The organism is Salmonella sp. SAL00672 (assembly GCF_046552175.1).
In the GTDB taxonomy this organism is placed as follows: domain Bacteria; phylum Pseudomonadota; class Gammaproteobacteria; order Enterobacterales; family Enterobacteriaceae; genus Salmonella; species Salmonella enterica.
Genome location: NZ_JBGDUQ010000005.1, coordinates 1 through 57,548, shown reverse-complemented (window position 1 = coordinate 57,548; position 57,548 = coordinate 1). Strand labels below are relative to the sequence as shown.

The following is a 57,548-nucleotide window of genomic DNA, read 5'->3' as shown; positions in this document are numbered from 1 at the left end:
GCCGGGAAGCGGCATCATTTTTCCTCATCCCACCTCATTGTATCCGTGTTGAGCATTTGTGATTTGCGTGACGCCTCACTCTGACATGTGATAGCGCAAACGGTCTGTTATGGAAAACACCATGAAGTTGCCCTACGCAATCACACTACTGCTGTGCCTGTTTTTATCCGCCTGTACGCTGCCTGACCGCTTTAGCGCCGTGGCTTTTCAACAACTAACGCTATTACAAGCGCGCTCAACCCGCTTCCTGCAGGACGCGGCGCGAATACCGTGGCAAAAAGAGACACTGCTCAAGGATGACCGCGATATCCGCCAAATATTTTTTCAGGCTGAGCGGGTCGCCCGTCAAGGTGGGGATAAACACCGACTCGATAATCTGGCGCTGCTGAAAAATCACTATTTGCGTCTTTATGCGCGGGTTATGCAACGTAAGCAACCACTTACTCACATCCAGGCAGAGAGATACCAACAGCAAAATAATCAGGTCTGGAAATTAGCTATACAGGGTGAGTGTCTGCATTGGGGCGCCCACTGCACTCAAGGAGATGAAAATGGCGTCTATTAACGAAATACATAACCTGATGACCACCGCCCGAGCCGAACACCCTGTAGTCTCTTCGGCGATTGCCGAGTTTATCCAGACGTATAAGCAGGCAAGAGAAGACAGCGACGACGGTATCCGCGAGTCCGCCGCGTTTATCGCCCGCGCGCTTCAGGAACATGCTCGCGGCTGGCTGGACGACGATGATATGATTATTCTGCTGGAAGGACAGCGGGACCTCGCCAGGCTACGCGCCAATAATGCGCAAATCGCCCTCGGCAGCCGTATCCGGTCTACGGTCATCCGCCTCATTGATATCGCCCTGGCGTTGTTGGTCGGCACGCTATAATCAGGACTGCGGCAACTGCTTGCGTTTATCTTCCGGCAGCGCATTTACCGCCTGTTGATAAGAGGCATCGACCAGATAATAGAGTTGTGAATCCGGCAGCGATCCGTCCAGATAGACCGTGCTCCAGTGCGCTTTATTAAGGTGCCGACTCGGTCGTACATCGCTGTGCTGCTGACGTAACAATTCTGCCAGTTCCGGGCTGGTTTTGAGAGAGGCTGCCGGGCGTCCTTCAACTTCTTTTACCATCGCGAAAAGTACATCTTCCACTTTAATTTGCGTCGCTTTCCAGTCGCTGTGGACGCTCTGCTCTGCGCCAGGTTTTGCCATGCAGTATTGCAGTAATTCCGAAATGGTCATTATCATTCCCCTTGTAGTGTCGCGATGATTTTACGTGGACCGCCGTGAATACGGTGCTCTCCCAACCAGATACCCTGCCATGTTCCTAACTGTAAACGCCCCTGACGTACAGGCAGCAGCAACGAGACGCCCAATACTGACGACTTAATATGCGAAGGCATGTCATCCGCGCCTTCGTAGTCATGTTCATACGCCGCATTATCGGGAACGGTTTTCAGGAAATGGCGCTCCATGTCAGCGCGCACGGTAGGATCGCAGTTTTCGTTTAACGTCAGCGAGGCCGAGGTGTGTAGCAACAACAGATGCAGCAAACCCGTTTCGACAGGCGGTAAGCCAGACAATTTATCGGTAATTTCATCTGTTATCAGATGAAACCCGCGCGGCTTCTCGCTCAGTGTAATGGTGCGCTGATACCACATAGGCTGCTCCTTCCTAAAAACAAACGTCTCCTGAATAGTGTGCAGCAAGTCTGGAAAAGGTAAAAGCCAGCGGGGCAAGTTTGTGCAAAAATCATGCAAAAAAGGAGAGCCTGTCGCTCTCCTGATTTTTAGTACTCCGAGTTGACAATGACTTCCTCGCCAAACGCTCCTGCCTGCGGCAGCGGTTTGTAGGTGGAGTTAGCCGCGCGCAGGATGCGAATACCGCGGATACCACAATCACGAGCTGCGGTAATATCGTTATCCGAATCGCCGTAGAAGATACGCATGTTCTTCTCCTGCAGCCACTGTACTTTCGTATTTTGTTCCGGTTTATCGCCGGCGAAAATCACCGGATTCATATTCGCCGCCGGAATATGGAAGTTATCCGCCAGTGTTTTCGACACGGTTTCCGTTTTCGTCTGACTACGACCAGTGACAAAGTAAATACTGTCGCCACGGCGAACATGCATATCAATGAGCTGTCGGGCCACTTCTTTTGGAATACTGAACTCATCCCAGCCGTTGTTCATTTTTTCCCAAAAGGCCGGATTTTTCAGATAATCGTCGCTGTCCGGGGAGTAGGTTTTCTTTCCGCGCCAGAATCCGGGGCTGGAAAATAACACGGTGTCGTCAATATCAAAGCCGACCGCCATCGGCGGGCGTCCGGTGAGGCTGTTTTCAATCTGGGCGACAGAGACCCAATGGACAGGCGCTTGTTCCGCGAGTTTTGCAACGTTAGTGCCCGGATTGAGCGTCGAAGGGGAAGATACTAACGCATTCGCGGAATGGTTTAGCGTAAACAACAAACAGACGGCACTCAGCGCCAGGGTTATTTTTTTCATGCTTTTCCCTTAAAATTCAAAACATTATAATTATTAAGATGAGTCTTTGCTCAAAAAACTATCTGACCATAACGCCAGTAACGGTCAAAAGGAAGGATTATCTGCGGTTTTGTTACGAAAAAAGAGGATGATCACAACAGCTATTGTCAGGCCGGAGAGCATTGTTATCGCCGTCCGGCCTGAATATTACATGACAGCGGCAAATGCCTTCGCCACGTGGTGTACATTTGAAGCATTAAGCCCGGCGACACACATGCGGCCACTGGCAATCAGGTAAACGCCAAACTCATCGCGCAACCGCTCGACCTGCTCCTCGCTTAACCCGGTATAGCTGAACATACCGCGCTGCTGTAACAAGTAATCAAAGTTGCGGTCAGGCATCTCCGCCTTCAGCTCCTTCACCAGCGTCTGGCGCATCGATATAATGCGGTTACGCATCGCGTCGACTTCCGCCAGCCAGCTCGCTTTTAACGCCTCATCGCCCAGGACCGTAGCAACCACCTGAGCGCCGAAACACGGCGGACTGGAGTAAATTCGGCGCACCGTCGCTTTTAGCTGTCCCAGAACCCGCGCGGCAATTTCAGCATCTTCACACACCACCGACAGGCCGCCGACGCGCTCGCCGTACAGCGAGAAAATCTTCGAAAAAGAATTACTGACTAACGCAGGTAACCCAGCGCTGGCAATGGCGCGAATAGCGTAAGCATCCTCGTCCATGCCTGCGCCAAACCCCTGATAGGCAATATCAAGGAACGGAATCAGATCGCGCGCTTTCACTATTTCAATCACCGCATCCCATTGCGAAGGCGTTAAATCCGCCCCGGTCGGGTTGTGACAACAGGGGTGCAGCAACACGATACTGCGCGCAGGTAACGTATTCAGCGTGGCCAGCAGATCGTTAAAACGGATGCCGTTAGTCGCGTCGTCATACCAGGGGTAAGTACTCACTTCGAATCCTGCCCCGGCAAATATCGCAATATGGTTTTCCCAGGTGGGGTCGCTCACCCATACGCCTGCGTCGGGGAAATAACGCTTCAGGAAATCCGCGCCTACTTTCAGCGCGCCGGAGCCGCCTAATGTCTGGATAGTGGCCACGCGCTGTTGCTGAAGAACCGGGTGATCGGCGCCAAAGAGCAAAGGCGCGATAGTATGGCGATAAGTATTGAGTCCTTCCATCGGCAGGTACAGCGAAGCGCCATGCGGCTGCGCGTTAAGCCGGGCTTCGGCTTCGGCCACCGTTTTAAGCTGTGGGATAATCCCGTCTTCGTTGTAATACAGGCCAATGCTCAGATTTACTTTGTCGTGACGGGAGTCGTCTTTAAAACGCTCCATCAGTGAAAGAATCGGATCGCCGGCATAGGCGTCAACTTTTTGAAACACGCGATGGTTCTCCAGGTTTACAGAGGGCAGGAAATAACACAATAAACCGGAAGGACGAGAAGATCGAGAGGATGTTGTGGTGGATGCGCATATTACCGGATAGCGGCGTGAACGTCTTATCCGGCCTACAGCCAATGCGCGATACAAGCCGGATAAGCGCAAGCGCCACCCGGCCCGCCGCGTATTTAATCAATATACTTCATCGCCACCCTTGAGGTCAGGCGCGTGATAAGTTCGTAAGCACTTACTTTTGTTATTTCAGCGATACGTTCAACCGGCAGACCTTCACCCCATAAAACCACCGGATCGCCCGCGTTATCCTGCGCGTTTGGCCCCAAATCCACGCAAATCATATCCATCGCCACCCGCCCGACAATCGGGACTTCACGACCATTGACCAGTACTGGCGTACCGGAAGGCGCCGCTCGTGGGTAGCCATCGCCATAACCCATCGCCACCACGCCCAGGCGCGTGTCGCGCTCACTCACCCATGTCCCGCCGTAGCCCACCGGTTCGCCCGCTTTGTGGTCACGCACCGCGATCAAACTGGAGGTTAAGGACATCACCGGCTGAAAACCAAAATCCGGCCCCCAGGGTTTGTGCTCCAGCGGCGATACGCCATACAAAATGATGCCCGGACGCGCCCAGTCAAAGTGAGACTGCGGCCACAGCAGGATACCGCCAGACGCGGCAATAGAGCGCTGACCGGGTTTACCCTGACAGAAGGCATTAAAAATGTCGAGCTGATGTTCGGTAGCGCCGCATTCCGGCTCATCCGCACGGGCAAAATGGCTGACGATATTCACCGGCTGGCGTACATTTTTACAGTGCGTCAGACGCTGGTAGAACGCCTCCGCCTCTTCGGGACGCACGCCGAGACGATGCATACCGGTATCCAGTTTCATCCAGACCGTTACCGGCTCCGCCAGCTCCACCGCCTCCAGGGCGGCAAGCTGCTCTTGATTATGTACGGCGGTATGCAGACATTGCGCGGAAATGGTCGGCAGATCGGCGGCGTCGAAAAAACCCTCCAGCAGCAGGATAGGCTGCGTGATCCCGCCCGCTCGCAGACGTAGAGCCTCTTCAAGACGCGCCACGCCAAAAGCGTCAGCATCAGGGAGCGTTCGCGCGGTCTCCAGAAGACCGTGTCCATAAGCGTTCGCTTTCACCACCGCAACCAGCTTACTGGCAGGCGCCAGTTCACGCAGACGTTGCAGGTTGTGTCGCAGAGCGCGGCGGTTAATGACGACTGTTGCCGCTTGCATTTGAATTCCTTGTTAAAAGAATGACGGAGAGTTACTCATCATCGTATTGCGGTCCCGCATAGTTATCGAAGCGCGACCACTGACCATTGAACGTCAGACGAACCGTACCGATAGGACCGTTACGTTGCTTACCAATAATAATTTCAGCAATGCCTTTTAAGTCGCTGTTCTCGTGATAAACCTCATCACGGTAGATAAACATAATTAAGTCGGCATCCTGTTCAATAGAGCCGGATTCACGCAGGTCGGAGTTCACCGGACGTTTATCCGCGCGTTGTTCCAGGGAGCGGTTAAGCTGCGATAGCGCCACGACCGGCACCTGAAGTTCCTTCGCCAGCGCTTTCAACGAGCGAGAAATTTCGGCGATTTCCAGAGTACGGTTATCAGAAAGCGACGGCACGCGCATCAATTGCAGGTAGTCGATCATAATCAGACTTAACCCGCCATGTTCGCGGAAAATACGCCGCGCGCGCGAACGGACTTCTGTCGGCGTAAGACCTGAGGAGTCGTCAATATACATATTGCGTTTCTCCAGCAGAATGCCCATCGTGCCGGAGATTCGCGCCCAGTCTTCATCATCGAGTTGACCGGTACGAATACGTGTCTGATCGACGCGGGACAGCGAGGCCAGCATACGCATCATGATCTGTTCGCCGGGCATCTCCAGACTAAAGATCAGTACCGGTTTATCCTGCAACATCGCCGCATTTTCGCAGAGGTTCATCGCAAAAGTGGTTTTACCCATGGAGGGGCGCGCCGCGACGATAATCAAATCCGAACGCTGTAACCCTGCCGTCTTTTTATTGAGATCCTGATAGCCGGTATCCACGCCTGTAACGCCATCGTGCGGTTGCTGGAACAACTGCTCAATACGCGCCACGGTAGCGTCGAGAATCTGGTCGATGCTTTTCGGACCTTCGTCTTTGTTGGCCCGGTTTTCCGCGATCTGGAAGACGCGCGACTCCGCCAGATCCAGCAGTTCGTCGCTATTGCGCCCCTGTGGATCGTAACCGGCGTCCGCAATTTCATGCGCCACCGCGATCATATCGCGGACCACGGCGCGTTCGCGCACAATGTCCGCATAAGCACTGATGTTCGCCGCGCTTGGCGTATTTTTAGACAACTCCGCCAGATAGGCGAAGCCGCCGACGCTGTCCAGTTGGCCCTGCCGCTCCAGCGATTCCGCGAGCGTAATCAGGTCGATAGGACTGCCGCTTTCCTGCAAGCGCCCCATCTCCGTAAAGATATGGCGATGCGGGCGGGTATAGAAATCTTCCGCCACCACGCGCTCGGCCACATCGTCCCAGCGCTCGTTATCCAGCATTAAACCGCCCAACACCGACTGTTCCGCTTCAATCGAGTGCGGCGGCACTTTTATCCCGGCAACCTGCGGATCGCGGTCGCGGGCATCAGTCTGTGGTTTGTTGAAGGGTTTATTTCCTGCCATAGTGAATGGAGTTACCGAGATAGTGATTGGGTCGAAAGATTACCACATTTCTTTTGGAGGAAGCATGGCAACGCGTATTGAATTTCACAAGCATGGTGGTCCGGAAGTGCTTCAGACCGTGGAGTTTACGCCAACGGAACCGGCGGAACACGAAATCCAGGTTGAGAACAAAGCCATTGGTATCAACTTCATCGACACCTATATCCGTAGCGGACTCTATCCGCCCCCGTCGTTGCCTGCGGGCCTGGGAACCGAAGCTGCGGGTGTGGTCAGTAAAGTCGGCAACGGCGTGGAGCACATTCGCGTGGGCGATCGCGTCGTCTACGCGCAGTCAACGCTCGGCGCTTACAGTTCCGTCCATAACGTCCCCGCAGATAAAGCCGCGATTTTACCTGACGCCATTTCCTTCGAACAGGCGGCAGCCTCTTTTCTCAAGGGGTTGACCGTTTTTTACCTGTTGCGCAAAACCTATGAAGTGAAACCCGACGAACCCTTCCTGTTTCATGCCGCTGCGGGCGGCGTCGGTCTGATCGCCTGCCAATGGGCAAAAGCGCTGGGCGCGAAGCTTATCGGTACCGTCGGTAGCGCGCAAAAAGCGCAGCGGGCGCTGGACGCCGGTGCCTGGCAGGTAATTAATTACCGTGAGGAGAGCATTGTCGAACGGGTAAAAGAGATCACCGGCGGCAAAAAAGTCCGCGTGGTCTATGACTCCGTGGGGAAAGATACCTGGGAAGCCTCACTGGACTGCCTGCAACGACGGGGACTGATGGTCAGTTTCGGCAATGCGTCCGGCCCCGTCACTGGCGTGAATTTAGGTATTCTGAATCAGAAAGGTTCCCTGTATGCCACGCGACCTTCACTACAGGGGTATATTACGACACGTGAAGAACTGACCGAAGCCAGCAATGAATTGTTCTCATTGATCGCCAGCGGCGTGATTAAAGTTGATGTGGCTGAAAATCAACGCTATGCGTTAAAAGATGCCCGTCGCGCGCATGAGGTACTGGAAAGCCGGGCCACACAGGGCTCAAGCCTGCTGATTCCGTAATAGCTCTGCAAAGAAATTGGGCTTCCACCCGGGAAGCCCTTTCTTTTTTGTTCGGCTGTATGTAGGGTACAGCGCGATGAATTCGTTACCTGCGCAATCATGACAGATTTAATAATCGATTCCTATTTGCTTGTGAGGGCAAAGTTCCAGGTTGTGACGAACCGCTCAATACCTTAGTAAAACCGACGGTTATTGCGCTGATACTGTGGGATTTTTGGCGTTTTTACTGCTTTGATCACCCACACCACAGCCACCGCCAGCAGTAGCCACGGTAACAGCTTGATCATCAGGGCGAACATTCCACCCAGGAACATGACGGCAGTCGCTACAACCAGCGCGGCCAGAATGCCCAGCAAGGAGACGCCCGTCACCATTAACATCAGAAAAAAGCCAAGCACAAAAAGTAGTTCCAGCATAGTCGCTCCCCATAAAGATGGCATTGCCCGGCGGCACGGCGCTTACCGGGTTTGGTCAGGTAAGCTATTACAAAAATCATGCCAATATTTATGTTTTTGATATATAAAGAAAACGCCCTGCAAGACTGCACAGAGCGTGGTGAGATTGACTAATTTTTGGCGAACTTTTAACGCTTGTCTGCTACCAGTTTTAGCGCCTGCTCCAGTACAGCAACATCCGCGCCAGCTTTATGGGCGTTTTCGCTCAGATAGCGACGCCACTGCCGCGCGCCGGGGATGCCCTGGAACAACCCCAGCATATGGCGAGTGATATGCCCCAGATACGCTCCCTGGCTCAATTCACGCTCAATATAGGGATACATCGCGCGAACCACCGTAACCGGGTCGGCATCGGTGGTATCGGCGCCGAAAATCTCCCGATCTACCGCGGCCAGTATACCCGGATTCTGATAAGCTTCGCGGCCAACCATGACGCCATCCATATGGCGCAGGTGTTCCTTCGCCTCTTCCAGCGATTTGATGCCGCCGTTAATGGACATGGTCAGGTGCGGAAAATCCCGCTTTAGCTGGTATACGCGCGGGTAATCCAGCGGCGGGATCTCACGATTTTCTTTCGGGCTTAAGCCAGAAAGCCAGGCTTTGCGCGCATGGATAATAAACATCTCGCATTCGCCCCGACCGGAAACCGTATCGATGAAATCACACAGAAACGCATAACTGTCCTGATCGTCAATACCAATGCGGGTTTTTACCGTTACCGGAATCGAGACGACATCACGCATGGCTTTAACACAATCGGCGACCAGTTGCGCATTGCCCATCAAACAGGCGCCAAACATACCATTTTGCACACGATCGGAGGGGCACCCCACGTTGAGGTTAATTTCATCGTAGCCACGCGCTTCCGCCAGCTTTGCACAATGCGCAAGCTGAGCCGGATCGCTTCCACCAAGCTGTAGAGCAACCGGATGCTCTTCTTCGCTGTAAGCCAGATAGTCACCCTTACCGTGAATAATCGCGCCCGTGGTCACCATTTCGGTGTAGAGCAGCGTCTGGCGAGACAGCAAACGCAGGAAATAGCGGCAATGTCTGTCCGTCCAGTCGAGCATAGGCGCGATGGAGAAGCGATAAGCAGGAAAAGCGGAGGACTGGGTTTCAGGCTGCATGGCGAATAAATAAGCATCCGGTTAAAAAAGGGGCGTCACTATAGCATAACGCTAAACCGGAGGCGTAGCGCCTCCGGTGAAAACGCCTCAGAATGTCATCGTAAGCTGCGCGCCAGCCCCCCAGGTTTCATCTTCGCCGTACAGTCCCATTAAGTCGAGATGCACACGGTTAAAGGGCGCAAAGCCAAGACCGCCGGTAACCACATTGCTATCGTTATTTTTCACATCCGCACGATACCCTGCGCGCACCGCCAGCCATGACAACGGTCGAACTTCAGCGCCGACGCCAACGTACTGTGAATTGTCTTCGCTCTTAAAGCCTTTCGTTTCCGTCAGATCGCCATCGGCGCTTACGGTCAGCAAATCGTTATGCCATGCGACGCCCGCGGTAACCAGGGGGCGGATTTGGTATGTATCTTTGTAGTTGGTGGTTTCTCCCGTCATACCATTAGTGATGTAAATATCTTTCGTATCGATATCGCGAGATACCAGATTTTGCCCGCTCAGCCCCAGCGTCCAGTTTTCACCGATATCGGCAGCAAGCCCCGCATCAATGTTAAAACCCGTATCATCATTGCGATAACGGCTGCTATTCCAGTCGCTACTGTCGTATTTATAAATTGAGGTGGTGTAGTTATAGAGCCAGGTTTTTTGCAGTTTTGGCGTAACGCCAATGGAAACAGGCACCTCGCCCACCACAAACTGCTTCGCCAGCGCAATACCGTAGTCAGATACAATCGCTACCCGCCCCGACGCGGTAGAGTTTAAATGCTTTGTAATTTCGTCAGACCCCAGCAAAGCAGCGCGTCCTGCTTCACGAAGCGCGACACGTTCATCATGCTGGATATCGCGCAGATACTGAATATCGTTCTGATCAATGGACGAACTCACGCGCCCATGCGCATAACCTTTGGCGATAAACGCCACGGAAAGCGTTTGCCCTGGAATACTTACCGCCAACCCGGCGCCGGCATTGGCGCGGGCGGTTTTTCCGTTGAGATATTCCAGCTCATCGGCCAGGTCGCGCGCGGCGCCCTGAAATTGATTCAGCACGCCTCGCGGATTGAGCAGAATTTGCCCCAGCGTAAGGTTATCGACGACCTCATCGTAGTAATCCACTTTATCGCTGATATCGTCAATTTCATCCTGGAGATTGTCTTTATCCGTAATCTGGACGCCGACCGCAGGAAGGACAACAGTGATATTGTCTTCCGGTTTGGCTTTTGCCAGTAACGCCGGATTTAATAGTACTCCGCTGCCATAATTCGCGGACGCAACGCCCGTCCCGCCCATTGCGTCATTACGCGCTTCCGTCCAGGTATTGGCGGCGCTCGCCTGCTTTGCCATAAAAAGCGAGACCGCGATAGCAATCAGTGAAAGTTTGACGTTTTTGTTCACAGTTAGCCCATCTTATTATCAGGTGAAGTAATCCCTCCGCCACGCTTTACCGGACAGAGGCGAACTATTGCTGTGAAATAGTGATGTTAAATCCTGTTGTTATAATATCGACCCTCATTATGTATAGATGAGAATACTGGCGCGGAAAAGCTTAGCAGGCGATATATTGTCGCGGGGTAATTTCAGAGTTTTAAGCAGCTCGTGGTAAAGTAACGGATTAGACTTTCATGCCATTCGAGGTGCTACATGGAAAAGACCACAACGCAAGAGTTACTGGCGCAAGCTGAAAAACTCTGCGCGCAGCGCAACGTGCGCCTGACGCCTCAGCGCCTCGAAGTGCTGCGCCTGATGAGTCTGCAACAGGGTGCCATCAGCGCATACGATTTGCTCGATTTGCTGCGCGAAACGGAACCACAGGCCAAACCGCCCACCATTTACCGCGCGCTGGATTTTTTGCTCGAACAGGGTTTTGTCCATAAAGTGGAATCCACCAATAGTTATGTGGTTTGCCACCTGTTCGACCAGCCGACGCACAGCTCGGCCATGTTTATCTGCGATCGTTGTGGCGTGGTGAAGGAAGAGTGTGCCGAGGGCGTGGAAGACATCATGCATACGCTGGCGGCTAAAATGGGATTTGCGCTACGACATAACGTTATTGAGGCGCACGGTCTGTGCCCTGCGTGCGTAGAAGTGGAAGCGTGTCGCCATCCGGGCGACTGTGGTCACGATCACTCGGTGCTGGTGAAGAAAAAACCGCGTTAGCCTGAACGGAAAACGGGCGGCAGTAGAGAGGGGCACGCCCGCATTCATAAGCAAACAGTGGGAAGCACATCCATGTACTCCTGGTAGGGGAAAACATATTACCAGCGATAGTTGTTACGGGTTTCCCAGTCAACAACCTCTTTTTCCGCCTGATCTTTCTGGTAACCGTAACGCTCCTGGATTTTACCTACCAGTTGGTCGCGTTTACCTTCGATAACGGTCATATCGTCATCGGTCAGTTTGCCCCATTGTTCTTTCATTTTACCTTTAAACTGTTTCCAGTTACCGCCGGCTTCGTCTTTATTCATCATCTTGTCCTCATCATTCGGTTAGGAATAGCAGGTGTTATTCGCCCAAATGCTCTGCAATTTCTGCTGGACGTGATAATAATTGTAGGCAGGAATTCGGCCTTCGGTTTTATATTCAGAATTTTTAACCGTCACGATCTGGCAAACCATGTACCCTCGCGCCAGTGACGACGCCAGATAAGGCTCAACGACAGACCGCGAAGCGCCAGGAACACGGTTAATGCCAGCCATAAACCATGATTTCCTAATACCGGCAGGGCGAAGAGCGTCAGCGCGAATCCTCCCGCGGCGACAGCCATGCTATTGCGCATTTCGGCAGCGCGCGTCGCGCCAATAAACATACCATCGAGCAGATAGCACCATACGCCCACCAGCGGTAATACCACCTGCCAGATAAGATACCGATCCGCCAGTAGCTGTATTTGCGGCAATGAGGTCAGTAACGCGACAATATGTTCGCCTGCCAGGGCATAGACTGTGGAAAACAACAAGGCCACAATTCCTGACTGACGACACGCCGCTCGCCAGACGTCCAGTAGCTTGCTACCGTCACGCGCGCCGTAAGCCTGACCGGAGTGCGCCTCCACCGCATAAGCAAAACCGTCCAGCGCATAGGCCGTAAAGGTGAGTAAGGTCATCAGGACTGCATTTACCGCGATAATATCGCTGCCCAGCCGCGCGCCTGACACCGTGATTGCGCCAAAACAAAGCTGAAGGAGCAATGAGCGCAGCATGATATCGCGATTGAGCGCCAAAAGGCGGCGCACGTTGCCGCGCCAGGCCTGTTTTAGCATATCCAGCGACACACCGCGGAGATGGAAAACTTTACGTACCATCATGAGGCCGATCAGTAACGTGACATATTCTGCGATGACCGTCGCCAGGGCAGCACCCTGCACGTTCATATGAAGCCCCATCACCAGCCACAGGTCGAGCGCGATATTGAGGATATTGCCCACGACCAACAAGATAACCGGCGCCCGCGCATACTGAACGCCTAACAGCCAACCGAGCAGCACCAGATTCGCCAGTGACGCGGGAGCGCTTAGCCAACGAATTTCAAGGAAGCGTCTCGCTTGCACCAGGACAGCGTCGTTCCCGCCGACAATATGTAAAGCCAGCTCGATAAGCGGCGTGCGAAATAGCACAATCATCACGCCAGCGCCCAGCGCCAGTAATAACGGTTGAATGAGCGCCCGGGCTAACGCCTGCGGATTTTTGGCGCCAAATGCCTGCGCCGTTAGGCCGGTGGTGCTCATACGTAGAAATAGCAGCAGCATGAAAAGAAAGCTGGTGGCAGTCGCGCCCACCGCCACGCCGCCCAGGAAAACCGGGCTGTCCAGATGACCAATCACCGCCGTATCGACCAGCCCCAGCAAGGGGACGGTGATGTTAGAAAAAATCATCGGCAGCGCGAGATGCCAGAGAGCTTTATCAGAGGAGGTAAAAAGCGGCATGGAGAAAAGCCTGACAAGGAGTTAAACGAAACGAGCGCATTGCCGGATGGCAACGTAACGCCTTATCCGGCCTACAAATTAATCATCTCAGGAACTGCATTCCCGTAGGCCTGATAAGCGCAGCGCCATCAGGCTGCACGATTGCCGGATGACGGCTTACAAGGAGATTAAAACGAGATTACAACCATTCCCCGTTGCGAATGACGCCTACCGCCAGCCCTTCAATCGTAAAGCTTTGTTCGCGCAGATCCACCACTATCGGTGTAAACTCGCTGTTTTCCGGCAGCAGCTCCACTTTATTGCCCTGCTTTTTCAGGCGTTTTACTGTCACTTCATCGTCAATGCGAGCGACAACCACCTGGCCATTACGGACGTCCTGCGTTTTATGTACCGCCAGCAAATCCCCATCCATAATACCGATGTCTTTCATCGACATACCGCTCACGCGCAGCAGGAAATCGGCGCTGGGTTTGAACAGCGAAGGATCGACCTGGTAATGGCCTTCAATATGCTGCTGCGCCAGAAGCGGTTCACCCGCCGCGACACGCCCGACAAGCGGTAATCCGTCCTCTTCTTCCTGTAACAGACGGATACCTCGCGATGCGCCGGAAACGATTTCAAGCACCCCTTTGCGCGCCAGCGCTTTAAGGTGTTCTTCCGCAGCGTTTGGGGAACGGAACCCCAAACGCTGCGCGATTTCCGCACGCGTCGGTGGCATACCTGTCTGGCTGATGTGATCCCGGATGAGATCAAACACCTCTTGTTGCCTGGCCGTTAACGCTTTCATTCCGCCCCCTGGGTGTATATACAATCATGCTGTGAGTATATACAGTTAAAGGTGATTTTGGAACCACAAACGGCGCAAAAAACAAGAGATTTATAAAATTTGGAACCTTTATCGAAAATGTGACCATAACAGGATGCCCCAGGTCATCAGGGCAACGAAAATAGACAGTAGCACCGCAGCCGATCCCATATCTTTCGCACGGCCGGAAAGCTCATGGTATTCAGAACCGATGCGGTCCACGACCGCTTCAATAGCGCTGTTGAGGATTTCAACAATCATGATAAGTAAAACGGAACCTATCAATAACACACGGGTAATCGCATCCACATCCAGCCAGCAGGCGATGATGACGCCCAGCAATACCGCGATACTTTCCTGGCGAAACGCCGCTTCGTGAGTCCATGCGGCGCGAAATCCTTTCCAGGAATATCCTGCCGCTTTGATAATTCTGGTGAATCCAGTGGTATTATTGGCCATCAAAAGAACCTTTTTACATTATTAACGTCAATGACATTATACAGTTGCCCTGCACGATTCGGACTGCCGTAACGCAGCGCGAAGTATGACGGGATACAACAGAAATTCGCTAAACTTTCTGATATCCTTGCACCGCATTTGCATTATTAACCAGAGGCTTTACATCGTTTATGTCCGGCTGGCCACGAATTTACTACAAATTACTGAATTTACCATTAAGCATACTGGTAAAAAGCAAGTCTATTCCGGCGGAACCCGCCCAGGAATTGGGGCTCGATACTTCTCGCCCCATTATGTATGTCTTGCCATACAACTCAAAAGCGGACTTACTGACGCTGCGGGCTCAATGTCTGGCGCACGATCTCCCGGATCCGCTGGAGCCGCTGGAGATCGACGGCGCGCTGCTGCCACGCTATGTATTTATTCACGGCGGACCGCGTGTCTTTACCTATTACACGCCAAAAGAAGAGTCGGTGAAACTTTTTCACGATTATCTCGATCTGCATCGGAGTAATCCGGCTTTGGACGTGCAGATGGTGCCCGTTTCCGTGATGTTTGGCCGCGCGCCGGGTCGTGAAAAGGGAGAAGATAACCCGCCTTTACGTATGCTGAACGGCGTACAGAAATTCTTTGCCATCTCCTGGCTGGGTCGCGATAGCTTTGTCCGATTCTCGCCGTCCGTCTCATTGCGTCGTATGGCTGATGAACACGGCACCGATAAAATCATCGCGCAGAAGCTGGCTCGCGTGGCGCGTATGCACTTTGCTCGCCAGCGCCTGGCGGCGGTTGGCCCACGCCTGCCCGCCCGTCAGGATCTGTTTAACAAACTGCTGGCCTCGAAAGCGATCGCCCGCGCGGTAGAAGACGAAGCGCGCAGTAAAAAAATCTCTCATGAAAAAGCGCAGCAAAACGCCATTGCGCTGATGGAAGAGATCGCGGCGAACTTCTCTTACGAGATGATTCGTTTGACCGACAGGATTTTGGGGTTTACCTGGAACCGTCTTTACCAGGGAATTAACGTGCATAACGCCGAGCGCGTACGCCAACTGGCGCACGACGGGCATGAAATCGTCTATGTACCCTGTCACCGCAGCCATATGGACTACTTGCTCCTTTCTTATGTGCTGTACCATCAGGGACTGGTTCCGCCGCATATTGCCGCCGGTATTAACCTTAATTTCTGGCCCGCTGGCCCGATTTTCCGTCGTCTGGGCGCGTTCTTTATTCGTCGCACCTTTAAGGGGAATAAACTCTATTCCACCGTCTTTCGCGAATACCTGGGCGAGCTGTTCAGCCGCGGTTACTCGGTTGAGTATTTTGTCGAAGGAGGACGTTCGCGTACCGGACGTTTGTTAGATCCGAAAACCGGCACCCTGTCGATGACTATCCAGGCGATGCTGCGCGGCGGTACCCGTCCAATTACGTTAGTGCCTATTTACATCGGCTATGAGCACGTCATGGAAGTGGGCACCTATGCGAAAGAGCTGCGCGGCGCGACAAAAGAGAAAGAGAGCCTGCCGCAGATGCTGAAAGGCTTGAGCAAGCTGCGCAATCTGGGTCAGGGCTACGTTAACTTTGGCGAACCGATGCCGCTCATGACGTACCTGAACCAGCATGTGCCGGAGTGGCGCGAATCTATCGACCCTATAGAGGCCATACGCCCAGCCTGGCTGACGCCGACGGTAAATAGTATCGCCGCCGATCTGATGGTGCGTATTAACAACGCTGGCGCGGCAAACGCGATGAACCTGTGTTGTACCGCGCTGTTAGCGTCGCGTCAGCGCTCGCTCACCCGCGAGCAGCTCACCGAGCAGCTTGATTGCTATCTCGATCTGATGCGCAATGTCCCTTATTCCACAGACTCAACCGTTCCTGCCGCCAGCGCTGGCGAGCTCATCGCTCACGCGCTGCAGATGAATAAGTTTGAGGTCGAGAAAGACACCATTGGCGATATCATCATTCTGCCGCGCGAGCAGGCGGTGTTGATGACCTACTATCGTAACAATATCGCGCATATGTTGATTATGCCTTCGCTGATGGCGGCGATTATCACCCAGCATCGTCGCATTTCGCGTGATGCGTTGCAGCAGCATGTTGAAGCGCTCTATCCGATGTTAAAAGCGGAGCTGTTCCTGCGCTGGGAGCGCGAGGAGTTAGCCTCGGTCATTGACGCGCTGGCCAGTGAAATGCAGCGTCAGGGGCTAATTACCCTGCAGGATGATGAACTGCATATCAACCCGACGCATTCCCGTACGCTGCAACTGCTGGCGGCAGGCGCGCGCGAAACGCTACAGCGTTATGCCATTACGTTCTGGCTGTTGAGCGCCAATCCGTCCATCAACCGCAGTACGCTGGAGAAAGAAAGCCGTACCGTGGCGCAACGTCTGTCTGTCCTGCACGGTATTAACGCGCCGGAGTTTTTCGACAAAGCGGTGTTCAGTTCACTCGTGTTGACGCTACGGGATGAGGGTTATATCAGTGATACGGGCGATGCCGAACCGGCAGAAACGATGAAGATATATCAGATGCTTGCCGATCTAATTACCTCTGATGTCCGTCTGACGATTGAAAGCGCGACGCAGGGCGAGTAAGCCAGTGCCTGAAATGCCCGATAGTGCAAGCTCATCGGGCAACTGATATGACGTATTGAAAATTTTGGTTTTGTAGGCCGGGTTCGCCCGGCATGACATCAGAAGTGCCAGTAACTCATCGCCAGCCCTAAAAATAGCACCAGGCCAACGTAGTTATTGTTCATAAAGGCTTTAAAGCAGGCTTCACGTTCACGGTTCGCAATCAGTTTTTGCTGGTAGACAAACAGCGCGCCCGCCACCAGCACAGCCCAGTAATATCCCCATCCCAGACCATTCAACCAGCCGATCAGCGCCATTAACGCCATGACGCCAAGCTGCAGAATCCCGATAATCAATGTGTCATAACGACCAAACAGGATCGCCGTCGATTTAATGCCTATCTTGATATCATCATCTCTGTCGACCATCGCATATTGCGTATCGTAAGCCACTGCCCAGAGAATATTGGCGAGGAACATTAGCCAGCAGCTCAACGGCAGGGATTCGCTCACCGCGGCGAACGCCATGGGGATTGACCAGCCGAAAGCGGCCCCCAGCACGACCTGCGGCAGGTGGGTGTAGCGTTTCATAAAGGGATAAACCCAGGCCAACGCCAGCGCCGCCACGGAAAGCAGAATCGTCATGGCGTTCAGCGTCAGCACCAACAGAAACGCCAGCAGCACCAGCACCACAAACAGGTTGCGCGCTTCTTTCTCTGTCACGGCGCCGCTGGGTAAAGGCCGGTTGACCGTACGTTTTACATGTCCGTCAAATTTACGATCGGCATAATCATTTACCACGCAGCCCGCCGCGCGCATTAACCACACGCCAGCGACAAAAACTGCCAAAATCCACAGCTGAGGCATACCCGGCGTCGCCACCCATAGCGCCCAAAGCGTCGGCCAGAGCAGCAGCAACGCGCCAATAGGCTTATCTGTACGCATCAAACGGTGAAACGCCAGCAGCTTACTCTGCGTCAGACTCCACTCCATCTTTATCTTCCTCTCAGTACAGCGGCGATGCAGGTAAAAAAAGCTCGGTAAGCAACAGCGGTTTTCCGCTCAACCGCAGTCGAGAGCGGCGCCCCCACAGCGTTGCATCGCGTCCAATTTCAATAAAATCGCGGGTCAGTGTCGATGATGTAAATAGATAACGTCCAAGCGGGGTTTTACCCAGATGTTGTAAGACCTGTTCAGGTCCGCACAGCGTGGATTCCGGTACCACGGTACGTCCGGCAAGCCAGGGCTCGCCGTCAGCGCAAAGCAGTATCTCACGTAACCAGTAGCGGGATTCGGATGGCAGTAAACCTGATGCTTCCTCGACCTCACTTTGGCCGACAAACGCTTCCCGAATCAGCGTCACGCTTACCCGCTTTCCCTGCTGCTCAAAACGTTTTGTCATAGAATCTTCCAGCAACAGCCAGTCCAGCAAATGGGGGTCAAGCGCAGGAATCGCATCAAAATAGCGCAGCGCACGCAGTTGCGTTAACGCAGGGTGTGACATGCCTTACTCTCCGATTCATAACCTAAAGTCATTGTATCTCAGAAAAGACATTACGGGGGGCGCAATCACAATTAAGTGATCTGTTGCGCAACAAAAAAATAACAATTCGCATGAAATGATAAAAAAAGGTGCGCCAGGAGACGCACCAGTTGCTGCAAAATCAGCACTGTGGGGAAACAATTACCCCTTGCCTTTTACACTGCTGATAAAGGTGGAACGGGCAGATGTCGATCCCAGACGTTCGGCCTCATCAAGCAGTTTCAGCGCTTTATCGACGTCGCCTTTCGCTACGGCATCCTTAATCGCTTTATTAAAGTAGCTTTCCGTATCGTTCAACATCGGCTCGCTTTTCTTCGGCGCGACTGGCGCTGGCGCAGCGACCGGCGCGGCGGTATTGCCTACCGTTACCGGCCCGGTACCGGACGAGCCAAACAACGGCCCGACCAATACGCTGGAGCTGCTGTTGGTTTTCACCTTCAGTTTCACCACGCCGTCAGTGGTATGGCGAGCAACTGGATCGGGAATATCCGGGATAGAGTTGCCGACGCCTTTGGCATAGGCTTTTGCCGGATCGAGCAGCGTAGTGGTTTGCTGAAGATCTTTTTCGGTCGTAAACACCAGAACATAGAGTTTCTGCTGCCCCAACGCAGGCGTCAGGCGCATCACGCCTTCCAGCCGGTCTGCGCTCATGACGCCCGGCTGCTGATAAGTAAAGTAACTGCTGGGGAAGAACGCCGAAGGAGTCATATTTTGGTCAAGAATCAACACGTTTGGCGCAAAAACGCTGGCTTGCTTATTGACCTCGCTGGTCAGAGTTAATGTCAGCTCGCCGATATTCGCCGGAACGCTATAAGCGGCGACCGGGCCGGTAATGCCGGCGACGTCAAGGCGCTGGCCGCCCGTCGCCAGTTGGGTAGACTGCGTTTTTGACTGATCTACAGGCGTCCAGGTTAATTGCTGTAGCGCAGCAGCAGGAATAGCGGGCGCGGCGCTGGTATTTTGCGGTACATAGTTCACTTCCGCCAGGCTGATACCCGGCACGCTGGCGAACAGCCCTGCGGTTAAACAGAGGGCGACGAGACTTTTCTTCATTTTCATTATTCTCACCTCAATAAGGCGGGTTCAGCGGTAGCCAGGCAATAGCGCGCCAACCCAAACATATCGCCGAATGGCGGCTGGCGCCTTATTCGGCTTACAAGCATCATCAGACCTGATGTTTCAGAGGGGCTTGCGCCCCTCGTTACGTCAGATGACCATCGTATTACCACCAGATTTCCATCTGGGCGCCGAAGGTCCACTCATCGCTATCGCCACGGCTGTTGGTGGAAATGCCGGAGTTAGTCGCTGCGGCATAACGGGAAATGTTATCGCCGTCTTTGATATAGCCCCATTTCTCATCCCATTTCGCGTAGGTGGCGAAAATACGGATAGCCGGACGCGACCAGATGCTGTCGCCCGCCTGCCACTGTTGCGCCAGGGTGATTTTATATTGATTGTTACGATCGCCGGTCTGCTGAGATTTCACGTTGTCGTAGCCGACTTCCAGCAGGGTACTCATGATTGGCGTCCACTTGTACATTGGACGTACGCCCACGGTCCACCACTCAGTACCCAGGTTATTATCCCAATCGATATTCTGGTACATACCGACGTACATCAAATCCCATTTATCACCAAGCGAGATGGCGCCATGATCCAAAATACGCCACATATCGCCATTATTATTGATGACCTTATTGGCATAATTAATTTTGGTTCCATTAGGCAATTCTTCAGTGAAAGATGAAGAACCGTCGGAACCGCGCGCCTGGCCTTTACCCTGCGTGGTCATGGCATCGGTGGCATATTGCACGACAAACTTGTTATAGCCTTTCAACATGCTTTGCGTGTGTTCGGCGGTGAACATCCAGCCGTCTTTCGATGCCCCATCAGCCAGCTTATAACCATCGGTCGTATTGGCGCGGCCGTAATCAACGCCCAGCTCCAGTACGCCGTCCGGGTTCGTTTGCAGACCAGCCAGACGTACGTCAAAGACGTCGTTAGCGGTATCTTTCACTTCATCATAAATATTCTGGCTGCTGAAGGTGTAAGAGCCGCCCGCTTCAGTAGACCGGGTCGCCGCCAGCGAAAGCTTACCGAAGCCCAGATCGATATTTTCGATACCTGCGCCAGGACCTGAAATATCCCAGTAGTAGAAGTCGATCATGTGTACGTCATGACGCTGATAGAAGCGCTTACCGGCCCAGATGGTAGAGCCCGGCAGCCATTCAATCAGGTTTTTACCCTGCACGTTCGCTTCGCGGAAGGCGGGATCGGTCGATTCCCAGTCGTTCTGCTGGTTAACCGAATAGGCGACGTTGGTGTCGAAATAGAAGCTCTTATCGCCCTCTTTCCACACTTCCTGGCCCAGTTTCAGTTCCGCATAGGTTTCACATTCGTTACCAAGACGGTATTTACTTTGGGCACCCGTTGCCTGAAAACACTGTTGTTCGCCGCCGCTTCCCGTCCAGCCAATACCGGAACGGGCGTAACCGTGGAAATCGACAGCCATTGCCTGAGCGGACATTACGCCCGCTGCGACAGCAACCGCCAGAGGGAGTTTGCGCAGAGTAATCATCATTCTATCTCCTGAGATCATTGCTTTTCTTTAAACGCTGCCACCTTCTAAAACTGCGAATGGTTTTGCGTTTCGTTTTTTATGGAGGCCTTAAACACCCGGCTCTTGATGCAGACGACGACATGCGCTGCCATCCTCGCGGAACAGATGACAGCGCTCTGGCGGCAGGCCGATAGCGAATGTGGCGCCCTCTTCTACCAGCACCACGTCATTCTGGCGATAAACCAGGTTTTGACGGATGGCGGGGATCTGGATATGAATTTGTGTTTCGTGCCCTAACTGCTCGACCACCTGGACTTCACCTTCCAGGGTGACATCGGCGATATCACTTGGCAGCAGGTGTTCCGGCCGAATGCCTAAAGACATATTGGCGCCGACCTGCACGCCGCGACTTTCGACCGGCAGCCAGATTTGCTGGCGATTCGGCAGTTCGACCTGGACTTGTTCAATTGCGGTGGCGGTCACTTTCACCGGCAGGAAGTTCATCTTCGGCGAGCCGATAAAGCCCGCGACAAAGCGGTCCGCCGGATAGTGGTACAGCTCCAGCGGCTTACCGACCTGCGCGACGCGACCAGCATCCAGCACCACGATTTTGTCGGCCAGCGTCATCGCCTCGACCTGATCGTGGGTGACGTAAATCATCGTGCGGCCCAGACGTTTATGCAGGCGAGAAATTTCAATGCGCATCTGCACGCGTAGCGCGGCATCCAGGTTCGACAGAGGTTCATCCAGCAAAAACACACGCGGCTCCGCCACCAGCGTGCGGCCAATCGCTACGCGCTGACGCTGCCCGCCGGAAAGCGCTTTTGGCTTACGTTCCAGCAGATGCGCCAGTTGCAGCACTTCCGCCACCTGGTTGACGCGTTGATTCATTACCTCTTTTTTGGCGCCCGCCAGCTTGAGGCCGAAAGACATGTTTTCTGCAACGGAGAGATGGGGATAGAGCGCATAAGACTGGAATACCATGCCCACGCCGCGCTCGGCAGGCGGGATATCATTCATACGGGTTTCCCCGATAAACAGGTCGCCACTGGTGATGGTTTCAAGCCCGGCGATCATACGCAGCAAGGTCGATTTACCACAGCCTGACGGTCCGACAAACACCACGAACTCCCCGTCATGGATATCGAGGTTAATATCTTTCGATACCACCACGTCACCCCAGGCTTTCGTTACATTTCGTAGCTGTACGCTCGCCATGCCCTTCTCCCTTCGTTACAACCTGTCATTGACAGCAACATTCATGATGGCCTGACTATGCGCGATCCCTGACTGGGGTAAATCCTCCACCCCCCGGCTTTTTTATGGGGGAGGAGGCGGGAGGATGAGGACACAACGCCTGAGACCACGGGCGCGGACAGAAAAGGAATTTCGTGATGCCGCCCGCAAAAATCGGCGTGTTTTTATGTGCGCCAGCACGCATTACTCACATTTATGCAACACAGATCACATAAAGCCGGGGTGGGGCGTAGGGGCGAGGAGGATGGAAAGAGGTTGTCGTATAAAGAAACTAGAGACCGTTAAACCACCTCTGTGTACATCACCAAAAAGGATGGGAGATATGAAGATTAAAACTGGCGTAGGCATCCTCGCATTATCCGCACTTACGACGATGATGATTTCCGCCCCGGCTCTCGCCAAAATTGAAGAAGGTAAACTGGTTATCTGGATCAACGGCGACAAGGGCTATAACGGTCTGGCCGAGGTCGGTAAAAAATTTGAGCAAGACACCGGCATTAAAGTGACCGTTGAGCACCCGGATAAGCTGGAAGAGAAATTCCCGCAGGTGGCAGCCACCGGCGACGGTCCTGACATTATCTTCTGGGCGCACGACCGTTTTGGCGGCTACGCGCAGTCTGGTCTGCTGGCGGAGGTCACTCCGGATAAAGCGTTTCAGGACAAACTCTATCCGTTCACCTGGGATGCGGTACGCTATAACGGCAAGCTGATCGCCTACCCCATCGCCGTTGAAGCCCTCTCCCTGATTTATAACAAAGACCTCGTCCCGAACCCGCCGAAAACCTGGGAAGAGATCCCGGCGCTGGATAAAGAGCTAAAAGCGAAAGGGAAGTCGGCGATAATGTTCAACCTGCAAGAACCGTATTTCACCTGGCCTTTGATCGCCGCTGACGGCGGCTACGCGTTCAAATTTGAAAACGGCAAGTATGACGTGAAAGACGTTGGCGTCGATAACGCCGGCGCGAAAGCGGGCCTGACTTTCCTGATCGATATGATCAAGAACAAAAATATGAGCGCCGATACCGATTACTCCATCGCCGAAGCAGCCTTCAATAAAGGCGAAACGGCAATGACCATCAACGGCCCGTGGGCATGGTCGAACATCGACAAGAGCAAAGTCAACTACGGTGTCACCCTGCTGCCGACCTTCAAAGGTAAACCCTCGAAACCGTTCGTCGGCGTGCTGAGCGCGGGGATTAACGCTGCCAGCCCGAATAAAGAGCTGGCGAAAGAGTTCCTCGAAAACTACCTGCTGACCGATCAGGGTCTGGAGGCGGTGAACAAAGATAAACCGCTGGGCGCCGTGGCGCTGAAATCTTTCCAGGAGCAGTTAGCGAAAGACCCCCGTATCGCTGCCACCATGGATAACGCCCAGAAAGGCGAGATCATGCCGAATATTCCGCAGATGTCCGCCTTCTGGTATGCGGTACGTACGGCTGTGATCAACGCCGCCAGCGGCCGTCAAACCGTGGATGCCGCGCTGAAAGATGCACAAAGCCGTATCACCAAGTAATGCCGCGAGCCTGTGCCGGATGGCGGCATAAATGCCTTATCCGGCCTACAACACACCGTAGGCCTGATAAGCGCAGCGCCATCAGGCACATCTCCGGCCAGGAAGTTTCAACGCTGTAGAGGAAAACCCCCATGGATGTCATTAAAAAGAAACACTGGTGGCAAAGCGACCAGCTTAAATGGTCAGTAATTGGTCTGCTGGGCCTGCTGGTGGGTTACCTTGTAGTTTTAATGTACGTACAAGGGGAGTATCTGTTCGCCATCATGACGCTGATTTTAAGCTCTGCTGGCCTGTATATTTTCGCAAATCGTAAAACCTACGCCTGGCGCTACGTTTACCCTGGCCTCGCCGGCATGGGGCTGTTTGTGCTATTCCCGCTGGTGTGCACCATCGCCATCGCCTTTACTAACTACAGCAGCACCAACCAGCTCACCTTTGAACGCGCCCAGCAAGTGCTGATGGACCGTTCTTATCAGGCAGGAAAAACCTATAACTTCGGTCTTTACCCGACCGGCGACGAGTGGCAACTGGCCCTCACCGACGGCGAAACGGGCAAACATTACCTGTCTGACGCATTTTCCTTCGGCGGCGAACAAAAATTACAGCTGAAAGAGACCGATGCCCTGCCGGGCGGCGAACGCGCCAATCTGCGGATAATCACCCAGAACCGTCTGGCGCTGAACCAGATAACCGCCGTCCTGCCGGATGAAAGCAAAGTGATTATGAGCTCGCTGCGTCAGTTTTCCGGTACCCGTCCGCTGTACACACTGGCTGATGACGGCCTGCTGACCAATAACCAGAGCGGCGTAAAATACCGGCCAAACAACGATAGCGGTTATTATCAGTCGATCAACGCCGACGGAAGCTGGGGTGATGAAAAACTCAGTCCTGGTTATACCGTTACTATCGGCGCGAAAAACTTTACGCGCGTCTTTACCGACGAAGGGATCCAGAAGCCCTTTTTCGCTATCTTCGTCTGGACCGTGGTCTTTTCGGTCCTCACTGTGGTGTTAACCGTGGCGGTTGGGATGGTATTGGCCTGCCTCGTACAGTGGGAAGCGCTGAAAGGTAAAGCTATCTACCGCGTCCTGCTGATTCTGCCCTACGCCGTACCGTCGTTTATTTCAATTTTGATTTTCAAAGGGTTATTCAACCAAAGCTTTGGTGAAATCAATATGATGCTGAGCGCGCTGTTCGGCATTAAACCTGCCTGGTTCAGCGACCCCAACACCGCGCGGGCAATGGTGATTATCGTGAATACCTGGCTGGGCTATCCCTACATGATGATCCTGTGCATGGGACTGCTGAAAGCGATTCCGGATGACCTGTACGAAGCCTCCGCAATGGACGGCGCCGGTCCGTTTCAGAATTTCTTTAAGATCACCTTACCGCTGCTGATTAAGCCGCTAACGCCGCTGATGATCGCCAGCTTCGCCTTTAACTTTAATAACTTTGTCCTGATTCAACTGTTGACCAACGGCGGGCCAGACCGTCTCGGCACCACCACGCCTGCCGGTTATACCGATCTGCTCGTCAGCTACACCTACCGTATCGCCTTTGAAGGCGGCGGCGGTCAGGACTTCGGTCTGGCGGCGGCCATTGCCACGCTGATTTTCCTGCTGGTAGGCGCGCTGGCAATAGTGAACCTGAAAGCCACGCGTATGAAGTTTGATTAAGGGAGATAATAACAATGGCTATGGTCCAACCCAAATCTCAGAAACTGCGTCTCTTCATCACGCACCTGGGGCTGCTGATTTTCATCGCGGCGATCATGTTCCCGCTGCTGATGGTCATCGCTATCTCGCTACGTGAAGGGAACTTCGCCACCGGAAGCCTGATCCCGGACAAAATCTCCTGGGAACACTGGCGGCTGGCGCTGGGTTTCAGCGTGGAACATGCGGATGGTCGGGTAACGCCGCCTCCCTTCCCGGTCCTGCTGTGGCTGTGGAACTCGGTGAAAATCGCCGGTATTACCGCCATCGGCATCGTGGCGCTTTCCACCACCTGCGCCTACGCTTTTGCACGAATGCGTTTTCCAGGTAAAGCAACACTGCTTAAAGGGATGCTGATTTTCCAGATGTTTCCGGCGGTTTTGTCTCTGGTGGCGCTGTATGCGTTATTTGACCGCCTGGGACAATACATTCCATTTATCGGTCTGAATACGCATGGCGGCGTGATCTTCGCCTATCTCGGCGGCATTGCGCTGCATGTCTGGACGATTAAAGGCTACTTCGAAACTATCGACAGCTCGCTGGAAGAGGCCGCCGCGCTGGATGGCGCAACCCCGTGGCAGGCATTTCGCCTGGTGCTGCTGCCGCTTTCTGTACCGATTCTGGCGGTGGTGTTTATTCTGTCGTTCATCGCGGCGATTACCGAAGTTCCGGTCGCCTCGTTGTTACTGCGTGATGTGGACAGCTATACGCTGGCCGTGGGTATGCAGCAATATCTCAACCCGCAAAACTATTTGTGGGGCGACTTTGCCGCCGCCGCCGTCCTTTCCGCTATTCCTATCACTCTGGTGTTCCTGTTGGCGCAACGTTGGCTGGTCAACGGCCTGACGGCAGGGGGTGTGAAAGGTTAAGTTTTATCGAAGTACCTGCCCGGCAACGGGCAATGCCACTGCCCTCAACTTATGTTATCCCCACTTATGGTCGTATTTTGGCGCTCTTCGGAGCGCTTTTTTTATGCGTTATAGACAGCGGCTAATTTATTGCCACGCCATACGTCCGTTACGGTGTGGCGACGCCTATTCTCGCCGTAGTCGGTTCGAATTACATAACCACAACGTGATAACCAACAGGAGGATCGCCGCCGAATAGAGTAATACATCCATTGGCGTTTTATGATCGACAATGATCAGGCGCACAATCGCCGTGATCCCAATGTACACGAAATAGCGCAGCGGAAAGTGAAGGCCAGACTTAAAGTACTTCACAATCAGCGCAATAAATTCGAAATAAAGAAAGTAGATCACCAGCCCTTCCACCAGTTCATATTTGCTGGCTTGCTCAGGCACGAATAATGCGTCCGCCAGATGAACCGTCTCTTTACCGAGAAAAACGACCAGGATCAGACCGAGGGTAAGCAGCCCCAAATTTAGTACGTTTTGTAAAATCGTGGCGATAAACTCAAGACGTGAGCGCAATAATGGCATCATAACAGCCCCCTCTTTCTCTGCGGCGAGGTTTCTGTATAACGCACAAATGTGACGGGCATCTATATTTTTTATTTATGTTTATATTTTGTTCAATAAGATAATTTGCCGGATAGCGCCGTGAACGCCTTATCCGGCCTGAGTATTAACGGAAATTTACGTTCCTGTCACTGGTCATATCATACAGGCCAAACTTACGGCCAAGCTGTTGACCACCGTCACGCGTCAGCGGCGTCCAGCCAATTGCCGCACGACTTCGGGTTGGGCCGGACGAGAAGAGATCCAGCGGCACGGAAACATATACGCCTTTGGTAAAATCCCCTTCCCCATATTCATCCGGCGACGCATCGGTAATCGTCGCGTAACCGCCGACAACGACGCCGCTATCGAAGCGTTTGGCGATCTCCAGCGTACCGCCTTTATCGCCCGCCAGATACTGACCAACGCTGGCTTTCACCAGCACATCCTGGGCGAACGACGGCGTCCAGTATGCGGTCAAATGTCCGGTCTTCACGCTGTAATCGGTAAACTTCATCATATCCTGCGCGCTACGCCAGTCACGCTGTTTCACGTAGTTGGCATCCAGACCAAACGCCCAGTTGCTGTCTACCGGGCGATACAGGACTTCCGCCCCGGCACCGCCAAACATGGTCTCCAGATAACCGCCATAGACCTGCCCATAGAAACCATTGCCAAAATACTGGAAGTAGTTGGCCTGTAGGTTATTCACATAAACATCGTTCTGCACATACTCACGGACATGCGTACGCACCCGCGGCAGATGCGAGTCCTTCGGCGGATTGGTGTAGTTAAATTTGTCGTAGTTGTTGGCGATATTGGCAAACACGCTGCCCGTGGTGAGCAGATGATCCGTGACCCACAGATCCGCAGTTCCCATTACGCCCAGCTGATACATATAGAAGTTTTCCGGGCCGCCTACCGACTGATTCAGCACGGGATCAAGATGAAAATCAACGCGCGACTTGTCGATATACCAACCCTGTTCAGTACTCTCTGGCACGATCGGCTCCACGCGTTTTTGCGCCAGCGGGGTTTCATGTCCCAGCGGTTCGCCTTCCAGATGGCGTTTCAGGCTGGCGACATCGGTTTCAGTGGTGACCTGCGGCAGATTAAGGCGGTTTTCCGTCACGCGGATCGTGCGGATCCCCTCCGGCAGATCGTTCATGACGATCCGGTTAGCGCGCACGATCCCTTCACGGGAGTCGCGGTACTTCACCTGTTCGCCGGTAACGTACAGCGTATCGCCTTTGACCTGGATTTTCGGGTCCGCCAGACCAGCATTATATTTCAATAACGTTAATTGATTAGCCACTACCGAATGTTGCAGGATGGCATCCTGCGGCTGTGGTCGGTATTGCGGGCGTGAATTGTCATGATACGCGGGACGTAAATCGTTGAAATTGGTGCGCAGCGTAACGCCAAACATAAAGGTATTGCCGCGCTCGTAGCTGAGGTTAACGTCGGCCCAATCGGTGACGCGGTAAATGGCGCCGACGTTAAACTTGCTCTTCTGCTCCAGTTTACCCGCAAAATCCTGCTGATAGTTATTGCCTTCATACTCCAGCTTCAGGCGTAGCGGTTGCCACGGGGTCTGATATTCTACGCCGCCAAACAGTGAGGCCGGGCCGTGAAACATATCGCTACCGTCGACGGAACCTGCCTCTTTATAGCTGTTATCACGCGAACAGAATTTATCACTATACGAACAGAAAGGATTAGACACATTGCCGCTGGTGCCAAGATAGCCCCAGCCGAGACCTAATGAAAAATCAAATGGCCCCCAGGCCTTACTCGCTACAATATATTCCGCATCAAACAGCCCCGTCCCGCCGATATCGCGCGCGCCAACCGCCACCTGCGGCATCCAGTAACTCTCTTCCCACAACCGCAGTTTCACATCAAACGCTTTATCTTTGTAAGTCTGGTCGCCGGAGAATGATTCCACGCTGCTGTACTTTTTCGTACGGACATCGGTATAGCGCAACGTGGTTTCCAGCCACGGGAAAAGCTGAACCGAAGCCGAGTAGTAGCGGTACTGATCGTTATCGCGATAGTTCAGGCTCATCTCCCCTTCACGCGCCATACGCGCTGTCGGCGTTTGCAGCAGGCCCACGCCGCCAAAGTCAGATTGTGAAGGCCCAACAGGGGCTGGATATGTTTCGGCATGGCAGGCCGCGCTAATACCCAGCGCCAGCACGCTGAGCAGATGTGTTTTTTTCATTATTCCGGTATCCGCTGCGTCAGGGTATGAAGAATGTCGGCATTTATCGCCTCCGGCGTGCCGCGCCAAAGGGAATCGGCAAAACCGACAAAAATAATGCTGCCGGGCATCGGCTCGATATGACGCTTATTCCAGTAAGCCACCGGCGCTTTTTGACTGCGTCCATCAGGGTAAACCACCCAGGCATAGCTACGATCCGCGCCGCTGAGTAAGCGCTGACCCTCAAGATAACTGGCGACGTCCCGCCCAGGGACGAACGGCTGGCTGCCCGGCTGGCTAATCAAGCCAAAGAGCGTCACCTGCGTGGGTTGCGGCCCGACCCAGAGCGTGTAGTGACCTTGCAGCGGCGGGTTACCTCGTTCGCTCACCCGCACCACGTCAGGATCAAGATTCACTAATTGTCTGCCCGTCACCTTCACCGCCTGAATCTGTCGGCGTAGTGTGTTTATCGCCGCCGCATCGCCATCTTCCTCAGCGCTGAGCGCCGCCAGTCGCCCGAGAAGTTTCTGCTGCTGCTGACGCGCCGTCACGGTCGCCTGTTCTTCGCCTATCACCGCCGCAGGCCACCAGCTCGTTGCCAGGCGCGGCTGTCCGACTAAATCGAGCAGACGCTCAGCGTCTGTCAGCGTTTTAGGCTCGCTATTACCCTGGGTAAAAACGGTAACAGTGCCGCTGGCAAAGGCGGATGACGCGACAAAGGCCAGCGCCAGCGCGCTTATCGTCCTTTTCATCATGATTTTGCCGCCTTAATCAGCGTGGTTTTCACCGGAAAGTAATTCGCGCCCAGATACTGTTCCGTCTGGCGAATTTGGCCTTCGCTATCAATCCAGTAGCGATTACGCCAGCGCGTTTGATCGGTCGTCACTTCTTCATCTAACACCCGCACGACGGTCTCTTCACTGCCGACGTTCACGCTATCGGTCCCTCGCCATGTAAAAACGGAACGGGCGGTGGCGTAACGCACCTGGCGATGTTCGGTCCAGCCCAGGGTGCGAGTCCAGGTCGCGCCATCGATAATCTGTCCTGGTTTCGCCAGCGGGTCGGCCGCCAGATTATTCACATCGATCAGGTTGTCACCGCTGAGCAGAGTTTTGACCAGACGGCCATGCTGCGTCACGATCGTCGCGCCATCCTGCGTCACCCATTTCTGCTGCCCGTTTTCCGAGAAAGCGAGCACCACAAACAGTTGAGGGCCGCCGTTAAGCTGCATGTACTGGCTGGCATACGGCATGTTTTGAATATCGTCATCCGTTAGCTGTACGCCTGGCGTACCGAACAAACTGTCCCACAGTGAATCGCCCAGGCCTTTAGTGGTGGCCGAACACGCCTGTAATAGCAGGCAAATCAGGATAAGTGCGAGTCGCTTCACGACGCTTCTCCAGAGGGGCAAAATAACCACACCGGAGTGTGGTTATGGTTAAACGTACCGATACTACTGGGTACTGGTGGTCGTGGTGGTCGTGGTTCCGGTATTAGAACCATCGCCGCCGCCGGTTGCCGCTAACGCGACGCCCACCGCCGAACTTACGGTGCTAACGCTGGTGGCGGAGGAACTTCCCGCCGATACCGACGTCGCTGCCGACCCTGCCGCTTCACCCACCTGAACGGGGGCTGCCGAGACAGATGTCGCCGCAAGCGCGGTTATGGCAAAAATGCCATACAGTACTTTTTTCATCATAATTTCCCTTCATTGAATGAATGGAGATTTACCCAAAAGAATTTCGGGCGCTACCGAGTATACACAACCAAAGCAGGCGGATTATGTCCGGGAGAAATAACAGCGAGGTTTTAGGATAATTAAACTTTAAAGAAGTAACGCCTACATTATTTAATTAACAAACAAATAAAATCAATAAGTTAAAATTAAACTAAAAGACATCGGCATCCGTATAATCTGAAAATAACGCAGAGTGATTTTCTGGTTATTGCTTATTTTAGGATTAAGCTCAATATAAAATTGTGGGGATAAAGACGGACAAGCGGAATTATCTTATAAAAAAAGCCGATGTGAATATCGGCCTTTTTATTATCTTATTCTCTTTTTGCCGGATGGCGGCGAAACGCCTTATCCGGCCTACAGACGCAATGCATTACGTAGACCGGATAAGCGCAGCGCCATCAGGCGCGCCAGGCTTTATAACGGTTAATCAGACCGTTGGTAGAGCTATCATGGGACGAAATAGCTTTATCATCGCCCAGCTCCGGCAGAATACGGTTAGCCAACTGTTTACCCAACTCAACGCCCCACTGGTCGAAAGTAAAGATGTTCAGGATGACGCCCTGCGTAAAGATTTTATGCTCATACAACGCAATCAGCGCGCCCAGGCTGAACGGCGTAATTTCGCGCAGCAGTATAGAGTTGGTCGGGCGGTTGCCTTCAAACACTTTGAATGGCACAACGTGTTCAAGCTGCGCCGGATCTTTACCCTGATCGCGATATTCCTGCTCAACCACCTCGCGGGATTTACCAAACGCCAGCGCTTCGGTCTGCGCGAAGAAGTTAGACAGCAGCTTCTGATGATGATCGGATAGCGGGTTATGGGTGATAGCCGGGGCGATAAAATCACACGGCACCATTTTAGTACCCTGGTGAATCAATTGATAAAACGCGTGCTGACCGTTGGTGCCTGGTTCGCCCCAGATAATTGGGCCTGTCTGGTAATCCACGGCGTTGCCGTTACGGTCAACGTATTTACCGTTGGATTCCATGTTGCCCTGCTGGAAGTAGGCGGCGAAACGGTGCATATACTGGTCGTACGGCAGAATGGCTTCGGTTTCCGCGCCGAAGAAATTGTTGTACCAGATGCCAATCAACGCCAGCAGAATGGGTAGGTTTTTCTCCGCCGGAGTGGTGGAGAAATGCTTGTCCATCGCGTGCGCACCGGAAAGCAGCTCGACAAAGTTGTCGAAACCGACGGACAGAATAATGGACAGCCCGATGGCAGACCACAGCGAGTAACGACCACCGACCCAGTCCCAGAACTCGAACATATTGGCCGTGTCGATACCAAATTCGCCGACCGCTTTGGCGTTGGTGGAGAGCGCAGCAAAGTGTTTCGCCACGTGTTTTTCATCGCCTGCAGTTTTCAGGAACCAGTCGCGCGCGCTGTGGGCGTTGGTCATGGTTTCCTGCGTAGTGAAGGTTTTCGACGCCACCAGGAACAGAGTCGTTTCCGGGCTCACTTTTTTCAGCACTTCAGCGATGTGGGTACCATCAACGTTAGAGACGAAGTGCATGTTCAGATGGTTTTTATACGGACGCAGCGCTTCGGTCACCATGAACGGGCCGAGGTCGGAACCGCCGATACCGATGTTCACCACGTCGGTGATGGCCTTACCGGTGTAGCCTTTCCACTGACCGGAGATAATCGCTTGCGAGAAAGTTTTCATTTTCTCAAGCACGGCGTTCACTTCCGGCATCACATCTTTGCCGTCCACAATGATCGGCGTATTGCTACGGTTACGCAGCGCCACGTGCAGCACGGCGCGGTCTTCGGTGCGGTTGATCTTCTCGCCGGAGAACATGGATTTAATCGCGCCGGCCAGATCGGTCTCTTTCGCCAGATCCTGTAATTTTGCCAGCGTCTCTTCGGTGATGCGGTTTTTGGAGAAATCCACCAGCATCAGATCGTCAAACGTCGCGGAAAATTTAGCGAAACGGTCGCTATCGTTCGCGAAAAGCTCAGCGATCGTAACGTCTTTCATTTCATCGTAGTGTTTCTGGAGCGCCTGCCAGGCAGAAGTCTGCGTTGGATTGATGTTTTTCATTAGCAATACTCTTCTGATTTGAGAATTGTGACTGGGATCGATTGTAACGCCAGTCACAGAAAAGTGTGATTGTTTTAGTGCCGTTGCCCCAGGCACTGTCGAATGAGGATAAAAAGTATATACCCTAAATAATTCGAGGTGCAGAAAGGCGGCAAGTGGGTGAGTCGCCGGGCGCATAGATAAGCCAACATACTACAAACGGGTATCGGGGTTATAAGCGCTGTTACTGAGCCTAAACTCAGCATAAAAAATCCGCATAATCCCAACGTTGACAGTCCAGGCCACAACTTTTATTTATAAATACGTTACTTGCATTTGCGCCTGCACCGGTTTCTGTTCTGCCCTTGTGCCATGGTCGCGTTTTTCATTTCCTGACACGAGGTTGATATGACAGAGATCGTTGTTTCCAAATTTGGCGGTACCAGCGTCGCTGATTTTGACGCCATGAACCGTAGCGCGGATATCGTACTTTCCGACGCCAATGTTCGTTTAGTCGTGCTTTCCGCGTCTGCCGGCATCACTAATCTGCTGGTGGCGCTGGCCGAAGGGATGGAGCCCGGCGAACGTTTCGCTACGCTCGACGCCATCCGTAAAATCCAGTTCGATATCCTTGATCGTCTGCGTCATCCGAATGTCATTCGCGAAGAGATTGAACGCCTGCTGGAAAACATCACTATTCTGGCGGAGGCGGCATCGCTGGCGACATCGGCAGCCCTGACCGATGAACTGGTCAGCCACGGCGAGCTAATGTCTACCCTGCTATTTGTTGAGATCCTGCGTGAACGCGACGTACAGGCCCACTGGTTCGACGTGCGCAAAGTGATGCGTACCAGCGATCGCTTTGGCCGTGCGGAACCGGACGTCGCAGCGCTTGCGGAACTGGCCGCGCAGCAGTTGCTCCCGCGCCTGAGCGAAACGTTGGTCATTACTCAGGGCTTTATCGGCAGTGAAAGCAAAGGCCGCACCACGACGTTAGGCCGCGGCGGCAGCGACTATACGGCAGCGTTGCTGGCTGAAGCGCTCCATGCCGCGCGGGTTGATATCTGGACAGATGTGCCCGGTATTTACACCACCGACCCGCGCGTAGTGCCTGTCGCGCAGCGAATTGATGAAATCGACTTTGAAGAAGCGGCGGAGATGGCAACCTTCGGCGCAAAAGTATTGCATCCAGCCACCTTACTCCCGGCCGTGCGTAGCGATATCCCGGTCTTTGTTGGCTCCAGTAAAGATCCGCAAGCGGGCGGTACGCTGGTGTGCAATAAAACCCAAAACCCGCCGCTGTTCCGTGCGCTGGCGCTGCGCCGCAATCAAACGCTATTGACGCTGCACAGCCTGAATATGCTGCACTCGCGAGGTTTCCTGGCAGAGGTGTTCGGCATTCTGGCGCGGCATAATATTTCGGTAGATCTGATTACCACTTCGGAGGTGAGCGTCGCGCTGACGCTGGATACTACCGGCTCCACCTCCACGGGCGATACATTACTGACCCAATCCTTATTGATGGAGCTTTCCGCGCTGTGTCGGGTAGAAGTCGAAGAAGGACTGGCGCTGGTCGCGCTGATTGGCAACAACCTGTCAAAAGCCTGCGGTGTTGGTAAAGAAGTGTTTGGCGTCCTGGAACCGTTCAACATTCGCATGATTTGTTACGGCGCCTCCAGCCACAATCTGTGCTTCCTCGTGCCGGGAGACGATGCCGAGAAAGTGGTGCAAAAGCTACATCAGAACTTATTTGAATAATCGCCCTGACACGACAGCGGGTGAGCGCTATCAGGCAATACGCTGCCGGATGGCGACGCAAGCGCCTTATCCGGCCTGTCGCAGCTCCCGGCGTATAGCGCTTGTCGCTATACGCCATACCCGATATCGCTTACAGCATACGCCGCTGGTGCTGTTTTTCCGTGTGGACCCGCTTAACGATTTTATAGATCCACTGCAGTGTTAAATTGTACTTTTTGGCCAGCTCCGCATAATTACGCCCATCGCACTCGCTGTAAATCTGATAATCCCGTTCCGAGGCCCGGCCAGAGATACCTTTGGGGAAATAAATGCTTTGCCCGCCCCAGTTGCGCATCATTCTGTCAGCAATTGCCTGACCGGCATTTTCGGCTGACGCGCTATCAATATTCATGCTTTCAATAAGTACTTGCGACGCATGAAACGCCAGATCGTTAATAATCTCCGGAAGCCGAACCATTTCTTTTGATTTCTGAATCATATTTTATCTCCATATCCAGCACCATGCTTCCCGTGACGACACCAAAAAGGGAAGCGTAAAAAATGGTGCAATAACTACCTATCAATACATTCAAAATATATATAAATATTTACTATCAACGGCATTTAATTATAAATTAAAGGAATATTCAGTTTGCATAGCAAATGAAGTATTATAAAAAACCATCTTATAGTATTTTTACCAATTGATACGTGAACCTCCTACGATAATAACATTTATTTAACAAGCTAGCTTTCTTCATTGGAGGAAGAAAAAATCAAACTCTTACATTGCTTATTATTTTCCATATCTAAAAAAGGAAGTGGATTACGGGAATACTGGCGGCATGAGATTATTCGCAGGAATGAATTTTCATTATGTCGATTACTTATGCAGGCCAATAACAATCGCCGTCGTAATTTTTTATTTTGGTGGCGTCTGGCAAATGAGATGTATATCTATGGTTCAAAAAAACAGAAAAAAACTGGATTATGGATTAATCGCAAACTAAATTCCAAATTTGGAATTGATATAGAGCTGGGAGCAGTAATCGGCTATGGTTTGGATATTCCGCATCACATGGGGATCGTCATCACGAAAAAGGCTCGTATCGGTTGTAATTTATCGCTTAAGCAAAATACAACAGTAGGGAACAAGCAAGGTTTAAAAGAAGATGATTTCATTATTATTGGCAATAATGTAGATATAGGAGCCAACACCTGCATTATAGGCTCTATTACTATCGGTGATAATGTTACTATTGGAGCAATGTCATTTGTAAATAAGAGCATTCCAGCAAATAGCATATATATTACAAAAAAAACATCAGAAGTAATCCCAGTAATAAATCACAAAAAATGGGATTAATCTAAATCTTAAGATTGCAATATTTTATAGACTTTTCTCGTCAGGTTAATAGACTAAAAATAAAACATTTCTTTTGTGAATGATTGTTAAGTTCATTCTCTGACCTGATGTCTACATCACTATTCTGATAGAGCGTTTAGTAAGGCCCGGTAGCGTAAGCGCCATCGGGCGATACGTTGCCGGATGGCGACGCAGGCGCGTCATCCGGCGGTTCCGCGCCAGGCGCTGCTGGCGGAATACTGCTCAGGAATCTGTACACCCTGCTCGTCCCATCAACATGGGCAGCTTTCCCCAATTTATGCCCTCCTCATTTTGAACCTCGTCACAAAACCACACAAAACAACACAAAGCAAAATCACAAATTAATCATTATATTTTAGTGAGTTATCTTTAAAATCTGATATCGTTTGGTATAAAAATACTTTTTCATTGTTGATTTATTTTGTTTTAGTTGGAATTATGATTGCACTACAACACAGATAACCCCCTTACCCTATTTGAGGCCGCTATGAAAAAAATTGCGATTATTGGAAGCAGTGGAGGCAACCTCTACAACCTGGGTGGCGCCGAGCCAGAGAAGTTACTCCAGGAGATTTATCAGCAGTGTGAGGCTGCGGGCGTGAATGTGGCCGCCGTACAGTTTATCGCGGCAGAAGCCTCGATGGACGTCGCCAAACCGGATACCCCGGCATCGGTTTATGCATTAACCACAGAAAACCAACAAAAACCACAGCGCATATTTCAGGGCAAACTTTCGGAGGTAAACACCTCGGTAGTAGAAAGCGATCGCCAAATCGCTGAGATGATCCGCCGCGGTGAGATCGATGGGATCGTGGTAATGAGCGCTGATCCGGTAAAGGCGAACCAGGCCGTTTTTGCCGCCGCCGTTGAGATGAAAACACCGATTGTCGGCACCGGGGGAACCTCCATGGCGCTGGTGGCGGCAAAGGGGGCGAATGTGGTCGCGACCTCCGGAACAACTGGCACCACCAGCCGTACCCGCGCCGTCTCCTTCGTGGCGTCGCTGTGTAAACATTGGGGTATCAAGTACAAACCACAGTTGGGTAGCGCTTCGCCCTCGCAGAGCGGTTCCGGAAAAAGCCTGCTCAAACGTTTTAACATTCGTAGCATCATGATCCCTGCGCTACCAGGCTTTATCGCCATGGCGATTGTACTCGCCCTGAGCCACATACCAGGACTGGAAAAACTTAACGATATCTTTGAAATCTTATTAAAAGGTCTGCCAGTGTTAGTCGCGGTACTGGCGGCAAAACAGATTTCCGAACTGGATGAAGTTTCAATTGTGGCCGGGGTCGTCGCTGGCGTGCTTTCCGTAGAGGGCGGACTGATCGGCGGCATTATCGGCGGTGTAATGGCGGGGATTTTCGTCCGTTGGCTGTTCGAGCTGTGCCTGAACTGGCGCTTCCCAATGACTACCGTCAACATCGTCGCCGGTGGGATATCGGGCCTTGCCGCTGGGTTAATCATGCACTATCTGCTGAGTCCGCTGGCGCTATCTGCGGGTAATTACATCAAACTGGCTATCGAAAGCACGCTGGCATTCAGCCCAATTCTTGCCGGGCTGCTGGCTGGTCTGGTTATCTGGCCTGCCATTCTCGGCGGCGTCTATCACGCGGTGATCCTGCCGTTGGTGCTGCTGGAGATGGAAAAATCCGGCGTCAGCTTCCTCGGCGCGGTCGATATGGTCGGTCTGGTGATGGTGGCCGCAGGTATTAACCTTGCCAATGTGATCGCCCCGCGTGAAAAAAGCGAAGCTGCCGTTGCTACGCCGGGCCTGCTCATTAACCTGGGTTTTGGCACCTTTGTTGAATCCGCCTATCCCTTCATGTTCGCCAACAAAATTGTTTTTGGCTCCGCCATTTTTTGGGCCGGAATGGGCGGCATGATGCTGGGCTTTTTTAACGTCAAAGGCGTGGCCTATGTTCCGGCTTTCGCCTCACCGTTCTTATCCAGCAATGCGCTCCAGATGGCCATCGTAATGATTGCCACAATGGCTATGACCTGCCTTACCACCATTATTGCTAACCGTTTCAAACCTGTCGTACAGAGCGAATCAACAACGACAGCCGTTAATTAATGCACCAACACCAGAGGTACACCATGTTTAAAGGCGATATGAATAAAAAACGCGCCAAAGCGTTACAGAAAGTGAAAGAAGCCATCACGCTTCACGGTGGGCAAACTATCCTCAGCACAGGAATAACTGGCGACGATGCGCGCCTGGCGAAAGCCGTGTGTGAGGCTGGCGTTAAGCTTCTGGAGCCGAACCACCCTGCGTTGGCGCTGGCGCGTGGACACAAAGGCGTGAGCAACATGCACGCGGCGGAGCAGATTCGTCACGAAATCACCAATAGCCAGATGGCTGAGGCCGTACACGGTGTTCGTAATGTGGTCCCGGACGATATTTTTATCACCGTTGGTATCGCCGGCGGTTTTACCGAAACCTTACCGGTGCCGCTCAGCGAAACGGAAATTCTGGAGATTGCCCGCGCTGGAGCCGACGGTTTACATACGCATAAATCCGACTGGGACGATCTGCAGGACATCGTTAATCTCGCCCATCAATATGGTCTGACCGTCGATGCCTATATTGGCCATCCTGACGATCTGCATACTTTCGGTATTCCTGCACGCACGCCGGAAGAGGTCGCCAGCGTGGCGAAGCGGATGCAGGATATCGGCGTGGATATGATTGGTCTGATGACCGGCATGAGCTATGAAGGCGTAGCGGCAGGCGATATCCCGCAGATGATTAAAGATCGCCTGCAGGCGTTGGTCGGCGCGGTGGATGTTCCGACGCTGGCGGAAGGCGGGATTAACCTCGCCAACGCGAAAGCGTTTAAAGATACCGGAGTCAATATTTTGGTGGTCGGTACGGCTATCGACAACATGGTGTGCAACGCCGCCAAAGAAGCCGTTACGCCTTTTATTGTTCATTGATATCAGGGAACGAGAGATGTTGTTGATCACCGATCTGGATGGAACATTACTCACCTCGCAGAAAACAATCAGCCCGCGCACGCGCCAGGCGCTGATTGCGTTCCGCCAGAACGGTGGTCTACTGGCGGCATGTTCCGCCAGACCGGTCTCCTCAATGGTACGCCTGCTACGCCAACAACAGGTTGATAGGTTGTTTAGCTGGTGCGCCGGTTTTAACTGCGGACACCTTCTGGAGATGGCGGAGCAGCGCATTATTCATGCTGCCCCGCTGACCGCCACAGACCTGTGGAATATTGACCAGCATATTTCTCTTTCCCGCTATCACCACCATTTTTTTAGTGCCGAAGCAATTTACCATCGTGACGATAGACTAATTGCGCCCTGGACAACATATGAAGCCCGCTTATTTGGGTTACAGCTTATAACTGAAACTGCAGAAAATATCTTTAATCGTCGCAATATATATAAAATTACACTTGTTGCCGCATCTTCGGAGATAGATACTCTGTGTACAGAAGTGAATAATCACCTGCCTTGTGGATATTATGCGGTTGTCACGGGAGAAAATTATATTGATATTCAAAGATCCGATGTAAATAAAGGGTGCATAATAGAACAATTAATTCATTATTTAAATATATCTTCTGACAAGGTGGTCGCGATTGGCGATCAGCAGAATGATGTCAGCATGTTTGCCGCCGCCGGAATCAGCATCGCAATGGGCAACGCGCCGGATGCAGTAAAGCGGCAGGCCGGCTATGTGACTGCCACGAATGATGAGGAGGGTATCGTCCATGCGTTGGAGTGGTTGCGTTGCCTTACGCATCCAGTTACCATGCGCCAAAGGTTGACGGCGGCGAAAGATAATGAATCCAATTAAAAGACGAAAACATATTCTTGATGAATTAAACAAATTCGGTGAAGTCACCGTTATTAAATTATCGGAAATGCTCAACGTCACCTCGGAAACCATTCGTCGCGATCTCTCCTTACTGGAATCAGAAGGCAAAATCACTAAGATTCATGGGGGCGCAGTCAAAAAGCAAGTTGTCCAGGAGGATGCGTTTAGCGCAAGAATAGAGGCGCATCGCGAAGAGAAAATAGCGATTGGCAAACTTGCCGCCGAAATGGTCAGTGAACGGGATACATTGTTTATTGACTCCTGTACAACTAACCTTATTCTGGCCGAGCAATTACCGCCTCTCGCTTTTTCCGTGATTACCAATTCAGCCCTGATTGCCGATAAAATTAAAGAGCATAACCTGCAGGCCCGCGTGTATGTATTAGGCGGCGAATATGATTACCATTTTCGCGCCAACCTCGGCGTCTCGGTGTGTCAGCAGATTAACGCAATTCACGCGGATATCTGTTTTATTGGCGCTGGCGGCATTTCTCCCCAGCATGGCGTGTTGGTGAAGAGCTTTGAAGAAGCCTACGTTGCCAAAGCCATGATTGCGATGAGCAAAAAATCAGTGATTCTCGCCGACCATACCAAATTTGGTCAGGACGGTGTGATGTGCATCGCAAGCGTAAAAGAAATCGATAACATCATCACGGATAAAGGATTTACGTCAACGGGTTATACGCCACAGGATTTCGCCGGAAAGCTGCGGATTGCTGACTGAGCGCTATCCGCCCGTTGCGTATTGCCGTAGACTAAATGCATCGGCTAACTGAGGGCACCCGTATGGCACTCCCCCGCATTACCCAAAAAGAGATGACCGAGCGCGAACAGCGCGAACTGAAAACGTTGCTGGACCGCGCCCGTATTGCGCACGGTCGTCCGCTGACCAATTCTGAGACCAACAGCGTAAAAAAGGAGTACATCGATAAGCTGATGGCGCTGCGTGAGGCTGAAGCGAAAAAAGCCCGCCAGTTGAAGAAAAAGCAGGCGTATAAACCCGATACGGAAGCGTCATTCTCCTGGTCAGCGAATACGCCGACGCGCGGCAGACGTTAACGTCCTTTTTTCTTTCGTCCCGGCGAGGTAAAGCGCTTACCGCTTGATGTCGGGCGTGCTTTCTCATTGCTTTTTTCGATCGCCACGACCGGTCGCTTAATACCCGTGGTCTTCGGCTTCGCTTTGGCCTTTGGTTTGGCTTCGGAAGAGGAACGCTCAATCAATTTAAACAGATCGATCAGCTCATCGTCCGTCAGATCGCGCCACTCGCCCAGCGGAATCCCGCTCAGGCTGACGTTCATAATGCGCGTACGCTCCAGTTTCGTCACTTCATAACCAAAGTATTCACACATACGACGGATCTGACGGTTTAATCCCTGCACCAGGGTAATGCGAAAGACAAACGGCGCCTCTTTTTTCACCTTACATTTTTTGGTGACGGTACCCAGAATCGGCACGCCAGCGCCCATACCGCGAATAAACTCGTCGGTAATCGGTTTATCCACCGTCACCAGATACTCTTTTTCGTGATCGTTACCGGCACGCAGAATCTTATTGACCAGATCGCCGTGGTTAGTCAGAAATATCAGCCCCTGCGAGTCTTTATCCAGACGACCAATCGGGAAGATACGTTTGCTGTGGTTCACAAAATCGACAATATTGTCGCGTTCGCCGTCTTCAGTGGTACTGACAATGCCAACCGGTTTATTCAGCGCAATCAGCACTAAATCATCCGCTTCTCGCGGCTCAATCAACCGACCATTTACTTTAACAACATCCCCGGCGACCACCTGATCGCCAATGGCGGCGCGTTTGCCGTTGATAAAAACATTGCCCTGTTCGATAAAACGGTCCGCCTCGCGACGCGAACAGATGCCGCTTTCACTGATATATTTATTAAGCCGGGTAGATGTGTCGGTCAGCATATTTACTCTCTGAGAAATTTTTCTACATAAACGTCGGGAATGTGACTTACCACATCAAATCGTCAGGAACTTTAAAATCGGCATACGGATCATCTTCGTCCTGCTCTTCCTGACTCAGCGCACTGTTTACGACAATACTGTCCGCATCTCGTTGTGCGATTTTATCGGCGACGCTCGCGGGAATAATCGCATATTCACATTCACCGCTGTTATTGATAACCAGACGCGCAATCGCGAGACGCCCATTAATCAGTTGCGTCTGAGTGAGCTTATCCACGTCTATTTTTTTGATGACGTTATTATCGGTGAAGTTAAAACCAATATCGCCTTTAGATACATTGATTCTATTCATTTCAATAAGTTGCTTAACCTGAGCTTTAAACTCTTTCGCTAAAACCGCTTGTTTTTGCTGTTCACTGAGTTGTTTATCACGCTCAAGTTGCGCCTTTTTATTTTCTTCCACTGCCTCTCTGGCCTCACGAGCCTGAACGCGTGATTTTTTAGCCGTGCGCTGGACTTTGGCCATTTTTTTGCTGGTCACTAATCCCGCTTGTAGCAGTTGCTCTTGTAAGGTCAGTTTTGCCATTTTCGTCTCTAAACGTGTTAAATAATTTTGCGGATTATACCTGTAATTTTTCAGGCGATACCAGATGGCAGATCTGGCCTGTCGTCACTTTTAGCGACCGCGCTTTGCCTGTGACACGCGTAACATCATGAGCCATATCAGTAAGACATTAAATGGATAATGGTAGCATTATTACGTTTTGACATTTCCTGATGAGGTGGAGAAGTAATGGAACTGCTTTTATTAAGTAACTCGACGCTGCCGGGTAAAGCCTGGCTGGAACACGCTCTGCCGCTGATAGCGAATCAGTTGAACGGTCGACGCTCAGCCGTGTTTATTCCGTTTGCCGGCGTCACGCAAACATGGGACGAGTACACGGATAAAACCGCAGAGGTGCTTGCGCCATTAGGGGTAAACGTCACAGGGATTCATCGTGTCGCCGATCCGCTTGCGGCGATTGAGAAAGCGGAAATCATTATTGTCGGCGGCGGAAATACCTTCCAGCTACTGAAAGAATCGCGTGAACGCGGGCTGCTGGCGCCGATGGCGGACAGGGTAAAACGCGGCGCGCTGTATATCGGCTGGAGCGCGGGCGCCAACCTTGCCTGCCCGACTATCCGCACGACCAACGATATGCCGATCGTCGATCCAAACGGTTTCGACGCGCTGGATCTGTTCCCGCTGCAAATTAATCCTCACTTCACTAACGCCTTGCCGGAAGGTCATAAGGGCGAGACCCGCGAGCAGCGTATTCGCGAACTGCTGGTGGTCGCGCCGGAACTGGCAGTGATTGGTTTGCCGGAAGGTAACTGGATTCAGGTGAGCAACGGCCAGGCGGTTCTCGGCGGCCCGAATACCACCTGGGTGTTTAAAGCGGGCGAGGAGGCCGTGGCGCTGGAAGCGGGTCATCGCTTTTAATCTCTGGCCACATTGAATGCCGAATGACGGGCCTACACGCATGTTCTCCGTAGGCCGGAAGACGTTTACACCGCCATCCGGCATTTCACTTAATACTCGCCCCGTTCCTCGTCCTGATCCGGCTGTTCCAGTACGCTATAGGCGACCGAACAGAACAGTGAGTTAAGACGCTTCATATCGCCCAGCAGCCCTAAATGGAGCGAGCTGGTTTCAATACTTTGCACGTTCTGCTGGTGCAGGCGGTCGACATGCGCATGTGAGTATCGGCGATTAAGTATACGGAAGCGATGTTTACTGCGGCGCAACCGACGGGCGCTGGTGACATCACCGGAGAAAAAGACCGACATCGCCAGTTGCAGATTACTGAGCAGTTGATCGTAAAGCGCATCCAGCTCTTTCAATCCTTCTTCTGAAAATGCCCGACGCGCCGCCAGCGACTTGTCGGCAATCTCACTGCCCATTCGCTCGATAATATCCGACGCCTGTTCGAGGTTCAGGGCCATCTCAATAATCTCCGCCCACCGGCGGGACTCCTCCGCCGCCAGCTCGTCTTTCGGCATTCGCGCCAGATAAAGCTTAATCGCGGTGTAGAGCACGTTAACGTCATCCGCCAGCTTGCGCAGCGCTTTCTCTTCACGCGGCTCGCCGTGCATGACCTTTTTTAGCCCTTCCATCATCTGTTCCATCGCATCGCCAATGCGCAACACCTCGCGGGCAGCATTAGCCAGCGCCAGCGTTGGCGTATCCAGCGCGCTGACATCCAGATGTTTCGGCTTCAGATGGGTATCCAGTTCAGGCTCATCACGAATAATTCGTTTACAAAAACGCGCCATCAGCTCGGCAAATGGCACCATCGCCAGGCAGCGCACCAGGTTATAGAAAACGTGGAAATAGATCACCAGCTCTGATTTCGGTAGCGATAGCTCATCCATCAGATTCGCCAGCGGATGGACAAACGGCAGGATGACCAGGCTGCCGATCAATTTGAACAATAGGCTGCCGAGCGCTACGCGACGCGCGGCAGCATTGGCGGCGCTGTTATTGAGCATCGCCAGCAGCCCCGATCCCAGATTGGCGCCGATGACCAGGCACAACGCTACCGGGAACGATATAATCCCCGCCGCCGTCAGGGTCGCCGTCAGCAACACCGCCGCCAGGCTGGAATAACTGATAATAGCGAACATCGCGCCAATCAGCGCATCCAGCATAATGTCGCCCGTCAGCGACGCGAAAATGACCTGCACGCCATTAGCCTGAGTGATCGGCGTCACCGCCTGCACAATCAGCTCCAGCGCCAGTAGAATCAGGCCAAGCCCGATACCGACGCGACCAAGCTGCCCGGCACGGGACTGCTTACGTCCCAAAAAGAAAATCACGCCAATAAAAATCAGCAGCGGCGACAGCCACGACAAATCAAAGGTGAGAATACGCGCCATTAGCGCAGTACCCACATCAGCGCCCAGCACAATCACCAGAGCTGGCGTCAGGGCGACAAGATCCTGGGCGACAAACGACGTTACCAATAAAGTGGTGGCGTTACTGCTTTGTACCAGCGCGGTAACACCGATACCCGCACAAAAGGCGAGCGGTTTCTTTTCCACGCTGCGGCTGAGGACAGTGCGTAGACGCGCGCCAAACACGCGCATTACGCCAGTACGAACGATATGTGTTCCCCATACCAACAGCGCAACGGCAGAAAGTAGATGGAGCAAAGTTAACACGGCGTCAGGTTCTCCTTATCGTTATACGTTTTCCTGAAGCTCACTTGCGATAAATTGCCTGATGGCGCACAGCGTTAAGGCCTGCTGGCGTTGCACGCCACCGGGCTTACCATACGTAATACGGTATGCTGGATAAGGCGTTTACGCCGCCATCCGGCAAATTCAGCGTAGAGCCTTCCTTCAGTATAAGGGTTTAATTGTAAGAAAGAGACAAGGCACCCAATGAGTGCCTTGTATGTTGTAAGGAAAAGTGACGATTTTATGAATCAGTCCGCATCGTAACCCAGGTTCGGCGCCAGCCACCGCTCAACGTCCTCAACGCTCATTCCTTTACGGAAAGCATAATCTGTCACCTGATCGCGTTGGATCTGCGCTACCGCGAAGTATTTGCTCTCAGGATGGCTGAAGTACCAGCCGGAGACCGACGCGCCAGGCCACATGGCGAAAGATTCGGTGAGCTTCATCCCGGTGTGTTTTTCGACATCCAGTAGCTGCCAGATAGTGCCTTTTTCGGTATGTTCCGGGCAGGCAGGATAACCCGGCGCCGGGCGAATCCCCTGGTAGTTTTCGCGGATCAGTTCTTCGTTGCTCAGGCTCTCGTTCGGCGCATAGCCCCAGTAAACCTTACGCACGCGCTCGTGCAGGTACTCGGCAAAGGCTTCCGCCAGGCGGTCGGCAATCGCCTTCACCATGATCTTGTTATAGTCGTCGTGTTGCGCTTCGTAAGCATCAGCCAGATCGTCTTCTTCAAGACCGCCGGTGACTGCGAAAGCACCGATGTAATCCGCTTTTCCACTCAGTTTCGGCGCGACAAAATCCGCCAGACAGTAGTTGGCAAAACCGACTTTCTCGGTCTGCTGGCGCAGGTGGTGGCTGACCGTCAGAACATGAGTACGGGTTTCGTCGCGATAAATTTCGATGTCATCGCCAATGCGGTTCGCCGGGAACAGGCCCACCACGCCACGCGGATTCAACAGTTTCTCGGCGCTGAGTTTATCCAGCATATCATTGGCGTCTTTAAACAGACGCTGCGCCTCAACGCCCACCACCTCATCTTCCAGAATGCGCGGGTATTTGCCGGCCAGCGACCAGGTCATAAAGAACGGCGTCCAGTCGATGTAGTTGCGCAGCGTTTCGATGCTGGCTTCCACCTCCTGCACGCCCAGACGGTGGGCTACCGGCGGGGTGTAGCGTTCCCAATCGAACGCCAGATCGTTATCGCGCGCCGCTTCCAGCGTGACCGGCGGCGTGCGCGGTTTTTTGCGGGCGTGCTGAATACGCACGGTTTCGTACTCTTTGCGGGTACGGGCGACAAAGTCATCGCGCTGGGTGTCGGAGAGTAGCGCCGCCACCACGCCCACGGTACGCGAAGCATTCTGCACGTAGACCGTCGGACCGCTGTAGTTCTGCTCGATTTTCACCGCCGTATGCGCTTTCGAAGTGGTTGCGCCGCCGATCAGTAGCGGGATAGTAAAGCCCTGACGCTCCATCTCTTTCGCCACGTTGACCATTTCGTCCAGCGACGGGGTAATCAGCCCGGAAAGACCGATCAGATCGGCATTCACTTCACGCGCCGTTCTGAGGATTTTCTCCGCTGGCACCATCACGCCAAGATCGACGATTTCGTAGTTGTTGCATTGCAGCACCACGCCAACAATGTTCTTGCCAATGTCGTGCACATCGCCCTTCACGGTGGCAATCACCATCTTGCCGTTGCTGGAGCCTTTTTCTTTGCTGGCTTCAATAAACGGCTCCAGGTAGGCCACCGCTTGTTTCATCACACGAGCGGATTTCACCACCTGCGGCAGGAACATTTTCCCTTCGCCGAACAGGTCGCCGACCACGTTCATGCCGTCCATCAGCGGGCCTTCGATCACCTCAATCGGGCGGGCGGCCTGCTGGCGGGCTTCTTCGGTATCCTGTTCGATAAATTCGGTAATGCCTTTCACCAGCGAGTATTCGAGACGCTTTTTCACGTCCCAGCTACGCCATTCCGCCTGCTGGGCGTTGGCAGCTTCGTCGGTTTTGCTGCCGCGGTATTTCTCCGCCAAATCCAGCAAACGCTCAGTGCCGTCATCGCGACGGTTAAGAATGACATCTTCAACCGCATCGCGCAGCTCGGCGGGCAGGTCGTCATAAATCGCCAGCTGTCCGGCGTTGACGATGCCCATGTCCATGCCGTTGCGGATGGCGTAGTAGAGGAATACCGCGTGGATAGCCTCACGTACCGGGTCGTTGCCGCGGAACGAGAAGGACACGTTAGACACGCCGCCGGAGATCAGCGCGTGCGGCAGCTCGCGTTTGATGTCTTCGCAAGCGCCGATAAAGTCCTGCGCGTAGTTGTTGTGCTCTTCAATACCGGTCGCCACGGCGAAGATATTCGGGTCGAAGATGATGTCTTCCGGCGGGAAACCCACCTCTTCGGTGAGAATTTTGTAGGCTCGGCGGCAAATTTCGATTTTACGCTCGCGGGTATCGGCCTGCCCCTGTTCGTCAAAAGCCATCACCACCACCGCGGCGCCGTAGCGACGCAGGAGCTTCGCGTGATGGATAAAGGTCTCCACGCCCTCTTTCATCGAGATGGAGTTCACGATGCCTTTACCCTGAATACACTTCAGCCCTTTTTCGATAACTTCCCATTTCGAGGAGTCGATCATGATTGGTACACGGGCAATGTCCGGCTCACCGGCAATCAGGCTGAGGAAACGCACCATCGCCGCTTCGGCGTCGAGCATCCCCTCATCCATATTGATATCAATAATCTGCGCGCCGCTTTCTACCTGCTGACGGGCGACATCCAGCGCTTCGCTGTATTTCTCTTCTTTGATCAAGCGTTTAAATTTGGCCGAGCCGGTGACGTTAGTACGTTCGCCGACGTTGACAAACAGGCTATCGTCACCAATGTTCAGCGGCTCCAGGCCGGAAAGGCGGCAGGCCACCGGGATATCCGGCAGTTGGCGCGGCGACAAACCGGCAACGGCGCGGCTCATCGCCGCAATATGCTCCGGCGTGGTGCCGCAGCAGCCGCCAACGATATTCAGGAAGCCCGCTTCCGCCCATTCGCGAATCTGTTTCGCCATGGTGTCGGCGTCGAGGTCATACTCGCCGAAAGCGTTCGGCAGGCCGGCGTTCGGGTGCGCGGTGACGTAGCATTCGGCAATCCGCGACAGTTCCTGGACGTACTGGCGCAGTTCATCTGGCCCCAGCGCGCAGTTAAGGCCAAAAGTGAGCGCCTCGGCGTGGCGCAGCGAGTTATAAAAGGCTTCGGTCGTCTGGCCGGAAAGCGTACGGCCAGAGGCGTCGGTGATGGTGCCGGAAATCATGATCGGCAGATCAACGCCCAGCGCTTCAAACTCTTCTTTCACCGCAAACACCGCCGCTTTCGCATTCAGGGTGTCAAAGACGGTCTCAATCAGAATCAGATCTACGCCACCTTCCACCAGCGCTTTAGTGGATTCACGGTAGGCCGCCACCAGCTGATCGAAGGTGATATTACGAAACGCCGGGTCGTTGACGTCCGGTGAAATGGAGGCCGTGCGGTTAGTTGGACCAAGCACGCCCGCAACAAAGCGTGGTTTTTCTGGTGTTCGCGCCGTCCATTCATCGGCGCAGGCGCGCGCCAGTTTGGCCGCCGCATAGTTAATTTCCGCCGACAGGGATTCCATCCGGTAATCCGCCATCGCAATGGTTGTCGAGTTAAAGGTGTTGGTTTCGATGATATCCGCGCCAGCCTCAAAGTAGGCGTTGTGGATAGCGGCGATCACCTCCGGCTTGCTGAGTACCAGCAGGTCATTGTTGCCTTTCAGGTCGCAGGGCCAGTCGGCAAAGCGCTCCCCGCGGAAATCTTCTTCATGTAGACGATAGCTCTGGATCATGGTGCCCATACCGCCGTCCAGCACCAGAATACGTTCATTTAACTGCGCACGCAGTTGTTCAACTTTGCTGCTCACACTCGCTCCCGACAACGCTCCACGTAACGAGCCATACTGGCACAAAGCGTGCTGGCGGAAAAGAGAACAACGGGCAACATGAGACATGTTCAGCTTGCCACCCACTTCTGTCGCTTTGCCGGATGGCGGCGCAAGCGCCTTATCAGTCTACAAATTACTTTGGCGGCTCCCAAAGCGTAGGCCTGATAAGCGCAGCGCCATCGGGCATCCTGTGATGTCACTCATCCGATCAGTTCAGGAACTCTTGCATTATAATTGAATAAAACGAAAATGATTTCCACGATACAGAAAAAGGAGTCTGCCATGGTTGCCCCTGTTCCCGCGAAACGCGGGAGAAAACCTGCCGCTACCACTGCACCCGTAACCGGGCAGGTTCAGTCTTTAACTCGCGGTCTGAAGCTGCTGGAGTGGATTGCCGAGTCCAACGGCAGCGTCGCGCTGACCGAACTGGCGCAACAGGCGGGTTTGCCTAATTCCACGACTCACCGTCTACTCACCACCATGCAGCAACAGGGTTTTGTCCGCCAGGTTGGTGAGCTGGGCCACTGGGCCGTAGGCGCACACGCGTTTATCGTCGGTAGCAGCTTCTTACAGAGCCGTAATCTGCTGGCGATTGTCCATCCGATTTTGCGCAAGCTGATGGAGGACTCCGGCGAAACGGTAAACCTTGCCGTACTCGACCAGAGCGACCATCAGGCCATTATTATCGACCAGGTGCAGTGCACACAATTGATGCGCATGTCCGCCCCTATTGGCGGCAAGCTGCCCATGCACGCCTCTGGCGCGGGCAAGGCGTTTTTATCACAGCTCAGTGAGGAACAGGTTACCAGTCTGCTGCACCGCAAGGGGTTGCACGCTTATACCCATGCGACGCTGGTGTCGCCGATCCATCTGAAAGATGACCTCGCCCAAACACGCAAGCGCGGCTATTCCTTTGACGACGAAGAACATGCGCTCGGTCTGCGCTGCGTGGCCTCGTGTATTTATGACGAACACCGCGAACCGTTTGCGGCCCTCTCTATTTCCGGTCCCTGCTCACGCATTACCGACGATCGCGTCACCGAACTTGGCGCCATGGTGATTAAAGCGGCGAAAGAGGTAACGCTGGCCTATGGTGGAACTCGCTGAAATGAGCAGCCTGAAATTATACTGGCAGGAGAAGTACCCACAGGCCTTCTGTTGGTCTTTCGGTGATTCGCCGGCGCTGGCCGACGAGCTGGCGGCGCTAGTGGTCGCCGGTAAAAAGCGTGGCACCTGTAGCTCGCTGGTTAGCTATCAGAAAGAGCAACCCCCTGTCACGCCCGGGTCATATCACATTGTGCTCAACGGCACAGGCGACGCCGTGTGCGTCATACGCACGCTGGCGCTCAGGCTGATCCGTTTTAACGAGATGAGCGCCGATCTCGCCGCACTGGAAGGCGAAGGCGATCTTAGCCTGGCGTACTGGCAAGCGGCACACCGGGCCTTTTTTGAGCGCGAGGGTAATTGGTCGCCGGAGATGGAACTGGTTTACGAAGAGTTCGCCGTACTTGAGATCGCGCCGTAACGCACGCTAAAGCGCTGGCGACGTCGATAGGCATACACATCTTCTACATGCCCTTCTTTAATACGCGTCTGTAGCGCGCGCCAGTAATCGGCGCGAAACAGGTCGGCATGCATCTCTTCAAACAATGGCCCGATACGCGGATCGGCACACAGCCAGTGGCGAAACTCCTCCGGGAAAACATCACCCGGCGAGACGCTATACCAGGGTTCGCTGGCCAGTTCGTCTTCCGGATAACGCGCTGGCGGAATATCGCGGAAATTCACTTCCGTCATGTAGCAAATTTCATCGTAGTCGTAGAACACCACGCGGCCATGACGGGTAACGCCAAAGTTTTTAAACAACATATCGCCGGGGAAAATATTAGCGGCGGCAAGCTGGCGAATCGCATTACCATATTCTTCTATCGCATCGCGCAACTGCTGGCCTTCTACCTGTTCCAGCCAGATATTGAGCGGCACCATGCGACGTTCAATATAGAGATGGCGAATGACGATATGTTCCCCAAGATCGGTAATCTTCTCTGGCGCTTCTTGCCGTAACAGCGCCATCAGCGCCGGATCGATTTGCCGTTTATCCAGTACGAAATTCTCAAACTCCTGGGTATCCGCCATACGACCGACGCGATCATGCTCTTTTACCAGTTGATAACAGGCACGCACATGGGCGGCAGACATCTCTTTCTGCGGGGCGAATTTGTCTTTAATGATTTTAAATACCCGGTCGAAACCTGGCAGGGTAAACACCAGCATCACCATGCCGCGGATACCAGGCGCCTCAATGAATTTCTCATCACTTTCAGCCAGATAACATAAATATTCGCGGTAGCTTTCGGTTTTCGCATGTTTCTGGCAGCCAATCGCCATATACAGTTCGGCAGTGGTTTTACCCGGCAGGATTTCACGCAACCACTCAACCAGCGCGGCAGGCAGCGGCGCATACACCATAAAATAAGAGCGGGCAAAACCAAACACAATGCTCGCTTCTGCCGTGGTGGTCAGGCAGGTATCGACAAATAGTTCACCCTCATCAGTGCGATGAATCGGCAATAAAAACGGCAGCGTACCGTCAGGTGTGGTTAATTTACCTACCAGCCAGGCCGCTTTATTACGGTAAAACAACTCGTTCGCCACCTGGACATGGCAGCGAGGTAGCGCGTCCTCGCCCAGTGTTTCAGTCAGGTGCGCGATAATATAGCGGATATCCCGGCTTTTATTCTGCCAGGGCAGACGCAGCGGTAAGTCACTGAGTATGCGCATCAACAGCAGCTCCCAACCGTGATCGGGAAAGAAGTCTTTGGCCAGCGGGCGCGGGATAGTACGGAAGCGACGCTCCGGTTGCGAACTGAAAATAAACAACCGCTCGGGTGTTAACGAGCGGTGGTCAAATAACCGGCAATAAACGGAGTTGAAAAAGCTCTCCGCAATCTCGAAGCGCGGGTAATCCGGCAACAGCCGGGTGTAATGCTCTTTAACGCGTAAAAGGAAATCCGCGTCGGTACTTTTGCCATCGGTAATACAGCGCAGTTGCTCCACCACCAGACCCACATGATGATCATAGAGGTGGATACGGCTTTTCATCGCCTGCTGGACGGCGTGCCAGTCGGCCTGTTCAAAACGCTGCTGCGCGCCGGAAGTCACTTCCAGAAATCGACCATACTGCGCGTCAAAGCCTTGCAGGATGGTTTGAGCAATCAGTAATTCCAGGCCACGCGGCATTTTTTCCCCTCATCCGGCACCACGTCCTGCCGGATGGCGCGTTCGCTTATCCGGCCTACGCTATCTGTAGGCCCGGTAAGCGCAGCGCCACCGGGCATCAATCAAAACTGCGATTCTTCGGTGGAACCCGTTAATGCGGTAACGGATGACGCGCCGCCCTGAATAATGGTGGTGACTTTGTCGAAGTAACCAGTACCCACTTCCTGCTGGTGGGAAACAAAGGTGTAGCCGTCTTTCGCCGCGGCGAACTCGGGTTGTTGAACCTTCTCAACATAGTGCTTCATGCCCTCGCCCTGCGCGTATGCATGCGCCAGGTCGAACATGTTGAACCACATGCTGTGGATGCCCGCCAGGGTAATAAACTGGTATTTGTAACCCATGTCCGACAACTGCTGCTGGAAGCTGGCAATGGTCTTGTCGTCCAGATTCTTCTGCCAGTTGAAGGATGGTGAACAGTTATAGGCCAGCAGTTTGCCCGGATACTTCGCGTGGATAGCATCGGCAAAACGACGCGCCAGTTCGAGATCCGGCGTAGAGGTTTCGCACCACACCAGATCGGCATACGGGGCATACGCCAGACCGCGGCTGATCGCCTGCTCAATGCCCGCATGGGTGCGGTAAAAACCTTCGCTGGTGCGTTCGCCGGTAATGAAACCGCTGTCATAGGGATCGCAGTCGGAGGTGATCAGATCTGCCGCATCCGCATCGGTGCGCGCAATCACCAGCGTCGGGACGCCCATCACATCAGCGGCCAGACGCGCAGCAACCAGTTTCTGAATCGCCTCCTGCGTGGGGACCAGCACCTTGCCGCCCATATGGCCGCATTTCTTCACCGACGCCAGCTGATCTTCGAAGTGAACGGCCGCTGCACCGGCTTCAATCATCGATTTCATCAGTTCGAAGGCATTCAGAACGCCGCCAAAACCGGCTTCCGCATCAGCAACGATCGGCAGGAAGTAATCCACATAGCGCGGATCGTTGGGTTCAATACCGGATGCCCACTGGATCTGATCTGCACGACGGAAAGTGTTGTTGATCCGATCCACTACCGCCGGAACAGAGTTTGCCGGGTACAACGATTGATCCGGATACATGCTGGATGCCAGGTTGGCATCTGCCGCCACCTGCCAGCCTGAAAGATAAATCGCCTCAATACCAGCTTTCGCCTGCTGCAACGCCTGACCGCCGGTCAGCGCGCCAAGGCTGTTGATATAGCCTTTTTTCGCTTCACCGTGCAACAGCCGCCACATTTTCGCGGCGCCGAGCTGCGCCAGCGTGCACTCCGGGTTAACCGAGCCGCGTAATTTCACCACCTCCTCCGCGCTGTACGGGCGGGTGATGCCTTCCCAGCGCGGTTGTGTCCACTCTTTCTGTAATTCTTCGATTTGTTGAGTACGGGTTTTCATGTGCAGATGCTCCATATTGTTATGTGGTGAATTAAGCCAGTAAGCGATAGCCCGGCAGGGTGAGGAAGTCGATTAAGTCATCTGAGGTGGTGATTTGCTCCATCAGACGTGCGGCATCGTCGAAGCGCCCGCTGCTGTAGCGGTGCTCGCCCAGTTCGTCCTGGATTACCCGCATCTCTTCCGCCAACATTTCGCGGAAAAGCGCTTTCGTTACGGGTTTTCCATTGCTCAGTGTTTTCTCATGGTGAATCCACTGCCAGATAGAGGTTCGTGAGATTTCCGCCGTCGCGGCATCCTCCATCAGACCGTAAATCGGTACACAGCCATTGCCGGAGATCCACGCTTCAATGTACTGCACTGCCACGCGAATATTGGCGCGCATTCCCGCTTCTGTGCGTTCGCCTTCACATGGCTCCAGTAACTGTTCAGCGGTAATCGGCGCATCTTCATCACGGGTAATGAACAGCTGATTTTTGTGCTCGCCCAGTACCTCGTTAAAGACGGCCATTGCGGTATCCGCCAACCCAGGATGCGCAATCCACGTGCCGTCGTGGCCGTTGTTCGCTTCCAGCGCTTTATCCGCTTTCACTTTGGCAAGGACCTGATTGTTGCGTTCAACGTCTTTGCTCGGGATAAACGCCGCCATACCGCCCATCGCGAACGCGCCGCGCTTGTGGCAGGTTTTGATCAGCAGGCGCGAGTAGGCGCTCAGAAACGGTTTGTCCATCGTTACCACCTGCCTGTCCGGCAAGACGCGATCCGGGTGATTTTTCAACGTTTTGATATAGCTGAAAATATAATCCCAGCGACCACAGTTGAGACCGACGATATGATCACGCAGCGCATGAAGAATCTCATCCATCTGGAAAACAGCCGGCAGCGTTTCAATCAACAGGGTCGCTTTGATCGTACCGCGCGGCAGGTTAAAGCGGTCTTCGGCGTAGCTGAAAACTTCACTCCACCAGGCTGCCTCCTGCCAGGCTTGCGTTTTCGGCAGGTAAAAATACGGGCCGCTACCTTTAGCGAGCAGCGCTTTATAGTTGTGGAAAAAGTACAGAGCAAAATCAAACAGGCTGCCGGGAATGGCTTCCCCCCGCCAGGTAACATGTTTTTCTGGCAGATGTAGACCACGTACACGACAAATCAATACGGCCGGATCGGGCTTGAGCTGATAGATTTTTCCGGCTTCGTTGGTATAGCTAATGGTGCCGTTCACCGCATCACGCAGGTTGATTTGACCATCAATAACTTTATTCCAGTCCGGCGCCAGCGAGTCTTCAAAATCCGCCATAAACACTTTCACATTTGCGTTCAGGGCATTAATCACCATTTTACGTTCAACCGGCCCGGTAATTTCTACTCGGCGATCCTGTAAATCCGCCGGAATACCACGAATCTGCCAATTACTTTCTCTAATGGAAGTGGTTTCCGAAATAAAATCAGGCAACTTACCGTTATCAATATCCTGCTGTTGCTGGATACGTGCAGCCAGGAGTTTATTGCGTTTTGGCGTAAAACGGGTGACTAACTCCGTCAAAAACTCGACTGCTTCAGCGGTCAGGACTTGCTTTTCCAGCTCGCCTTGCGGCCTGGTAAAGGTTAATTCATCAGTTGTGGTTGCCTGTGGATTCATCATGCAGCTCCTCGTTGTTGATCCAGATACATCCCCAATGCGAACGAAGGATCACTGTGCGCTTTTCGTTCAACACAACTAAGACTACTCAATTAAATTTCAAAATCAAAAACAATTTCCATTTTTAATTTAATTATGCATTAACCTATTGATAACAATATAAATTAAATTTAATTACATGATGAGGTGCGTTTCGGAAATAAAAAAGGCACCCGAAGGTGCCTGATTCAACATGCTGAAACGCTTTAGGATCGTCAGAAGCAGAAGATTAATCCAGGGTTGGATTCATGTGACGCAGATCATATGGCGTAATCTGGTAGACATAATAGTTGAGCCAGTTAGTAAACAGTAAATTACCGTGGCTGCGCCAGGTTGCGCGCGGTATGTTTTGCGGATCGTTTTTTGGGAAATAGTTGTACGGAACCTCCGGATTTAACCCGGCCTCAACGTCACGAAAATATTCACCCGCTAACGTATGAGCGTCATATTCAGGATGACCGGTGACAAACGCAATACGTTTATCTTTGCTGGCAAACAGGTACGCATCCCCTTCTTCTGTTTCGGCCAGAATTTCAAGATCCGTATAATCCCGTATTAGCGCCGCCGGGAAATCGGCATAGCGTGAGTGTGGCGCAAGAAACGAATCATCAAAACCACGCGTTAACAGAGCATGAGGATGAAGGATGTGATGTTCATAGACGCCGGAAAGTTTATCTGTACGGGTCTGCTTAGGGATACCATAAAGAATATTGAGTGCAGCCTGGACGGCCCAACAGACAAATAGCGTCGAAGTAACGTGATCTTTCGCCCATTCCAGCACCTGCCTAATCTGCGGCCAGTAAGCCACGTCATTAAACTCCACCAGACCCAGCGGCGCTCCGGTCACGATAAGCCCATCAAAGTTCTGATCGCAGATATCGTCGAAGTTACAGTAAAAGTTGTTCAGATGCTCGGCTGGCGTGTTCCTCGACTCGCGGGCATCTATCCGCAGTAGTTGAATATCGACCTGCAATGGCGAGTTCGATAGCAAACGCAGAAACTGATTTTCCGTTTCAATCTTCTTCGGCATCAGGTTAAGGATAAGTACCTTTAGCGGGCGAATTTCCTGACCTGATGCGCGAGAAGTCGTCATGACGAAGACATTCTCCTCACGTAAAAAATTGACGGCGGGTAGCTCGTCCAGCACGCGAATCGGCATAACCTGATAACCTCACGACATACGTTTAAACGTTTAGACATCCAGATAGCTGAAGATACTCAGAAATCAGGCGAATGTCGAGTCTGCAAGTTCAAGGTGAGAAAGTTTCACGACAGCATTTGCATTAGAATAGAAGTAAGCAAAAAAGGAGTGAAGATGATGATTAACATTCGCCGTTCAAGGCATGAGGAAGGGGAAAAACTGATTGCGATCTGGCGTCGCTCAGTCGATGCTACGCACGATTTTCTGTCAAACGCTTATCGGGCCGAACTGGAAGAACTGGTGAGCGATTTTCTGCCAGAAGCGCCACTATGGGTTGCCGTGACCGATCAGGATGAGCCGGTAGGATTTATGCTGCTTACCGGCGAACATATGGATGCGCTGTTTGTCGATCCGGACGTGCGTGGTCAGGGTATCGGTAAGATGCTGGTTGAACATGCGTTAACACTGGCACCAGGGTTGACAACCAATGTTAACGAGCAGAATACACAAGCTGTTGGATTTTATAAGAAAATGGGATTTAAGGTGACGGGACGTTCGGAGGTCGACGATCTTGGGAAACCGTATCCATTGTTGAATTTAATTTATCCGTGAGTAGCGGCGCTGTCTGATAAGTGCATGTAGGCCGGATAAGGCGAAGCGGCCATCCGGCGGTGCCGGTTGCCTGATGGCGCTGCGCTTATCAGGCCTACATTTTTAAATGTTACCACACACGCAAAGAAGCCCGTCCTGACGGACGGGCTTCTTCACTAAACTGATGCCTGGCAGTTTATGGCGGGCGTCCTGCCCGCCACCCTCCGGGCCGTTGCTGCGCAACGTTCAAATCCGCTCCCGGCGGATTTCTCCTCCTCAGGAGAGTGCTCACCGACAGACCACAGATAAAACAAAAGGCCCAGTCTTTCGACTGAGCCTTTCATTCTATTTAATGCCTGGCAGTTCCCTACTCTCGCATGGGGAGACCCCACACTACCATCGGCGCTACGGCGTTTCACTTCTGAGTTC

Annotated in this window: 55 protein-coding genes and 2 pseudogenes; 20 read left to right on the top strand and 37 right to left on the bottom strand. The window is 53.0% G+C overall.

Translation table 11 applies throughout. The features are described 5' to 3' along the window. Positions 1-109: 109 nt before the first annotated feature. Together ACLJTG_RS14450 and ACLJTG_RS14445 are read left to right on the top strand one after the other, a co-directional pair. Positions 110-565, top strand: a complete 456-nt coding sequence (locus tag ACLJTG_RS14450) for a hypothetical protein (protein ID WP_023893379.1) — start codon at positions 110-112, stop codon at positions 563-565. After that, a complete protein-coding gene (locus ACLJTG_RS14445; protein WP_197399978.1) occupies positions 552-890 on the top strand; it encodes a hypothetical protein in 339 nt (112 codons plus the stop codon). Before ACLJTG_RS14450 ends, ACLJTG_RS14445 begins: the two co-directional genes overlap by 14 nt. Here the strand turns inward: ACLJTG_RS14445 and ACLJTG_RS14440 are convergent, their stop codons facing one another. The 6 genes from ACLJTG_RS14440 to dnaB form a co-directional block, all read right to left on the bottom strand. Further along, entirely contained in the window at positions 891-1,247 is a 357-nt protein-coding gene (locus ACLJTG_RS14440) for an MmcQ/YjbR family DNA-binding protein (protein WP_000155665.1), read from the bottom strand. It lies immediately after the preceding gene. Between the two features lie 2 nt (positions 1,248-1,249). After that, positions 1,250-1,666, bottom strand: a complete 417-nt coding sequence (locus ACLJTG_RS14435) for a secondary thiamine-phosphate synthase enzyme YjbQ (protein ID WP_000270393.1) — start codon at positions 1,664-1,666, stop codon at positions 1,250-1,252. 128 nt (positions 1,667-1,794) lie between these two features. After that, entirely contained in the window at positions 1,795-2,508 is a 714-nt protein-coding gene (gene aphA / locus ACLJTG_RS14430; RefSeq protein ID WP_000724435.1) for an acid phosphatase AphA, read from the bottom strand. Between the two features lie 186 nt (positions 2,509-2,694). Next, complete coding sequence (tyrB, locus tag ACLJTG_RS14425) at positions 2,695-3,888, bottom strand: aromatic amino acid transaminase (RefSeq protein ID WP_198898395.1); 1,194 nt, start codon at positions 3,886-3,888, stop codon at positions 2,695-2,697. A 185-nt stretch (positions 3,889-4,073) separates the two neighbouring features. Beyond that, positions 4,074-5,153 carry an alanine racemase gene (gene alr / locus ACLJTG_RS14420; RefSeq protein WP_001147296.1) on the bottom strand — a complete coding sequence of 360 codons (1,080 nt, stop codon included), beginning with the start codon at positions 5,151-5,153 and terminating at the stop codon, positions 4,074-4,076. Between the two features lie 31 nt (positions 5,154-5,184). Continuing rightward, positions 5,185-6,600 carry a replicative DNA helicase gene (gene dnaB, locus ACLJTG_RS14415; protein WP_000918353.1) on the bottom strand — a complete coding sequence of 472 codons (1,416 nt, stop codon included), beginning with the start codon at positions 6,598-6,600 and terminating at the stop codon, positions 5,185-5,187. 64 nt (positions 6,601-6,664) lie between these two features. Between dnaB and ACLJTG_RS14410 the strand changes: the two genes are divergently transcribed. Next, positions 6,665-7,648, top strand: a complete 984-nt coding sequence (locus tag ACLJTG_RS14410; RefSeq protein WP_000235555.1) for a quinone oxidoreductase — start codon at positions 6,665-6,667, stop codon at positions 7,646-7,648. Positions 7,649-7,821: 173 nt separating this feature from the next. Here ACLJTG_RS14410 and pspG read toward each other — a convergent pair whose 3' ends face one another. From pspG to ACLJTG_RS14395, 3 genes are all read right to left on the bottom strand, one after another. Continuing rightward, entirely contained in the window at positions 7,822-8,064 is a 243-nt protein-coding gene (gene pspG / locus ACLJTG_RS14405; protein WP_000891414.1) for an envelope stress response protein PspG, read from the bottom strand. 167 nt (positions 8,065-8,231) lie between these two features. Then, positions 8,232-9,230 carry a tRNA dihydrouridine(20/20a) synthase DusA gene (gene dusA, locus ACLJTG_RS14400; RefSeq protein WP_001182228.1) on the bottom strand — a complete coding sequence of 333 codons (999 nt, stop codon included), beginning with the start codon at positions 9,228-9,230 and terminating at the stop codon, positions 8,232-8,234. An 87-nt stretch (positions 9,231-9,317) separates the two neighbouring features. Next, positions 9,318-10,628 carry a conjugal transfer protein TraF gene (locus ACLJTG_RS14395; RefSeq protein WP_198898396.1) on the bottom strand — a complete coding sequence of 437 codons (1,311 nt, stop codon included), beginning with the start codon at positions 10,626-10,628 and terminating at the stop codon, positions 9,318-9,320. A 246-nt stretch (positions 10,629-10,874) separates the two neighbouring features. Here ACLJTG_RS14395 and zur point away from each other — a divergent pair, with 246 nt between their 5' ends. After that, entirely contained in the window at positions 10,875-11,390 is a 516-nt protein-coding gene (zur, locus tag ACLJTG_RS14390; RefSeq protein WP_000416271.1) for a zinc uptake transcriptional repressor Zur, read from the top strand. A gap of 98 nt (positions 11,391-11,488) precedes the next feature. Here zur and ACLJTG_RS14385 read toward each other — a convergent pair whose 3' ends face one another. The 5 genes from ACLJTG_RS14385 to ACLJTG_RS14365 form a co-directional block, all read right to left on the bottom strand. After that, positions 11,489-11,698, bottom strand: a complete 210-nt coding sequence (locus ACLJTG_RS14385; RefSeq protein ID WP_001030592.1) for a CsbD family protein — start codon at positions 11,696-11,698, stop codon at positions 11,489-11,491. Between the two features lie 21 nt (positions 11,699-11,719). Further along, positions 11,720-11,833 (bottom strand): hypothetical protein, encoded by a 114-nt coding sequence (locus tag ACLJTG_RS14380; RefSeq protein WP_010989093.1) that lies wholly within the window; start codon positions 11,831-11,833, stop codon positions 11,720-11,722. Continuing rightward, positions 11,830-13,155, bottom strand: a complete 1,326-nt coding sequence (gene dinF / locus ACLJTG_RS14375; protein WP_410959010.1) for an MATE family efflux transporter DinF — start codon at positions 13,153-13,155, stop codon at positions 11,830-11,832. Before dinF ends, ACLJTG_RS14380 begins: the two co-directional genes overlap by 4 nt. A 178-nt stretch (positions 13,156-13,333) precedes the next feature. Beyond that, positions 13,334-13,942, bottom strand: a complete 609-nt coding sequence (gene lexA / locus ACLJTG_RS14370; RefSeq protein ID WP_000646079.1) for a transcriptional repressor LexA — start codon at positions 13,940-13,942, stop codon at positions 13,334-13,336. 108 nt (positions 13,943-14,050) lie between these two features. Further along, positions 14,051-14,419 carry a diacylglycerol kinase gene (locus ACLJTG_RS14365; protein WP_000002900.1) on the bottom strand — a complete coding sequence of 123 codons (369 nt, stop codon included), beginning with the start codon at positions 14,417-14,419 and terminating at the stop codon, positions 14,051-14,053. Positions 14,420-14,589: 170 nt separating this feature from the next. On the opposite strand from ACLJTG_RS14365, the gene plsB reads away from it, so the two are divergent. Next, positions 14,590-17,010 carry a glycerol-3-phosphate 1-O-acyltransferase PlsB gene (plsB, locus tag ACLJTG_RS14360; RefSeq protein ID WP_000017360.1) on the top strand — a complete coding sequence of 807 codons (2,421 nt, stop codon included), beginning with the start codon at positions 14,590-14,592 and terminating at the stop codon, positions 17,008-17,010. Between the two features lie 98 nt (positions 17,011-17,108). On the opposite strand, the gene ubiA is transcribed toward plsB, so the two are convergent. The 5 genes from ubiA to malK form a co-directional block, all read right to left on the bottom strand. Then, positions 17,109-17,981 (bottom strand): 4-hydroxybenzoate octaprenyltransferase, encoded by an 873-nt coding sequence (gene ubiA / locus ACLJTG_RS14355; protein ID WP_000455249.1) that lies wholly within the window; start codon positions 17,979-17,981, stop codon positions 17,109-17,111. A gap of 13 nt (positions 17,982-17,994) precedes the next feature. Then, a complete protein-coding gene (gene ubiC / locus ACLJTG_RS14350; RefSeq protein ID WP_023234097.1) occupies positions 17,995-18,492 on the bottom strand; it encodes a chorismate lyase in 498 nt (165 codons plus the stop codon). A 180-nt stretch (positions 18,493-18,672) separates the two neighbouring features. Continuing rightward, positions 18,673-19,590, bottom strand: a complete 918-nt coding sequence (gene malM, locus ACLJTG_RS14345) for a maltose operon protein MalM (protein WP_000782497.1) — start codon at positions 19,588-19,590, stop codon at positions 18,673-18,675. Positions 19,591-19,753: 163 nt separating this feature from the next. After that, positions 19,754-21,112 (bottom strand): maltoporin, encoded by a 1,359-nt coding sequence (locus ACLJTG_RS14340; protein WP_079951534.1) that lies wholly within the window; start codon positions 21,110-21,112, stop codon positions 19,754-19,756. 87 nt (positions 21,113-21,199) lie between these two features. Further along, positions 21,200-22,309 (bottom strand): maltose/maltodextrin ABC transporter ATP-binding protein MalK, encoded by a 1,110-nt coding sequence (gene malK, locus ACLJTG_RS14335; RefSeq protein ID WP_000179176.1) that lies wholly within the window; start codon positions 22,307-22,309, stop codon positions 21,200-21,202. 361 nt (positions 22,310-22,670) lie between these two features. Between malK and malE the strand changes: the two genes are divergently transcribed. Next, positions 22,671-23,861 (top strand): maltose/maltodextrin ABC transporter substrate-binding protein MalE, encoded by a 1,191-nt coding sequence (gene malE / locus ACLJTG_RS14330; RefSeq protein WP_000695415.1) that lies wholly within the window; start codon positions 22,671-22,673, stop codon positions 23,859-23,861. Here malE and ACLJTG_RS14325 read toward each other — a convergent pair. Continuing rightward, a pseudogene (locus ACLJTG_RS14325) lies at positions 23,810-23,950 on the bottom strand (hypothetical protein); the annotation flags it as partial. The gene malE and the pseudogene ACLJTG_RS14325 overlap by 52 nt on opposite strands. Before the next feature lie 42 nt (positions 23,951-23,992). On the opposite strand from ACLJTG_RS14325, the gene malF reads away from it, so the two are divergent. Together malF and malG are read left to right on the top strand one after the other, a co-directional pair. Further along, positions 23,993-25,537, top strand: coding sequence for a maltose ABC transporter permease MalF (malF, locus tag ACLJTG_RS14320; protein WP_000382573.1), 1,545 nt, complete (start codon positions 23,993-23,995; stop codon positions 25,535-25,537). Between the two features lie 14 nt (positions 25,538-25,551). Continuing rightward, positions 25,552-26,442 carry a maltose ABC transporter permease MalG gene (malG, locus tag ACLJTG_RS14315; protein ID WP_001252081.1) on the top strand — a complete coding sequence of 297 codons (891 nt, stop codon included), beginning with the start codon at positions 25,552-25,554 and terminating at the stop codon, positions 26,440-26,442. A gap of 165 nt (positions 26,443-26,607) precedes the next feature. On the opposite strand, the gene psiE is transcribed toward malG, so the two are convergent. From psiE to pgi, 6 genes are all read right to left on the bottom strand, one after another. Next, complete coding sequence (gene psiE / locus ACLJTG_RS14310; protein WP_000982735.1) at positions 26,608-27,018, bottom strand: phosphate-starvation-inducible protein PsiE; 411 nt, start codon at positions 27,016-27,018, stop codon at positions 26,608-26,610. Positions 27,019-27,160: 142 nt separating this feature from the next. Then, on the bottom strand, positions 27,161-29,257 hold the full coding sequence (locus ACLJTG_RS14305) for a YjbH domain-containing protein (RefSeq protein ID WP_023193770.1): 2,097 nt from the start codon (positions 29,255-29,257) through the stop codon (positions 27,161-27,163). Continuing rightward, complete coding sequence (locus ACLJTG_RS14300; protein WP_079951536.1) at positions 29,257-29,991, bottom strand: capsule biosynthesis GfcC family protein; 735 nt, start codon at positions 29,989-29,991, stop codon at positions 29,257-29,259. Before ACLJTG_RS14300 ends, ACLJTG_RS14305 begins: the two co-directional genes overlap by 1 nt. Next, positions 29,988-30,626: a YjbF family lipoprotein gene (locus ACLJTG_RS14295; protein WP_079951537.1), complete on the bottom strand. Its 639-nt coding sequence runs from the start codon at positions 30,624-30,626 to the stop codon at positions 29,988-29,990. The genes ACLJTG_RS14300 and ACLJTG_RS14295 overlap by 4 nt, the downstream gene beginning before the upstream one ends. Before the next feature lie 63 nt (positions 30,627-30,689). Further along, positions 30,690-30,932: an exopolysaccharide production protein YjbE gene (gene yjbE / locus ACLJTG_RS14290; protein WP_001541297.1), complete on the bottom strand. Its 243-nt coding sequence runs from the start codon at positions 30,930-30,932 to the stop codon at positions 30,690-30,692. A gap of 443 nt (positions 30,933-31,375) precedes the next feature. Next, positions 31,376-33,025: a glucose-6-phosphate isomerase gene (gene pgi, locus ACLJTG_RS14285; protein ID WP_079951538.1), complete on the bottom strand. Its 1,650-nt coding sequence runs from the start codon at positions 33,023-33,025 to the stop codon at positions 31,376-31,378. Between the two features lie 387 nt (positions 33,026-33,412). On the opposite strand from pgi, the gene lysC reads away from it, so the two are divergent. Beyond that, positions 33,413-34,762, top strand: a complete 1,350-nt coding sequence (gene lysC, locus ACLJTG_RS14280; protein WP_000136394.1) for a lysine-sensitive aspartokinase 3 — start codon at positions 33,413-33,415, stop codon at positions 34,760-34,762. A 130-nt stretch (positions 34,763-34,892) separates the two neighbouring features. Here lysC and ACLJTG_RS14275 read toward each other — a convergent pair whose 3' ends face one another. Further along, positions 34,893-35,240, bottom strand: coding sequence for a Mor transcription activator family protein (locus tag ACLJTG_RS14275; RefSeq protein ID WP_000615248.1), 348 nt, complete (start codon positions 35,238-35,240; stop codon positions 34,893-34,895). Between the two features lie 322 nt (positions 35,241-35,562). Between ACLJTG_RS14275 and ACLJTG_RS14270 the strand changes: the two are divergent. Further along, positions 35,563-35,789, top strand: a pseudogene (locus ACLJTG_RS14270) (hypothetical protein); the annotation flags it as partial. 30 nt (positions 35,790-35,819) lie between these two features. Next, complete coding sequence (locus ACLJTG_RS14265) at positions 35,820-36,107, top strand: DapH/DapD/GlmU-related protein (protein WP_001675416.1); 288 nt, start codon at positions 35,820-35,822, stop codon at positions 36,105-36,107. A 136-nt stretch (positions 36,108-36,243) separates the two neighbouring features. Here ACLJTG_RS14265 and ACLJTG_RS14260 read toward each other — a convergent pair whose 3' ends face one another. Further along, on the bottom strand, positions 36,244-36,366 hold the full coding sequence (locus tag ACLJTG_RS14260) for a hypothetical protein (RefSeq protein WP_275656321.1): 123 nt from the start codon (positions 36,364-36,366) through the stop codon (positions 36,244-36,246). A gap of 249 nt (positions 36,367-36,615) precedes the next feature. On the opposite strand from ACLJTG_RS14260, the gene ACLJTG_RS14255 reads away from it, so the two are divergent. The 5 genes from ACLJTG_RS14255 (at position 36,616) to ACLJTG_RS14235 (ending at position 41,028) form a co-directional block, all read left to right on the top strand. After that, on the top strand, positions 36,616-38,205 hold the full coding sequence (locus ACLJTG_RS14255; RefSeq protein WP_000716849.1) for a PTS sugar transporter: 1,590 nt from the start codon (positions 36,616-36,618) through the stop codon (positions 38,203-38,205). A gap of 23 nt (positions 38,206-38,228) precedes the next feature. Continuing rightward, the gene (locus ACLJTG_RS14250; protein WP_000472331.1) at positions 38,229-39,068 is read left to right on the top strand and encodes a hypothetical protein; all 840 of its coding nucleotides are present in this window, start codon (positions 38,229-38,231) and stop codon (positions 39,066-39,068) included. A gap of 16 nt (positions 39,069-39,084) precedes the next feature. After that, a complete protein-coding gene (locus tag ACLJTG_RS14245; protein WP_000924653.1) occupies positions 39,085-39,948 on the top strand; it encodes a Cof-type HAD-IIB family hydrolase in 864 nt (287 codons plus the stop codon). Continuing rightward, positions 39,935-40,693: a DeoR/GlpR family DNA-binding transcription regulator gene (locus tag ACLJTG_RS14240; protein ID WP_001068171.1), complete on the top strand. Its 759-nt coding sequence runs from the start codon at positions 39,935-39,937 to the stop codon at positions 40,691-40,693. Before ACLJTG_RS14245 ends, ACLJTG_RS14240 begins: the two co-directional genes overlap by 14 nt. A gap of 62 nt (positions 40,694-40,755) precedes the next feature. Beyond that, complete coding sequence (locus ACLJTG_RS14235) at positions 40,756-41,028, top strand: DUF3811 domain-containing protein (protein WP_001207628.1); 273 nt, start codon at positions 40,756-40,758, stop codon at positions 41,026-41,028. Here ACLJTG_RS14235 and rluF read toward each other — a convergent pair. From rluF to ACLJTG_RS14220, 3 genes are read right to left on the bottom strand one after another with little or no spacing between them, the layout of a single operon-like run. Then, positions 41,025-41,894: a 23S rRNA pseudouridine(2604) synthase RluF gene (gene rluF / locus ACLJTG_RS14230; RefSeq protein WP_000954619.1), complete on the bottom strand. Its 870-nt coding sequence runs from the start codon at positions 41,892-41,894 to the stop codon at positions 41,025-41,027. The genes ACLJTG_RS14235 and rluF overlap by 4 nt on opposite strands. Positions 41,895-41,940: 46 nt before the next feature. Then, on the bottom strand, positions 41,941-42,480 hold the full coding sequence (locus tag ACLJTG_RS14225) for a DUF2058 domain-containing protein (protein ID WP_001096724.1): 540 nt from the start codon (positions 42,478-42,480) through the stop codon (positions 41,941-41,943). A 34-nt stretch (positions 42,481-42,514) separates the two neighbouring features. Next, entirely contained in the window at positions 42,515-42,616 is a 102-nt protein-coding gene (locus tag ACLJTG_RS14220; protein ID WP_001541281.1) for a hypothetical protein, read from the bottom strand. A gap of 71 nt (positions 42,617-42,687) precedes the next feature. On the opposite strand from ACLJTG_RS14220, the gene pepE reads away from it, so the two are divergent. Further along, the gene (pepE, locus tag ACLJTG_RS14215) at positions 42,688-43,377 is read left to right on the top strand and encodes a dipeptidase PepE (protein WP_000421791.1); all 690 of its coding nucleotides are present in this window, start codon (positions 42,688-42,690) and stop codon (positions 43,375-43,377) included. Positions 43,378-43,466: 89 nt separating this feature from the next. On the opposite strand, the gene ACLJTG_RS14210 is transcribed toward pepE, so the two are convergent. Next, complete coding sequence (locus ACLJTG_RS14210; protein ID WP_000956811.1) at positions 43,467-45,098, bottom strand: Na/Pi cotransporter family protein; 1,632 nt, start codon at positions 45,096-45,098, stop codon at positions 43,467-43,469. Between the two features lie 266 nt (positions 45,099-45,364). Further along, positions 45,365-49,048: a methionine synthase gene (metH, locus tag ACLJTG_RS14205; RefSeq protein ID WP_079951539.1), complete on the bottom strand. Its 3,684-nt coding sequence runs from the start codon at positions 49,046-49,048 to the stop codon at positions 45,365-45,367. Positions 49,049-49,351: 303 nt separating this feature from the next. Here metH and iclR point away from each other — a divergent pair, with 303 nt between their 5' ends. Both iclR and ACLJTG_RS14195 read left to right on the top strand, forming a co-directional pair. Then, positions 49,352-50,176 carry a glyoxylate bypass operon transcriptional repressor IclR gene (gene iclR / locus ACLJTG_RS14200; protein WP_000226430.1) on the top strand — a complete coding sequence of 275 codons (825 nt, stop codon included), beginning with the start codon at positions 49,352-49,354 and terminating at the stop codon, positions 50,174-50,176. Positions 50,177-50,186: 10 nt separating this feature from the next. Next, positions 50,187-50,594, top strand: a complete 408-nt coding sequence (locus ACLJTG_RS14195) for an ASCH domain-containing protein (RefSeq protein WP_010989091.1) — start codon at positions 50,187-50,189, stop codon at positions 50,592-50,594. Here the strand turns inward: ACLJTG_RS14195 and aceK are convergent. The 4 genes from aceK to metA all read right to left on the bottom strand — a co-directional run bounded on the left by aceK (position 50,558) and on the right by metA (position 56,546). Continuing rightward, positions 50,558-52,309: a bifunctional isocitrate dehydrogenase kinase/phosphatase gene (gene aceK, locus ACLJTG_RS14190; RefSeq protein WP_079951540.1), complete on the bottom strand. Its 1,752-nt coding sequence runs from the start codon at positions 52,307-52,309 to the stop codon at positions 50,558-50,560. The two genes, ACLJTG_RS14195 and aceK, sit on opposite strands and share 37 nt — an antisense overlap. A 101-nt stretch (positions 52,310-52,410) precedes the next feature. Then, positions 52,411-53,715: an isocitrate lyase gene (gene aceA, locus ACLJTG_RS14185; protein WP_000857882.1), complete on the bottom strand. Its 1,305-nt coding sequence runs from the start codon at positions 53,713-53,715 to the stop codon at positions 52,411-52,413. Positions 53,716-53,746: 31 nt separating this feature from the next. Next, positions 53,747-55,348 (bottom strand): malate synthase A, encoded by a 1,602-nt coding sequence (gene aceB / locus ACLJTG_RS14180; protein WP_001069371.1) that lies wholly within the window; start codon positions 55,346-55,348, stop codon positions 53,747-53,749. Between the two features lie 268 nt (positions 55,349-55,616). Beyond that, a complete protein-coding gene (gene metA / locus ACLJTG_RS14175) occupies positions 55,617-56,546 on the bottom strand; it encodes a homoserine O-succinyltransferase MetA (RefSeq protein WP_001122767.1) in 930 nt (309 codons plus the stop codon). Positions 56,547-56,702: 156 nt separating this feature from the next. Here metA and ACLJTG_RS14170 point away from each other — a divergent pair, with 156 nt between their 5' ends. Continuing rightward, positions 56,703-57,140, top strand: a complete 438-nt coding sequence (locus tag ACLJTG_RS14170) for an acetyltransferase (RefSeq protein ID WP_000973244.1) — start codon at positions 56,703-56,705, stop codon at positions 57,138-57,140. The last annotated feature ends 408 nt before the right edge of the window (positions 57,141-57,548 follow it).

Bases quoted from the DNA above. Each gene is read 5' to 3' on its own strand.
- ACLJTG_RS14450 (WP_023893379.1), top strand. From the start codon at position 110: ATGGAAAACACCATGAAGTTGCCCTACGCAATCACACTACTGCTGTGC.
- ACLJTG_RS14445 (WP_197399978.1), top strand. From the start codon at position 552: ATGGCGTCTATTAACGAAATACATAACCTGATGACCACCGCCCGAGCC.
- ACLJTG_RS14440 (WP_000155665.1), bottom strand. From the start codon at position 1,247: ATGACCATTTCGGAATTACTGCAATACTGCATGGCAAAACCTGGCGCA.
- ACLJTG_RS14435 (WP_000270393.1), bottom strand. From the start codon at position 1,666: ATGTGGTATCAGCGCACCATTACACTGAGCGAGAAGCCGCGCGGGTTT.
- aphA (WP_000724435.1), bottom strand. From the start codon at position 2,508: ATGAAAAAAATAACCCTGGCGCTGAGTGCCGTCTGTTTGTTGTTTACG.
- alr (WP_001147296.1), bottom strand. From the start codon at position 5,153: ATGCAAGCGGCAACAGTCGTCATTAACCGCCGCGCTCTGCGACACAAC.
- dnaB (WP_000918353.1), bottom strand. From the start codon at position 6,600: ATGGCAGGAAATAAACCCTTCAACAAACCACAGACTGATGCCCGCGAC.
- ACLJTG_RS14410 (WP_000235555.1), top strand. From the start codon at position 6,665: ATGGCAACGCGTATTGAATTTCACAAGCATGGTGGTCCGGAAGTGCTT.
- pspG (WP_000891414.1), bottom strand. From the start codon at position 8,064: ATGCTGGAACTACTTTTTGTGCTTGGCTTTTTTCTGATGTTAATGGTG.
- dusA (WP_001182228.1), bottom strand. From the start codon at position 9,230: ATGCAGCCTGAAACCCAGTCCTCCGCTTTTCCTGCTTATCGCTTCTCC.
- zur (WP_000416271.1), top strand. From the start codon at position 10,875: ATGGAAAAGACCACAACGCAAGAGTTACTGGCGCAAGCTGAAAAACTC.
- ACLJTG_RS14385 (WP_001030592.1), bottom strand. From the start codon at position 11,698: ATGAATAAAGACGAAGCCGGCGGTAACTGGAAACAGTTTAAAGGTAAA.
- dinF (WP_410959010.1), bottom strand. From the start codon at position 13,155: ATGCCGCTTTTTACCTCCTCTGATAAAGCTCTCTGGCATCTCGCGCTG.
- lexA (WP_000646079.1), bottom strand. From the start codon at position 13,942: ATGAAAGCGTTAACGGCCAGGCAACAAGAGGTGTTTGATCTCATCCGG.
- ACLJTG_RS14365 (WP_000002900.1), bottom strand. From the start codon at position 14,419: ATGGCCAATAATACCACTGGATTCACCAGAATTATCAAAGCGGCAGGA.
- plsB (WP_000017360.1), top strand. From the start codon at position 14,590: ATGTCCGGCTGGCCACGAATTTACTACAAATTACTGAATTTACCATTA.
- ubiA (WP_000455249.1), bottom strand. From the start codon at position 17,981: ATGGAGTGGAGTCTGACGCAGAGTAAGCTGCTGGCGTTTCACCGTTTG.
- ubiC (WP_023234097.1), bottom strand. From the start codon at position 18,492: ATGTCACACCCTGCGTTAACGCAACTGCGTGCGCTGCGCTATTTTGAT.
- malM (WP_000782497.1), bottom strand. From the start codon at position 19,590: ATGAAAATGAAGAAAAGTCTCGTCGCCCTCTGTTTAACCGCAGGGCTG.
- ACLJTG_RS14340 (WP_079951534.1), bottom strand. From the start codon at position 21,112: ATGATGATTACTCTGCGCAAACTCCCTCTGGCGGTTGCTGTCGCAGCG.
- malK (WP_000179176.1), bottom strand. From the start codon at position 22,309: ATGGCGAGCGTACAGCTACGAAATGTAACGAAAGCCTGGGGTGACGTG.
- malE (WP_000695415.1), top strand. From the start codon at position 22,671: ATGAAGATTAAAACTGGCGTAGGCATCCTCGCATTATCCGCACTTACG.
- malF (WP_000382573.1), top strand. From the start codon at position 23,993: ATGGATGTCATTAAAAAGAAACACTGGTGGCAAAGCGACCAGCTTAAA.
- malG (WP_001252081.1), top strand. From the start codon at position 25,552: ATGGCTATGGTCCAACCCAAATCTCAGAAACTGCGTCTCTTCATCACG.
- psiE (WP_000982735.1), bottom strand. From the start codon at position 27,018: ATGATGCCATTATTGCGCTCACGTCTTGAGTTTATCGCCACGATTTTA.
- ACLJTG_RS14305 (WP_023193770.1), bottom strand. From the start codon at position 29,257: ATGAAAAAAACACATCTGCTCAGCGTGCTGGCGCTGGGTATTAGCGCG.
- ACLJTG_RS14300 (WP_079951536.1), bottom strand. From the start codon at position 29,991: ATGATGAAAAGGACGATAAGCGCGCTGGCGCTGGCCTTTGTCGCGTCA.
- yjbE (WP_001541297.1), bottom strand. From the start codon at position 30,932: ATGAAAAAAGTACTGTATGGCATTTTTGCCATAACCGCGCTTGCGGCG.
- pgi (WP_079951538.1), bottom strand. From the start codon at position 33,025: ATGAAAAACATCAATCCAACGCAGACTTCTGCCTGGCAGGCGCTCCAG.
- lysC (WP_000136394.1), top strand. From the start codon at position 33,413: ATGACAGAGATCGTTGTTTCCAAATTTGGCGGTACCAGCGTCGCTGAT.
- ACLJTG_RS14275 (WP_000615248.1), bottom strand. From the start codon at position 35,240: ATGATTCAGAAATCAAAAGAAATGGTTCGGCTTCCGGAGATTATTAAC.
- ACLJTG_RS14265 (WP_001675416.1), top strand. From the start codon at position 35,820: ATGGGGATCGTCATCACGAAAAAGGCTCGTATCGGTTGTAATTTATCG.
- ACLJTG_RS14255 (WP_000716849.1), top strand. From the start codon at position 36,616: ATGAAAAAAATTGCGATTATTGGAAGCAGTGGAGGCAACCTCTACAAC.
- ACLJTG_RS14250 (WP_000472331.1), top strand. From the start codon at position 38,229: ATGTTTAAAGGCGATATGAATAAAAAACGCGCCAAAGCGTTACAGAAA.
- ACLJTG_RS14245 (WP_000924653.1), top strand. From the start codon at position 39,085: ATGTTGTTGATCACCGATCTGGATGGAACATTACTCACCTCGCAGAAA.
- ACLJTG_RS14240 (WP_001068171.1), top strand. From the start codon at position 39,935: ATGAATCCAATTAAAAGACGAAAACATATTCTTGATGAATTAAACAAA.
- ACLJTG_RS14235 (WP_001207628.1), top strand. From the start codon at position 40,756: ATGGCACTCCCCCGCATTACCCAAAAAGAGATGACCGAGCGCGAACAG.
- rluF (WP_000954619.1), bottom strand. From the start codon at position 41,894: ATGCTGACCGACACATCTACCCGGCTTAATAAATATATCAGTGAAAGC.
- ACLJTG_RS14225 (WP_001096724.1), bottom strand. From the start codon at position 42,480: ATGGCAAAACTGACCTTACAAGAGCAACTGCTACAAGCGGGATTAGTG.
- ACLJTG_RS14220 (WP_001541281.1), bottom strand. From the start codon at position 42,616: ATGGCTCATGATGTTACGCGTGTCACAGGCAAAGCGCGGTCGCTAAAA.
- pepE (WP_000421791.1), top strand. From the start codon at position 42,688: ATGGAACTGCTTTTATTAAGTAACTCGACGCTGCCGGGTAAAGCCTGG.
- iclR (WP_000226430.1), top strand. From the start codon at position 49,352: ATGGTTGCCCCTGTTCCCGCGAAACGCGGGAGAAAACCTGCCGCTACC.
- aceK (WP_079951540.1), bottom strand. From the start codon at position 52,309: ATGCCGCGTGGCCTGGAATTACTGATTGCTCAAACCATCCTGCAAGGC.
- aceA (WP_000857882.1), bottom strand. From the start codon at position 53,715: ATGAAAACCCGTACTCAACAAATCGAAGAATTACAGAAAGAGTGGACA.
- aceB (WP_001069371.1), bottom strand. From the start codon at position 55,348: ATGAATCCACAGGCAACCACAACTGATGAATTAACCTTTACCAGGCCG.
- metA (WP_001122767.1), bottom strand. From the start codon at position 56,546: ATGCCGATTCGCGTGCTGGACGAGCTACCCGCCGTCAATTTTTTACGT.
- ACLJTG_RS14170 (WP_000973244.1), top strand. From the start codon at position 56,703: ATGATGATTAACATTCGCCGTTCAAGGCATGAGGAAGGGGAAAAACTG.